Source organism: Microvirga brassicacearum (genome assembly GCF_008757455.1).
GTDB classification, from domain to species: Bacteria; Pseudomonadota; Alphaproteobacteria; order Rhizobiales; family Beijerinckiaceae; genus Microvirga; species Microvirga brassicacearum.
The window spans coordinates 1-46929 of record NZ_VCMV01000041.1 but is presented as its reverse complement, the minus strand read 5'-3'; the positions used below and the strand labels follow the sequence as shown (position 1 = coordinate 46929).

Annotated in this window: 41 protein-coding genes and 1 pseudogene; 30 read left to right on the top strand and 12 right to left on the bottom strand. The window is 62.6% G+C overall.

Annotation, left to right across the window (positions count from 1 at the left end):
• Positions 1–122: 122 nt before the first annotated feature.
• Together FEZ63_RS25775 and FEZ63_RS19820 are read right to left on the bottom strand one after the other, a co-directional pair.
• Positions 123–368 (bottom strand): annotated as a pseudogene (locus FEZ63_RS25775) (SAM-dependent methyltransferase); the annotation flags it as partial.
• A 26-nt stretch (positions 369–394) separates the two neighbouring features.
• Positions 395–1210, bottom strand: a complete 816-nt coding sequence (locus tag FEZ63_RS19820; protein WP_150947732.1) for a nickel-binding protein — start codon at positions 1208–1210, stop codon at positions 395–397.
• A gap of 320 nt (positions 1211–1530) precedes the next feature.
• Between FEZ63_RS19820 and FEZ63_RS19815 the strand changes: the two genes are divergently transcribed.
• Positions 1531–2580 (top strand): AI-2E family transporter, encoded by a 1050-nt coding sequence (locus tag FEZ63_RS19815; protein WP_244622901.1) that lies wholly within the window; start codon positions 1531–1533, stop codon positions 2578–2580.
• 25 nt (positions 2581–2605) lie between these two features.
• Here FEZ63_RS19815 and FEZ63_RS19810 read toward each other — a convergent pair whose 3' ends face one another.
• A complete protein-coding gene (locus FEZ63_RS19810; RefSeq protein ID WP_244622900.1) occupies positions 2606–4387 on the bottom strand; it encodes a metallophosphoesterase family protein in 1782 nt (593 codons plus the stop codon).
• 257 nt (positions 4388–4644) lie between these two features.
• On the opposite strand from FEZ63_RS19810, the gene FEZ63_RS19805 reads away from it, so the two are divergent.
• The 4 genes from FEZ63_RS19805 to FEZ63_RS19790 all read left to right on the top strand — a co-directional run bounded on the left by FEZ63_RS19805 (position 4645) and on the right by FEZ63_RS19790 (position 8371).
• On the top strand, positions 4645–6123 hold the full coding sequence (locus tag FEZ63_RS19805; protein ID WP_150947730.1) for an alpha/beta hydrolase: 1479 nt from the start codon (positions 4645–4647) through the stop codon (positions 6121–6123).
• A gap of 121 nt (positions 6124–6244) precedes the next feature.
• Positions 6245–6658, top strand: a complete 414-nt coding sequence (locus FEZ63_RS19800) for a VOC family protein (protein WP_150947728.1) — start codon at positions 6245–6247, stop codon at positions 6656–6658.
• Between the two features lie 186 nt (positions 6659–6844).
• Positions 6845–8050 carry a calcium-binding protein gene (locus tag FEZ63_RS19795; RefSeq protein WP_162419795.1) on the top strand — a complete coding sequence of 402 codons (1206 nt, stop codon included), beginning with the start codon at positions 6845–6847 and terminating at the stop codon, positions 8048–8050.
• A 123-nt stretch (positions 8051–8173) separates the two neighbouring features.
• Positions 8174–8371 (top strand): hypothetical protein, encoded by a 198-nt coding sequence (locus FEZ63_RS19790; RefSeq protein WP_150947723.1) that lies wholly within the window; start codon positions 8174–8176, stop codon positions 8369–8371.
• 23 nt (positions 8372–8394) lie between these two features.
• Here the strand turns inward: FEZ63_RS19790 and FEZ63_RS19785 are convergent, their stop codons facing one another.
• Positions 8395–8700 carry a hypothetical protein gene (locus tag FEZ63_RS19785; RefSeq protein ID WP_150947721.1) on the bottom strand — a complete coding sequence of 102 codons (306 nt, stop codon included), beginning with the start codon at positions 8698–8700 and terminating at the stop codon, positions 8395–8397.
• 200 nt (positions 8701–8900) lie between these two features.
• Between FEZ63_RS19785 and FEZ63_RS19780 the strand changes: the two genes are divergently transcribed.
• A complete protein-coding gene (locus tag FEZ63_RS19780; protein ID WP_150947719.1) occupies positions 8901–9092 on the top strand; it encodes a YegP family protein in 192 nt (63 codons plus the stop codon).
• 12 nt (positions 9093–9104) lie between these two features.
• On the opposite strand, the gene FEZ63_RS19775 is transcribed toward FEZ63_RS19780, so the two are convergent.
• A complete protein-coding gene (locus tag FEZ63_RS19775) occupies positions 9105–10637 on the bottom strand; it encodes a UxaA family hydrolase (protein WP_150947717.1) in 1533 nt (510 codons plus the stop codon).
• A gap of 24 nt (positions 10638–10661) precedes the next feature.
• Positions 10662–11342 (bottom strand): GntR family transcriptional regulator, encoded by a 681-nt coding sequence (locus FEZ63_RS19770; protein WP_244622899.1) that lies wholly within the window; start codon positions 11340–11342, stop codon positions 10662–10664.
• Positions 11343–11503: 161 nt separating this feature from the next.
• Here FEZ63_RS19770 and uxaC point away from each other — a divergent pair, with 161 nt between their 5' ends.
• The 6 genes from uxaC (at position 11504) to FEZ63_RS19740 (ending at position 18498) form a co-directional block, all read left to right on the top strand.
• Positions 11504–12907: a glucuronate isomerase gene (uxaC, locus tag FEZ63_RS19765; RefSeq protein ID WP_150947713.1), complete on the top strand. Its 1404-nt coding sequence runs from the start codon at positions 11504–11506 to the stop codon at positions 12905–12907.
• A gap of 51 nt (positions 12908–12958) precedes the next feature.
• Entirely contained in the window at positions 12959–14146 is a 1188-nt protein-coding gene (locus FEZ63_RS19760; protein ID WP_150947710.1) for an ABC transporter substrate-binding protein, read from the top strand.
• A gap of 24 nt (positions 14147–14170) precedes the next feature.
• On the top strand, positions 14171–15244 hold the full coding sequence (locus tag FEZ63_RS19755) for an ABC transporter ATP-binding protein (protein WP_150947708.1): 1074 nt from the start codon (positions 14171–14173) through the stop codon (positions 15242–15244).
• 93 nt (positions 15245–15337) lie between these two features.
• Positions 15338–16165 (top strand): ABC transporter permease, encoded by an 828-nt coding sequence (locus tag FEZ63_RS19750; RefSeq protein ID WP_420846307.1) that lies wholly within the window; start codon positions 15338–15340, stop codon positions 16163–16165.
• 4 nt (positions 16166–16169) lie between these two features.
• Positions 16170–17012 carry an ABC transporter permease gene (locus FEZ63_RS19745; protein WP_150947704.1) on the top strand — a complete coding sequence of 281 codons (843 nt, stop codon included), beginning with the start codon at positions 16170–16172 and terminating at the stop codon, positions 17010–17012.
• A 7-nt stretch (positions 17013–17019) separates the two neighbouring features.
• Positions 17020–18498: a mannitol dehydrogenase family protein gene (locus FEZ63_RS19740; protein ID WP_150947702.1), complete on the top strand. Its 1479-nt coding sequence runs from the start codon at positions 17020–17022 to the stop codon at positions 18496–18498.
• Positions 18499–18557: 59 nt separating this feature from the next.
• On the opposite strand, the gene FEZ63_RS19735 is transcribed toward FEZ63_RS19740, so the two are convergent.
• Together FEZ63_RS19735 and FEZ63_RS19730 are read right to left on the bottom strand one after the other, a co-directional pair.
• Positions 18558–19784, bottom strand: a complete 1227-nt coding sequence (locus tag FEZ63_RS19735; protein WP_150947700.1) for an acyltransferase family protein — start codon at positions 19782–19784, stop codon at positions 18558–18560.
• A gap of 84 nt (positions 19785–19868) precedes the next feature.
• On the bottom strand, positions 19869–20540 hold the full coding sequence (locus tag FEZ63_RS19730) for an exopolysaccharide biosynthesis polyprenyl glycosylphosphotransferase (protein ID WP_150947698.1): 672 nt from the start codon (positions 20538–20540) through the stop codon (positions 19869–19871).
• 286 nt (positions 20541–20826) lie between these two features.
• Here FEZ63_RS19730 and FEZ63_RS19725 point away from each other — a divergent pair, with 286 nt between their 5' ends.
• Entirely contained in the window at positions 20827–21690 is an 864-nt protein-coding gene (locus FEZ63_RS19725) for a hypothetical protein (protein ID WP_150947696.1), read from the top strand.
• Here the strand turns inward: FEZ63_RS19725 and FEZ63_RS19720 are convergent.
• Positions 21635–22825, bottom strand: a complete 1191-nt coding sequence (locus tag FEZ63_RS19720; protein WP_150947694.1) for a glycosyltransferase — start codon at positions 22823–22825, stop codon at positions 21635–21637. The genes FEZ63_RS19725 and FEZ63_RS19720 overlap by 56 nt on opposite strands.
• A 287-nt stretch (positions 22826–23112) precedes the next feature.
• Between FEZ63_RS19720 and FEZ63_RS19715 the strand changes: the two genes are divergently transcribed.
• The 17 genes from FEZ63_RS19715 to FEZ63_RS19635 all read left to right on the top strand — a co-directional run bounded on the left by FEZ63_RS19715 (position 23113) and on the right by FEZ63_RS19635 (position 44188).
• Positions 23113–23583, top strand: a complete 471-nt coding sequence (locus tag FEZ63_RS19715; protein WP_201274219.1) for a helix-turn-helix domain-containing protein — start codon at positions 23113–23115, stop codon at positions 23581–23583.
• Positions 23584–23692: 109 nt separating this feature from the next.
• Complete coding sequence (locus tag FEZ63_RS19710; protein WP_150947691.1) at positions 23693–24721, top strand: polysaccharide deacetylase family protein; 1029 nt, start codon at positions 23693–23695, stop codon at positions 24719–24721.
• A gap of 10 nt (positions 24722–24731) precedes the next feature.
• Entirely contained in the window at positions 24732–26993 is a 2262-nt protein-coding gene (locus FEZ63_RS19705; RefSeq protein ID WP_150947688.1) for a glycosyltransferase, read from the top strand.
• On the top strand, positions 26986–28323 hold the full coding sequence (locus FEZ63_RS19700; RefSeq protein ID WP_162419794.1) for a nucleotide sugar dehydrogenase: 1338 nt from the start codon (positions 26986–26988) through the stop codon (positions 28321–28323). Before FEZ63_RS19705 ends, FEZ63_RS19700 begins: the two co-directional genes overlap by 8 nt.
• On the top strand, positions 28320–29609 hold the full coding sequence (locus FEZ63_RS19695) for a polysaccharide biosynthesis/export family protein (RefSeq protein WP_150947683.1): 1290 nt from the start codon (positions 28320–28322) through the stop codon (positions 29607–29609). Before FEZ63_RS19700 ends, FEZ63_RS19695 begins: the two co-directional genes overlap by 4 nt.
• Positions 29610–29617: 8 nt before the next feature.
• A complete protein-coding gene (locus FEZ63_RS19690; RefSeq protein ID WP_150947681.1) occupies positions 29618–30250 on the top strand; it encodes a P-loop NTPase family protein in 633 nt (210 codons plus the stop codon).
• On the top strand, positions 30247–31509 hold the full coding sequence (locus tag FEZ63_RS19685; protein WP_150947679.1) for a GumC family protein: 1263 nt from the start codon (positions 30247–30249) through the stop codon (positions 31507–31509). Before FEZ63_RS19690 ends, FEZ63_RS19685 begins: the two co-directional genes overlap by 4 nt.
• A gap of 10 nt (positions 31510–31519) precedes the next feature.
• On the top strand, positions 31520–32635 hold the full coding sequence (locus FEZ63_RS19680) for a glycosyltransferase (protein WP_162419793.1): 1116 nt from the start codon (positions 31520–31522) through the stop codon (positions 32633–32635).
• Positions 32632–33765 (top strand): GNAT family N-acetyltransferase, encoded by a 1134-nt coding sequence (locus tag FEZ63_RS19675; protein WP_150947675.1) that lies wholly within the window; start codon positions 32632–32634, stop codon positions 33763–33765. Before FEZ63_RS19680 ends, FEZ63_RS19675 begins: the two co-directional genes overlap by 4 nt.
• Positions 33762–34877, top strand: coding sequence for a GNAT family N-acetyltransferase (locus FEZ63_RS19670; RefSeq protein ID WP_150947673.1), 1116 nt, complete (start codon positions 33762–33764; stop codon positions 34875–34877). The genes FEZ63_RS19675 and FEZ63_RS19670 overlap by 4 nt, the downstream gene beginning before the upstream one ends.
• Positions 34877–36373, top strand: a complete 1497-nt coding sequence (locus FEZ63_RS19665) for a lipopolysaccharide biosynthesis protein (RefSeq protein WP_150947671.1) — start codon at positions 34877–34879, stop codon at positions 36371–36373. The genes FEZ63_RS19670 and FEZ63_RS19665 overlap by 1 nt, the downstream gene beginning before the upstream one ends.
• A 10-nt stretch (positions 36374–36383) precedes the next feature.
• A complete protein-coding gene (locus tag FEZ63_RS19660) occupies positions 36384–37529 on the top strand; it encodes a DegT/DnrJ/EryC1/StrS family aminotransferase (RefSeq protein WP_150947669.1) in 1146 nt (381 codons plus the stop codon).
• Positions 37526–38767: a GNAT family N-acetyltransferase gene (locus tag FEZ63_RS19655; protein ID WP_150947667.1), complete on the top strand. Its 1242-nt coding sequence runs from the start codon at positions 37526–37528 to the stop codon at positions 38765–38767. The genes FEZ63_RS19660 and FEZ63_RS19655 overlap by 4 nt, the downstream gene beginning before the upstream one ends.
• Entirely contained in the window at positions 38764–40050 is a 1287-nt protein-coding gene (locus FEZ63_RS19650) for a GNAT family N-acetyltransferase (RefSeq protein ID WP_162419792.1), read from the top strand. Before FEZ63_RS19655 ends, FEZ63_RS19650 begins: the two co-directional genes overlap by 4 nt.
• Complete coding sequence (locus tag FEZ63_RS19645; protein ID WP_150947663.1) at positions 40037–41959, top strand: asparagine synthetase B family protein; 1923 nt, start codon at positions 40037–40039, stop codon at positions 41957–41959. Before FEZ63_RS19650 ends, FEZ63_RS19645 begins: the two co-directional genes overlap by 14 nt.
• Positions 41937–42713, top strand: a complete 777-nt coding sequence (locus FEZ63_RS19640; protein WP_150947661.1) for a class I SAM-dependent methyltransferase — start codon at positions 41937–41939, stop codon at positions 42711–42713. Before FEZ63_RS19645 ends, FEZ63_RS19640 begins: the two co-directional genes overlap by 23 nt.
• Before the next feature lie 59 nt (positions 42714–42772).
• A complete protein-coding gene (locus FEZ63_RS19635; protein WP_201274217.1) occupies positions 42773–44188 on the top strand; it encodes an O-antigen ligase family protein in 1416 nt (471 codons plus the stop codon).
• Positions 44189–44196: 8 nt separating this feature from the next.
• On the opposite strand, the gene FEZ63_RS19630 is transcribed toward FEZ63_RS19635, so the two are convergent.
• The 3 genes from FEZ63_RS19630 to FEZ63_RS25005 form a co-directional block, all read right to left on the bottom strand.
• On the bottom strand, positions 44197–45123 hold the full coding sequence (locus tag FEZ63_RS19630) for a polysaccharide lyase family 20 protein (protein ID WP_150947656.1): 927 nt from the start codon (positions 45121–45123) through the stop codon (positions 44197–44199).
• An 18-nt stretch (positions 45124–45141) separates the two neighbouring features.
• Positions 45142–46422: a Wzz/FepE/Etk N-terminal domain-containing protein gene (locus FEZ63_RS19625; protein WP_150947654.1), complete on the bottom strand. Its 1281-nt coding sequence runs from the start codon at positions 46420–46422 to the stop codon at positions 45142–45144.
• Positions 46423–46586: 164 nt separating this feature from the next.
• On the bottom strand, positions 46587–46929 hold a 343-nt coding region (locus tag FEZ63_RS25005), incomplete at its 5' end, for an Ig-like domain-containing protein (protein WP_201274216.1).

The window sequence follows — 46929 nt, the reverse complement described above, 5'->3', positions numbered from 1 at the left end:
TCCGGGTGAGGGGATGCGCGCTTTCCGGAAAGGTCTCACCCCCTCACCCTCGCTCCGCTCGACCTCTCCCCACAGGGGAGAGGTGCTTCCGTCGGGCGTTTGGATTCCCGATTATGTGCCGACCGGGCCTCGTTCCCCTTGGTTGTGTGGATTTCAGTGGCAAGAATGTCGAAGCCTGCGGCAGATACAAACTGGCTCACCTCCGCCGCCCGCAAGACGTTGGCATAGGGTGCCTTGCCGATCGCGCGCATCGCCGGCAACAAGGCAAGGCGGATGAGTGGATTCATATCCCCAACGCAGGGTGTCTTGAAGATGAACAGGCCCTCGGCTGAGAGTAACGCACGAATGCGGCGCAGCGTCCCGGGCAAAGAGGACCCGCAGTTTCCCGAGGGGATTATGTGCGCCACGTCACTTCGAAAGCTCTGACGGGATCAGAAATGCCCTTGAGCGACCGAACTCCGAGTTCGACCAGCTTGATCCGGTCCGGCACCAGGCCGCGCACCATTTCCGACACGATTATGGTCTCGGGTTCGGCGCTCTGACAAAGGCGCGCCGCCGTCTGCACTGTTGCTCCGAACAGGTCGTTGCTGTCGGCGACCGGCTCGCCGGCATCGAGGCCGATCCGAACCCGCAGCTTTTCCTTGCTGGCGAGATTGAACGCATCGAAGGCTTGTTGAATGGCGCGGGTGCAGTCCACCGCTGCCGGAACTTCATCAAATGAGGCCATGATGCCGTCTCCGGTGTGCTTCACCTCTCGCCCGCCCTTGTCCTTCAGCGCACGTCTGACCAGGGCATCGTGAGCTCGCACCATCTCGACGGCCCTGAGGTCGCCCAGCCTTGCGGTCATGGCGGTGGAATCGACGATGTCGGTGAACATGATGGCGCGGAACGCCGGGTCGATGCGGACCTGTAATGGGGCAGCGGTCTGCGCAGGATCGGACACCCGGCCCAGGAAAGCCTCGACCGCCGACAGGTCTACCTCGATCACGTCCTTCGCAACGTTGCCATGCGCCTCGTCATGAACCCGCATCGCCGTCTCGATGTCCGGGGCATCGATCAGGCAGAAGCCGGTTCCCCGAGCTTCGTCAAACCAATAGGTGAGAAACCGCACCCCGTACGCTTCCTGCACCTCCAGGTCCTTGCGGTGGGCCTCGGCAATGTCGGCGGCCGTGGCACCTTTCAGGTTGTGTCGGTCCAGGAATATTGGCATCGCCGGCTCCCATAGTCCCGGCAAGTCTACACCATCCCGCAAGCGCCGGGGACTGCCCTCGCGCACGGCCTGCTCAGGTGGGTACGGCCATACGCGGCCCTGGTTTGTCCCTGTCTGGCCGCCAGGAGGTCCCCGTCCCAATCGAGCGCCGGAATCCCGAAGCGGCGCTCGCGTGTGCCGGTGCGACCGCGCGGGGATCCCGCCGGGACGATCTCGATTACGGTCTTCGCGCGGCGGGAAACGATGGCAGCCTGTTGCGTTCTGGCGCGGAATTCCACACAGATAGCACTTGAACCCCGTGGTTGCCGAGGCGGTACAACATGCACGATCCCATGCCGATGACGAGTTCGCGCGGGCTTATGGCGATGATCGGGCTGTGCACCGCAATCCTTGTCGTCTCGGCGCTCTATTTCGCGCGCACCGTCTTTGCCCCGATGGCATTCGCGCTGTTTACCATAGCGCTCGTGTGGCCGCTCCAGAGTTCGTTGCAATCGCGGCTTCCGAAGCTTGTGGCCCTCGCGATCAGCGTCCTTGCAACCGTCGTCATCGTGCTGGTGTTCGGATCGATCATCGTCTGGGGCTTCGGCAGAGTGGGGCGTCATCTCGTGAGCGATGCGGCCCGCTTCCAGATGCTCTATGGCCAGACGGTCGGGTGGCTGGAAGGGCACGGGATCGTTGTTGCGGGTCTTTGGGCGGAACATTTCAATGTCGGCTGGCTCGTCCGCCTGTTCCAACAACTGACGGCGAGGATCAACGCCACCTTGAGCTTTTCGCTCGTGGTCCTGATTTATATCATTCTCGGACTTCTCGAAGTCGACACCATCGCCGACAAGCTAAGGCGATTGGCCAACAAGGAGATCGGCAAGGTCTTGCTGGTCGGTGGCATCGAGACGGCTGCCAAATTTCGCCGATACATGCTCGTCAGGACGCTGATGAGCATCATGACCGGCGGCCTCGTCTGGGGCTTCGCCTATCTGGCCGATCTTCGGCTCGCGGCGGAATGGGGCGTCATCGCGTTCGCGCTCAATTATATTCCGTTCATCGGTCCGCTCGTCGCGACGGTTTTTCCGACGTTGTTTGCCATCACACAATTCGAATCCTGGCAGATGGCCGTGACCGTGTTCGCGTGCCTCAACCTGATCCAGTTCCTGGTCGGCAGCTACCTTGAGCCTCGGATCGCCGGGAGCGCGCTGTCGATGTCGCCGTTCCTGGTCTTGTTCGCGGTGTTCTTCTGGACATTCTTGTGGGGCATCGCCGGTGCCTTCATCGGCGTGCCGATCGTCATTGCGGTGCTGACACTCTGTGAGCAGCATCCGCGCAGCCGGTGGCTCGCCGATCTGCTGGGTGGGCCGGACACCAAAAAAGCGTGACCCGACAATCGACTGCGCCTGCCGATCAGGTCGTCGCGACCGTGTCGAGCGACGCGGCGGGACTGCTTCCTGCATCACCCTCGAGATCGACGCGCTGCGGTGCCAGCAATCCCATGCGCCCCTTAGGACCCACCGCCAGCGTGTGAATGTAGAAATAGGTCGCCATGTCGCCGGTTGCCTCCATGACGGGAGAGGGCGCGGAGATGATCGCAAGACCACCGCAATTGCCGATCCAATCCACGTGACGATGGCCATGCATGACCACCGTGCGGTCGGAAAACCGCTGCAAGCGGCGAACGAACCAGCTGCCGTTGATGAGGGCGGTGCCGATCCTTTCCGACAGCGCTTTGGCGGGGCGAGGATATTCGACCACATGGTGATGGAGCGCGACGATCCAGGCAGCCTGGGGAAATGCCGCGATGGCGGCCTCCATCGAGCGGGTCTGTTCCGCCGACATGAATCCAAGCGCATTGGTGAAGGAGAAATGCGCTTCCGCGTTCGAGTTCAGAACGACGATCCCCAATCCATCGCTGGTCTTGGGCGGCAGTACCATCGGGAAAACGCCGGCCCACAGATCGCCGAGGGGGCGAGAGAGACGGAATGTTCCCCGGTCGGCAAAAGCGGCCATCTCGGTCCGCCGCGGTTCGAGAGCCTGCATGAGCGTATTGTCGAGCCGGCCGGTTTCTCGATCGACGACGCGAACTCTTGATCCTTGCAGGCGTGCCAGCGCCGACATGGTGCGGATCTGCCGAAGCCGTTTCATCGGACTCGTCGGCAAGTCCAGCCGGGCCGGGTTGGCCCTGTCCATCACGTTGAGATCGTGATTTCCGGGCAGTGCCACCATCCGCTCCGACAACTCGCGATAAGGCGCGAGGGCATCGAAGAATTCCGACCATTCGGCGGAGCGGCCGGCATCGGTCATGTCGCCGGTGATCACGATCGCGTCGAGGGGATTGTCGGCGTGGATTCGCGCCAATTCGCCAAGAGTCCGCCTGAAGCGCTCGTTGCCGCGGGGACCCGATCTTCCACTCTCGATGCGAAAACCATAGCGTTCGCCCACCACATGAATGTCGGACAGGTGCGCGATGCGAAACGTCCGTTCGCCGGCCGACACTGCATGGAACGAGTGGAGGTCCTGCGGCTGCGCCATCGCCGCATCGGCGATACACCAGATGAGGGCGGCGCCGGCGAGATAGCCGGCGATCAGGACAACGCTGTTCGCTAATGCCAGCATCAAGAGTCGGGAGGGCGAGGCCAGATCCGACAAGGTGCCGATCCAGCGCGAGGCCGGCCAGGTGAGAGCAAGAATCCCGAGTGCTGCCGCGCAGACGATCAGGCCCGCTGCGACGGCCGTGCCTGCTTGAATGAACGGGCCATAGGACCGGCTGGTCGTCGTGGGAAGCAGGCGCTCGGAAAGGTGACGCATTCCCTCCCGGCAAAGAACGTAACCCGGTTGCACGGCGAGGGAATTGAGCGACCAGAAGCTGCTTTCGGCCAAGCGAAAAAACGTCCGCCCGCCGAACCAGCCGAGAGCGGCCAACAGCGCGAGGAACAACGCCGGTCCGATCCCGGTGAGCAGCAGCGACGCGCTCGAGGACATGGTTCCGAGCCAGGCGGACGCGAGCAGCGGCGCCATTCCGAGCGTGAGGCAGGGCAGGGCGATGAGCAGCGTCCACGCCAGGACCAGCTTGGGCAGACTGATCTCGGCCAAAAGGCTGCCCGCCAGCGAGAGCATCGAGTGGCGCTTTGTGCTCGAGGCATCGTCCTCGATATCGCCTCTGCGCGGGTCGACCACAGGATCCAACATGCTTTTCGCTAACATGGGCCTTTGCGCACTTCCACCGGGGAATCGAGTGGGTCCCGAAATCCGAACGCGCGTCTGATGCGATGGCGCTTCGAAAAGCGCTTGTCCGGTATTCGGTTGCTCGAGAGAGCCGCTCAGGCTCTCGCTCCACGCCTTTTTTGGTGCGATAAGGCTTGTGCTTGCGGCGGGCCTTTCACTTCAAATTGGCAACACAGCCGGCAGCAGAGACGGGGCGGGGCGCTTTGACCAAGACACGACCGATGCACAGCAGGATAATCAGACATGTGAGGCGCGGACTCATTCTGCTTGGCGTGGTCGCGCTGACGTTGCTGGCCGTGCGAGCCTATGATTCACAGCGCGGAGCGCCCCTGGAGCCCTGGCACACCTACATTCCGAGCGAGCTCAGCGCCGACGAGATCGACGCCGCCGACTGGGGGAAATACCTGAAAGCGGAGCAATCGATCTTCGATGACCTGCGCAGAGAGGTCACGCAGAAGCTGGAGCCGGAAGAGCGCGTCCCGGTCAATCGGTACTTCGATGGGAGCCCGATCTATCCGGGCAGTTTTGCTCAGGACTGGAACCGCACCTATGTGGTCGAGCCGCAGGGACCGCCAGTCGGCGCGGTCGTGTTTCTCCACGGGCTGACGGATTCGCCCTACAGCCTCCGCCATATTGCCCGACACTACCGGGAGCGCGGCTTCGTCGCGGTCGCGATCCGCTTGCCGGGTCACGGCACCGTCCCGGGCGCGCTGACGGATGTGGAGTGGGAAGACTGGATGGCGGCGACCCGCCTTGCGGTTCGCGAAGCGCGCCGCCGCACCGGGCCCTCGATGCCGCTGCATATCGTGGGCTTCTCTAACGGTGGAGCGCTGGCGATGAAATACGCTCTCGATGCCCTCGAAGACGATCAGTTGGCGAAGCCTGACAGGTTGATCCTGATCTCTCCGATGATTGGAATCACAAGCTTCGCGCGATTTGCGGGGCTGGCGGCGATGCCGGCGGTATTGCCGGCTTTTGCAAAGGCCGCATGGCTCAGTATTTTGCCGGAATTCAATCCCTTCAAGTACAACTCGTTTCCCGTCAACGGGGCACGACAGTCGCATCGCCTGACCGTCTCTCTGCAGGAGCGCATCGCTCGCGCTTCCCGCGAGGGCCGGCTCGATCGGTTGCCGCCGGTTCTCACGTTTCAGTCGGTGCTGGATTTTACGGTCAGCACCCGGGCCATCATCTCGTCTCTTTACGCGCACCTGCCGGCCAATGGCAGCGAACTGGTTCTGTTCGACCTCAACCGATCGGCGAAATTCGGTCTCCTGTTCAGCACCGCCAACGAGACGCTTGTGACCCGCCTCCTGCCCAATGCGCCGCGCCGGTTTCGCACGACGGTCATCACGAATGCGAGCAGCGACAGCAGCGAAGTGGTCGCCGTGACGACGCAGGCCGGCGCGACGACGGAGGAGGTCCAGCCGATGGGATTGGCCTATCCGTCGGACGTCTATTCCCTGTCGCATGTGGCGCTGCCCTTTCCGATGAGCGACGCTCTTTATGGTCTGAGGCCGGAGCCGGGTGAGGATTTCGGCATCACGCTCGGATCAAAAGCGGGCCGCGGCGAGCGCGGCGCCCTGATCATCGGGCTCGATTCGCTTCTGCGAATGTCGTCGAACCCCTTCTTTCCTTATGTGATCTCCCGGATCGATGCAGATATCGACGCGAGTCTCGCAGCAGCCAAACCGTCCCGATAAAGCGTGATCCGGCGAGGCTATTGCGATCACTATGGAGGCATCGCGCCCTCGGCCGCCGAGTCCACCGGGGAACGGCTCGCCGTCTCTGGCATTTTCCACGATGCGAACCGGAGACGTGGCGATGCCCAAATTGGACCGGGTGCTTGAGACTGTTCTGTACGTGGCTGAGTTGGACCGGGCCGCGGCCTTCTACGGCGATGTTCTTGGCTTGCGGGATCTCCGTGCCGATCACCGCATGCGTGCCTATGACGTCGGTGGCAAAAGCGTCCTGCTGTTGTTTCCGCAAGGCCAGTCGGTTGAGCCGGTCGAAACTCCTGGCGGATTGATTCCACCTCATGATGGGCATGGCCCGATGCACGTGGCTTTCTCGATCGGCGTCGACCAGTTGGAGGAGTGGCAACGCCATCTCGCCGATGCCGGAATCGCCATCGAAGGCCGGATGCAATGGCCACGCGGCGGCGTCAGTCTCTATTTCCGCGATCCCGACGGGCACCTGCTGGAAATCGCAACGCCCGGCTTGTGGGAAGGGTATTGAACTCTTCCCCACCGGACGACGAACAGCACGCATGACGACCCTCGCGGCGTTCTCCGCAAATCCCTACCTCTAGGTAGTGGATCATACGGGTGAGGACAAAAAGCCGCTATACACACGAAGGGGTATGGACAGACATCAAGTAAAATCCACATGATGTGCAAGTTGTGGTGCGTGGAGTATTCAGTCATGTCCAGCGTCAGAGTAAATGTTGAGCAAATTGGTTCTGTTGGAAGTACAGTTGTTTACCGCATCGATCTCAGCCAGTCCGGATTGAGCGAAATTCGATCTATCACCTTCGGGGACGATAATATTAAATCCGGAGGCACGGGCGGCGCGTCGGGGCTCGATCTCGACTTTCTGAAGCTTTCCTCCCAGTTGACGACCAGTGCGTCGAACGCAGCGGACGACACGCTCATTGTCGGCGAAAACGCGTTCGACTTCAGCGGCAACGGCGTCGTCTATCACCCCGGGTTCCTGCGGCAATGGAACGCCGGCGACGTTGAATTCTGGAACACCGATCACCTCTTCGGCACCACCGGCAATGCCTACGACTCAGCGTTCTGCACGCTTGGCGCCCGGGATGGGCAGGAAAGTGCCAGCTTCGGCGCGCTTTCGCTCGGTGAAGGCGGGCAGGTCACATTCCTCCTCAATGGAGCTGTCTCGACCGGAACTCCCGGCGCTCCGAAATACCTCTATTTCGGCGAACCGGGCGGAAACGATCTGGGCTTTGTCACCGTGTCCGACGAGGGAGCGGCGCCCGCCTTTTCCAATGGCATTTCCCAATATGGCACCCCCGGCAACGACGTGATCGCGCTCGGATCCGGTCTCAACAGCCACCTGGGCGCCGGCAACGATTTGCTCGACGGCAAGGACGGCCACGACACGCTTTTCTCCGCCGGCGGTGACGATCAGTTGTTCGGCGGAGCGGGAAACGATTTTCTCTACGGCGAAGGCGGCAATGATCGGGTATTTGGCGAGGCGGGCAACGACTGGACCTATGGCGGCGACGGCAATGATCTCGTCTATGGCGGCCTCGGCAACGATCGCCTCAACGGCGGCTTGGGTAACGACAAATTCGTCTTCAACAGCAAGCTGAACAAGAAGTTCAATGTAGACCGGATCTCGGATTACAACGTCAAGGCCGACACCTTCTATCTCGAAAACGCCATCTTCAAGGTCGGCAAGGGGAGCGCTTCGTCCCCGCGCAAGATGAACAAGGATATGTTCACGATCGGCAAACACGCGGCGGACGCTGAAGATCGCATCATCTACGACAAAGCCACCGGCGCCCTCTACTACGACTCGGATGGCACCGGCGCGAAGGCGCAGGTCAAGTTCGCGGTTGTCAGCAAGAAGTTGAAGATGACCTTTCACGATTTCTTCGTGATCTGACCGGCGCCGCGTCGGGCGGCAAATGATCGCCCGACGCCTCTGCCGGGCGAGGATTAGGTCTCGCCAATCGATGCGTGCACGACATATGCTGATCCAGCGAATGCGTCTTGCTGGAGTTTGGTCGTGATCGGTTGGCTGGTGCGTGGGTTGATGATTGCGGCGGGCGTCCTGACGGGAATCGTGTTCGCCAAGGACGCGCCGCTCTTCGGCGTGGTGCAGGTTCTCGTGACGCTGATGCTGATGGCCTTGATCGTCGCGGTGGTGGCATTCTGGCCGCGACGTTTCAGCGACCGCCTCGCGCGCTTGTTCAGGTCCCGCTGAACTTCTCGCCCGATCAACCGGTCTCAGGTCGAGGCTGGAATATTGCGCATGCCCTCGTTGGCGCTTTTGCTGTCCGGGTGGCGGTGCTGTGGCCCCCGCTTCTTCATTTCCAGCGCGCGACGGGCATTCGCTTTGTTCTCAAGACGCGCCTGGCGGCGGCGTTCCTGTTCGGCCTGGGCCGACATGCGATCATAGATCAACCAGCCGATCCCAAGCCCCACAAGACCTGCAATCACCACCGCACCCGCGGTGTAGGTGCCGATGCCGGAGCGGCGGCGGAAATGCTGTTCGACTTCGGGGGAATAATAACTATCGTGGTCTTTGGCCATGGTTCGTCCTCTCGTGAGCTCGGTAATGCGCCGCTTGCCCCATCAACGATTCTTTGCCGCTCGCGTTCCGGCCCGGTCCCTCATGACCTCGGCGAGGCCTGCGGCCGTCGTCGGTTCTCCGGCGCACCGCCGATTTGACTTCTATTCCCGTAAACCAAAGCGTAGCTTGAGCGTTGTCCGCACACAACACGGGGAGCGACATGCGTTTTGAACTGTATCGTGACGCGGGGGCCGAATGGCGCTGGCGCCTTCGGCATCAGAACGGGCAGGTGCTGGCGGAATCCGGCGAGGGTTACAAGCGCCGGGAGGATTGTGAGCACGGGATCGCGCTCGTGAAGCAGTCGACGCAGGCGGCCGTCGTCGACATGACGCTGAAGATCGCCGGGACCTGACGGCTCCAGGCGTTACATCGTGGCGCCGACCTGCCATGGAATGAACTCGGCATCGCCGTAGCCGAGTTCCTCCGACTTGGTGCGCTTGCCGGATGCGACATCCAGGATTGTCCGGAAGATTTCCGCGCCCTTTTGCTCGATCGAGACGCCATCGAGGACATCGCCGCAATTGATATCCATGTCCTCGATCATGCGACGATAGATTTCGCTGTTGGTCGCGAGCTTGATCGACGGCGTCGGTTTGCAGCCATAGGCCGAGCCGCGCCCGGTGGTAAAGCAGAGCACGTTGGCGCCGCCTGCCACTTGCCCGGTCGCGGAAACAGGATCGTAGCCGGGCGTGTCCATGAACACGAAGCCTTTTGCGGTCACCGGTTCTGCGTATTCGAACACCCCCGTCATCGTCGTGGTGCCGCCCTTCGCTGCTGCGCCGAGGGATTTCTCGAGGATCGTCGTGAGGCCGCCCGCCTTGTTGCCGGGGGAGGGGTTGTTGTTCATCTCGCCGCGGTTGCGCGCCGTATAATCTTCCCACCACGCGATTCTCTGGACGAGTTTCTCGCCGATCTCGCGGGTCGCCGCGCGCCGCGTCAACAGGTGTTCGGCGCCATAGATCTCGGGCGTTTCCGAGAGGATCGCGGTGCCGCCGTTTCGAACCAGGATATCGGCCGCCGCGCCCAATGCCGGATTTGCGGTGATGCCCGAATAGCCGTCCGATCCGCCGCATTGCAGCGCAAGCATCAGCTCCGAGGCCGGCACGGTCTCGCGCCGCGCTCGGTTGGCGGCGGGCAGCATGTCGCGAATGACGTCGAGACCGGCCGCGACCGTCTTGCGCGTGCCGCCGACATCCTGAATCGTCATCGTGCGGAAAGTGTCGCTTTCGGTGAGGCCATAGGCCTCCTTCCAGCGGCCGATCTGGAATACCTCGCAGCCCAGCCCCACCATCAGCACGCCCGCCATGTTCGGGTTGGATGCGTAACCCCATTGGGTGCGCTTGAGGATGTCGTAGCCCTCGCCCTTGTTGTCCATGGCGCAGCCGGTGCCGTGGACGAGCGGGATGACGCCGTCCACCTGCGGGTATTCATCGAGCAGGCCGGATCGTTCAACTTCCCGCGCGATGAACCGCGCGACCGTTGCCGAGCAATTCACGCTGGTGAGAATGGCCAGATAGTTTCGCGTTCCAACCTTGCCGCTGGCGCGCCTGAAACCCTCGAAGGTGGCCTGTTCGGCGACAGGCAGAATGGCTTCCGCCGCCGCAGCCTCGGCGAAGCGGTAATCGCGTGCGAAATCATGCAGAACGATGTTGTGCTCATGCAGCCACTCGCCCGGTGCCACGGCTTTTCCCGCAAAGCCGATGATCTGCCCGAACTTAAGAACGGGCTCGCCTTCCGCCAACGGGGTAATTGCCATCTTGTGACCGCGCGGAATGCGCGCGAGCGCCGTGATGCCGTCGGCCAGCGCGCCGACTTCGATAGGGTCGACGGCAACCACAAGGTTGTCCCGTTCGTGAAGGCGAACGGTTCGCGGGTGGGGGGCGGGTTTATCGAGCATGATCGACCTCTATGGCGAGCGCATTCACGCGCTCAGAGCCGGTTGCGCATCGGCGACTGCCGGCTCGAACAGATCCGGATATTTCGCCGCCATTTCCGGCAGCGAGAGCAAAATTTCGCCGAGGTGGTCCTGCATGGCCTTCACGGCCTGGGCAGGGTCGCGGGCCTTGATCGCGTCGACGATGGTGGCGTGCTGCGCGATGATCCGGTGGCGTTGCGGCCCTTGCGACATATCGAGGAAGCGGACGCGGTCCATCTGCGGCTTCACGTCCTCGATCATCTCCCAGGCGGCCGGGCGCCCGGCACTCTCGGCAAGCAGCCGATGAAACTCTTCGTCGAGAGCCAGAAATTCCGAGGTGGTTTTGGTACGCAGGGCGCGTTTCTGGCGCACGAGGCTGTCGGTCAATCCGGCCAGCATCGCGGGCGTGGCCTTCAGCGCCGCTTCGCGGACCACCGCGCATTCAACCGCCTCGCGAATGAAGCGTGCATCCTCGACTGCGGCTCGGGAAATCTTGACGACCAGGGTGCCGCGCTGGGGCAGCACGCGCACGAGGCCCGACTGGCTCAGCTTGATGAACGCCTCGCGCACCGGCGAGCGGCTCACGCCGAAGCGGTGGGCGAGGTCCTGTTCCGACAGCATCTCCCCCGGCGACAGATGCATCGACACAATCGCCTGCCGCAACGCCAGCGTCACCCGCCGCGCCATCGGCTCGTTGCTCTCTTCAAGTTTTGCAAGAGGTTCCTGAGACATTAGTGGTACGCTACCATACTAGTAGACCATTGCAAAGCAAAGTGAGTCATCCTAAGGTAAAGCGTTGGACGACAAATCGGCCGCGAGAAGCCGGGTCCGCCCTTGGGAGTAACGCCATGCTGGTCCACGAGGATCGGTTATTTCCTTCCGATCCGTCGAGCCGCGCCATTGCGCGCAATCTCTACGCATCCGTCAAGGACTTGCCGATCGTTTCGCCTCACGGTCACACCGATCCGCGCTGGTATGCGGAGAACGAGGCGTTTCCGGATCCGGCGACGCTCTTCGTCGTGCCCGACCATTACATTTCCCGCATGCTCTACAGCCAGGGGATCCGTCTCGAGGATCTTGGCATCGCGCCGAGGAATGGTGCCGCGACAGCGCCCGATCCGCGCGCCGTCTGGCGTCTGTTCGCATCCCATTATCATCTCTATCGCGGCACGCCCACGCGGCTCTGGCTCGATCACACCTTCGCGACCGTGTTCGGTTTCAGCGAGCGCTTGTCGGCGCAAAACGCTGATGCCTATTACGACCGGATCGACGCCGCGCTCCGCACACCGGAATTTCGGCCCCGCGCGCTCTTCGAACGCTTCGGCATCGAGGTGATTGCGACGACGGAGAGCCCGCTCGATCCGCTGAAACATCACGACACAATTCGGAAATCGGGCTGGAGCGGCCGCGTCATCACGGCCTATCGCCCGGACCCCGTCATCGATCCGGATTTCGAGGGATTTCGCGACAATCTGGTGCGCTTTGGCGAACTGACTGGTTGCGACACGGCATCCTGGAACGGGTATCTCGAGGCCCATCGCCAGCGCCGCGCATTCTTCCGCGATCATGGCGCGACCTCGACCGATCACGGACATCCCAGCGCGCGCACCATGGATCTCTCGAAAGCCGATGCGGAGGCCCTGTTCCGGCGCGTATCCACCGATGCGGCGAGTCCGGCCGATGCCGAATTGTTCCGCGCCCAGATGTTGACCGAGATGGCGGCCATGAGCGTCGAGGACGGGATGGTCATGCAGATCCATCCCGGTTCGTTCCGCAACCATAATGCCGACCTTTTCCGTACCTTCGGGCGCGATATGGGCGGCGATATTCCGACCCGCACTGAATACGTCAACGCCCTCAAGCCGCTGCTCGACCGCTTCGGCAACAACAGCAATCTCAGCATTATTCTCTTCACCCTCGACGAGACAGCCTATTCGCGCGAACTGGCGCCGCTCGCCGGTCACTACCCGGCTTTGAAGCTCGGTCCCGCCTGGTGGTTCTTCGACGCGCCCGAGGGCATGCGGCGCTTTCGTGAACTCACGACCGAGACGGCGGGCTTCTACAATACGGTGGGGTTCAACGACGACACCCGCGCCTACCTGTCGATTCCCGCGCGCCACGACATGGCGCGGCGCGTCGATTGCGCTTTTCTCGCCAACCTCGTGACGAGCCATCGCCTGGAAGAGGACGAGGCGCACGAGGTTGCTCACGATCTCGCCTATCGCCTCGCCAAAGAGGCCTACAAACTGTGACGACCGACGTGGTTCAATGAGGTCATGTCGCACAGAAACGGGAGGAAGACCATGAAGACACCTATTACCAGACGGACGTTCGTCGGCGGTGTGGCCGGCGCAGCAGGCGTCGCAGCTTTCGGCGGTCCCAGCTTCGCGCAGCTTGCATTGCCAAAGGAGCCGGTGACGCTCAACATCATCGACGTTGCGGGCAACCTGGCGCTGACGCAGAAGGCGATCGAGAACTATCGCAAGGCCAAGCCGAACCTCGTCTCGCGGATCACCTTCACCAAGGCGCCTGCCCCGGAACTCGCCGGCAAGATCAAGGCGCAGCAGGATGCCGGTCGCGTCGACATCGATCTCGTGCTCACCGGCACGGATGCCTTGTCCGCAGGCATCGAACAGAAGCTGTGGGTCGATCTGCTCGGCACGCACGCGGCGGCTTTGCCCAAGCTCGACGACATCTATCTGCCGGCCGCCGCGAAAATGCAGGCCCTTGCAAAAGGGCAGGGCGTGGTCGTCACCTACTATCCGTCCGGACCGCTGCTCGAATACATGCCCGAGCGCGTCAAGACTCCGCCGACGACGGCCGAGGAGCTTCTCGCCTGGACCAAGGCCAATCCGAACCGCCTGATCTATGCCCGCCCGGCAAATTCCGGCCCCGGCCGCACCTTCATCATGGGCCTTCCCTACATCCTCGGCGACAGCAACCCGCAGGATCCTGCGAAGGGATGGGACAAGACCTGGGCCTATCTGAAGGAGCTCGGCCAGAACATCGAGTATTACCCGTCGGGCACCGGCGCGGTGATGAAGGAGCTGGGCGAGGGTTCGCGCGACATGACGGTGTCGACCACCGGCTGGGACATCAACCCGCGCGTTCTCGGCGTGGTGCCGAAGGAAGCGAAGATCGGCCCGCTGAAAGGTTTCCACTGGGTCGCCGACGCGCATTACATGTGCGTACCGAAGGGCCTCTCGCCCGAGAAGCAGGCGGTGCTCCTCGATCTGATGAGCTTCCTGCTCACCAAGGAACAGCAGGCCTACACCTACGACGAGGGTTATTTCTATCCGGGCCCGGCCGTGAAGGGTGTCACCCTCGACATGGCTCCGGCGGAAAGCCAGGCGGCCATCAAGGAATTCGGTCGCCCCGAATACGAGAAGATGATCGCCGATAATCCGATCGAAGTTCCGCTCCAGCCCGACCAGATGGTGATCGCATTCCGCATGTGGGATGAGCAGGTCGGCGGCGCGAAACGTAAATAAGATCAAAGAGAATAAGGACCCGCGATGACAATCGCTCTCTCCCAGTTCGACGAAGTGCGGCTCGACCATGTGAGCCGCGATTTCGGAACGCTCAACGCGTTGCGCGATGTCAGCCTGACGATCAAGCGCGGCGAGTTCGTCGCCTTGCTCGGCCCGTCCGGCTGCGGAAAATCGACGACGCTCAATTGCATCGCGGGTCTGCTTCCTGTGACCGGTGGATCGATCTGGCTCGACAAGAGCCGCGTCGATACTCTGAAACCGGAAGAGCGCGGGTTTGGAATGGTGTTCCAGAACTACGCCCTCTTCCCTCATCTCAATGTGCGCCAGAATATCGGCTTCGGCCTGAAGATGCGCGGTACCGCGCGCGTCGAAATGGAACGCAAGATCGACGAGGCGCTCGCCCTCGTGCGGTTGCAGGGGCAGGAGCATAAGCTGCCGGGGCAGCTTTCCGGCGGGCAGCAGCAGCGTGTGGCGATTGCCCGCGCGATCGTCATCGAGCCGCCGCTGGTTCTCATGGACGAGCCGCTGTCGAATCTCGACGCGAAGCTCCGGCTGGAAATGCGCGCGGAGATCCGCCGCATCCACAACGAGCTCGGCGCCACAACCATCTACGTGACGCACGACCAGGACGAGGCGCTGTCTCTCGCCGATCGCATCGTCGTGCTGCGCGACGGCATGATCCGACAAGTTGGATCGCCGAAGGAACTCTATGAAGCGCCCGCGCATCTCGACGTGGCGGACTTCATGGGCTTTCGCAACAAGCTCAAGGGCAAGGTGATCTCCAACCACGGCGGTCATGCCGTCATCGATGTGGAGGGCGCGCAGTTTCGCGGTCTGGCGCGGGAGGACCTGCCGGTGGGAACCTCTGCGTTCGTGGCAATCCGGCCCGACGATTTGATGCTGACGGAACCCGGCGGCAACGCCCTGAAGGCGACTGTTGAGACCATCGAGTATCGCGGCCGCGAATTCGTCGGCACCGCGCGGTCGTCGCAAGGTGCGGATTTCGTGTTCCGTTCACACCATTCCGTCGAGCCGGGCGGCAGCATTCATCTGACGGTCGCCGATGAACGCGTGCTGATCTTTGCAGATCAGGCTTAAGGGGCGCAGCGCATGCATTCCACCTTCCACGCCTCCCAGCACGGTCCCACCCTGCGGCAGCGCCTCGCTGCGAACGGTTTTGACGCCGTTACCATGCTCGTGCTGCCGGCGGCGTTGTTTCTCGTTCTGCTCTTTATCTATCCGTTCGCCTTCGGCCTGGTCCTGTCGTTCGAACCGAAGAACACTGACGCCTCGTGGCTTGCCAATTACAGTCGCTTCTTCGCCGATCCGTTTCTCTATGAGACCATCGCCAAGACGCTCTGGCTCTCGGTGCCGACGACGCTCATCAATCTCTTTCTCGCGGTGCCGATAGCATTCCGCGTGCGCCTGATGCGCAACCAGCGCATCCTCACGGCGATCCTCGTTCTGCCGATCACGCTCGGCACGGTTCTGGTGGCCGAGGGATTGCTGAACTATCTCGGCCCTCAAGGTTGGCTCAACCGCACGCTGATGACGATCGGACTGATCGATCAGCCGGTGAGGCTGCTGCACAATTACTGGGGCGTTTTCATCTCGCTTCTGCTCACCGGTTTCCCGTTCACGTTCCTGCTCACGCTCTCCTACGTGACCGGCATCGATCCCGCGCTCGAACAGGCAGCCGCAACGCTGGGTGCAGGCGCATGGCAGCGCTTTCGCCACGTCTACCTGCCGCTCCTGATGCCGGGGTTCGCCATCACATTCTGCCTGTCGTTCGTTCAAGCGTTTTCGGTGTTCCCGTCGGCGGTCCTCCTCGGCGCGCCCGCCGGCCCGACGCGCGTCATCTCGATTGCGGCCTACCAGGCTGCCTTCGAGGAATATGATTACTCGATGGCCTCCGCCATCGCGATGATCATGGGTTTCGTTCAGCTTGCAATCGTCGTGGCCGTCCTGGCGTCGCGCGGATTGTTCTATCGCGGCCCTGCCAGCGGCGCGAAGGGGTAGCATCATGATCCGCGACACGACCATCGGTGCTAAACTGTGGGCGACAGCTGTCTGGGCTGTCGTCGGTTTCTTCATCCTCAACCTGTTTGCCATGATCGGTACCGTGATCACCAGCTCGTTCGGCACGCGCTGGCTCGGCACCTGGCTGCCGGCCGGATGGACCACGCGCTGGTATTCCTCCGCGTGGTCGGAGTTTCAGCTCGGCGACGTGCTGATCGTCTCCTTCCAAGTGGTGGGGCTGGTCGTCTTGATCTCGGGCGTTCTCGGCGTGACCGCGGCCTATGCGCTCGCACGCCGGGAATTTCCCGGCAAGCGGCTGGTCATGCTGCTTTTCCTGCTGCCGTTGCTGATCCCGCCGATCACCTTCGGCATTCCGCTGGCGACAGTTCTGTATCAGACCGGTCTTGCCGGTACCTTCTGGGGCGTTGTGGCGGCCAATCTCGTGCCGACGGTGCCGTTCGTCATCCTGGTGATGATCCCCTTCATCGAGCAGATCGACCCGAAGATCGAGGCCGCCGCGCGGGTGTTCGGCGCAAACACGTTCAAGCTCTTCATTCACGTGTTGCTGCCGCTGCTGCTGCCGGGAATTCTCGCGTCGCTGCTGCTCGTCCTCGTGCGCACCATTGCGATGTTCGAGTTGACCTTCCTGGTCGCCGGCCCCACCAGCCAGACGCTGGTGGTCGCACTCTATTACGCGGTGTTCGCCGCCGGTGTGCGCGCGGTCCAGTCCATCGACGCCATGGCGGTGATCTACATGGCGACCACGCTGATCTGGCTTCTGGTCGCCCTCCGCTTCGTGAATCCGGCGCAGATCGTCACCCGCGCCAAGCAACAGCCTGCACACTGAGACGCATATGAGCAGACGCTTGAACGAGGCGAGCCTTTCGCACCTCCCCGCGAATGTCGCGGTTCCCTCCTATGACCGGCGCGGCGTGCGGCCCGGGATCGTGCATCTCGGTATCGGGGCGTTCCACCGCGCCCATCAGGCGGTGTACACCGACGACGTGCTCGCGCTCGATCCTGGCTGGGGGATCGTCGCCGCGAGCCTGCGCAGTCCCGACACGCAGGACGCGCTTGAACCGCAAAACGGGCTCTACACCGTGTCGATCCGCTCGGAGGCGGGAGAGAAGCTGCGCGTCATCGGTTCGATCTCGCGGGTCATTCTCGCGCCGCAGGAGCCCGACGCGCTTCTTGCTGCCCTGATCGATCCGCATGTCCGCATTGTCACGCTGACCGTGACCGAGAAAGGCTATTGCCACGATCCGGCGACGGGGAAGCTCGACGAGACCCATCCTGACATCGTGCACGATCTGGGCCATTGGCAGAATCCGAGATCCGCACCCGGCCTGATCGTCGAAGCGCTCCGGCGCCGCCGCGTCGCAGGCACTCCGCCCTTCACGGTCCTCACCTGCGATAATCTTCCGTCCAATGGCCGCACCGTCCACCGCATCCTGACGCGCTACGCGTCGCTGGTTGATCCCGACCTCGGATCCTTCGTCGCCGACGAGGTCGCATGCCCCTCGACCATGGTGGATCGCATCGTCCCGGCAACCACCGACGAGGATCGTGCGCGGATCGAGAAGACGATCGGCTTTCGCGATGCCTGGCCGGTGGTCACCGAGCCGTTCACCCAATGGGTCATCGAGGATCGGTTCCCGCAAGGAAGACCGGCCTGGGAAAAAGCCGGCGCGGAATTCGTCAGCGACGTCGAGCCTTATGAGCAGATGAAGTTGCGGTTGCTCAACGGCAGCCATTCGACATTGGCCTATCTGGGTTTCCTCGCCGGATACGAGACAGTCTCCGACGCCATGGCGGCCCCTGCCTTCGAGCGGCTTCTCGTCGAGTTGATGGATAGGGACGTCACCCCGACGCTGCACATGCCGCGAGGGGCCGATCTTGCGCGTTACAAGAAGGCGCTGATCGAGCGGTTCAAGAATCCGGCTCTGAAGCATCGCACCGGCCAGATCGCCATGGACGGTTCGCAGAAACTGCCCCAACGCCTTCTCGGCACGATCCGTGACCGGTTGCGTGACAGCGCGCCGATCGGACGCCTCGCGCTCGGCGTTGCCGCCTGGATGCGCTATGTGACCGGCATTGATGAGCGCGGCGCCCCCATCGACGTTCGCGATCCCATGGCAGCAAGGCTTCGGGCGTTGGCCGACGATGCCCGTGGATCGCCCGAGCGGCTCGCCGAGAAGCTCTTCGGCGTCCGGGAGATCTTCGGCGACGATCTCCCGAAAGACCCGCGATTTACGCAAGCTGTAACGCGGGCGTTGGTGCAACTCTATCGAGACGGCGCGCGGCGGACAGTTGCGGAATTTCCATCCGAGTGATGAACCCTCCCGCTCGCGGCTTAAAGACGTGACGATGACGTGCGCCTGTGGGCACCCCGTCACGAACGATAAGGAACGCGGCCAGCGCTTTCTGGCGGGATGGCGGTGTCTGCGGTCGGTACCGCAACCGGGGCGGCCGATGCTGTTCTAATTTTCGCGCGGCCGAACGCCCGCCCGCCGCTGAGATGCGAGAAGAGCTTGGGCGCCACCGCGTTCAGCATCCACGCGATGACGAAAGCCGCTGCCAGCGTGAGCGCGATCGTCGCCATGTAATTGACCATGCGAGACAATTCGCCGTCCGCCGGAAACACCTGCGCCAGGCCCGCCTTGATGAACTGGTTGAGCGGCCAATGGATGGCGTGCAGGAAGAATGCCAGCGTTCCCCAGGTGGTGATCAACCGGCCAGCGGCGGTTCGCATGAGGAAGGGCGCGCATCCCCAGAACGCCGCGACCCCCAGGAGACGCAAAATTCGCGTCCCCGGTCCGAAGATAAAGTCGCCCAGCATGCTGTGTTCAGGAACATAGATCGGCGCGAGCGTGCGCAATCCGACGATCACCACGTAGGCCGCCATGGCTATCGCGGCGGTCCGCGGGGCGATGAAATCGAGGTCCCAGTCGCGCACGCGGATAAGGCCGCCGAGATAGAAGAAGAACAGGACGTCATTGCGGAAGAAGATCACCAGATTGATGCCGGCGAAGTAGATCACGCCGATGATGGCGAGCCCCAAGAAGGGCGCTCTGCGGATGAGCAATCCGAGAACTGGCGCGAAAAGCACCGTCAGGAAGAGGTCGTGCAGGAACCAGAATTGAAAATTGATCGGCCGCCGCGTCAGGCCCACGAGTGAGTTGATGAACTGGGTGATGCCGAACTTGTTCAGATCATACTCGATGAGCGACAGGAAGGACGAGTTCGGCGACGCCAGGCGGATCAGGACAAAGAGGCTGAGGATGATCGCGCACCACGAGATCATTGGCAGCAGAATGGAATAGGTGCGGCTGCGAATGCGCGTCAGGTAGAACTGCCCGCCGGGCATCCAATCCTTGAAAAACAGATAGCCCGAGATCGCGCCGAGAACCGGAACGGCGCTGTAGAACAGGAAGACGAAATACGAATTGACGAACGAGGCGATCGGCGTGGCGGGATCGAAGCTGTTCGCGCCGCTATAGGGCGAGTGCTCGGAGCCAGGGAATGTGCCGTAATGCAGGAAGACCAGGCCGATGATGAGCAGCAGCCGAAGGAAGTTGATCCTGTCCCGATGGTCGGCATCCGCCATATTCCGTTCCACGCGCAACTCCTATTTCGGCCGATTGCGATCCGGTTCGCGCCGCGTCACCGACAGGGGAGCCGCGCGGAAGGATCGCCGGGTCATTCAATATGCGTCCACGGAGAACAGCACTTCGTGGGCGGTCGCAACCAGGATCTTGAGGTCCAGCAGGATCGACGCATTCTCGATGTAGTAGATATCGAGATCGACGCGCCGCTTCATGTCGGCGTCGGTTCGCGTCTCGCCGCGCGCACCGCTCACCTGAGCCAAGCCGGTAATGCCCGGACGCACGCTGAAGCGCCGCGCATAGCGGGGCACCCGGTTCATAAAAAACTCGTCATGCGCGACCGCGTGAGGACGGGGGCCGATCAGCGACATCTCGCCGCGAAGCACGTTGATCAGTTGCGGCAGCTCATCGAGGCTCGTCCGGCGCAGAAAACGCCCGAAGGGCGTCACGCGCGGATCCCGCGGGGTCGCCTGCCGCACCTCCGGGTCGTGTGCGCTGCGGCATTCCATCGATCGAAACTTGTAGACTGGAAACGCTTTCTGCCGCGCACCATACCGGATCTGGCGGAATAGAATGGGTCCCGGGCTGGTAAATTTGATCACCGCCGCAATCACAATCATGACCGGGCAGAGAATCATGACGATAAGGAGGGCGAGCACGAAATCGAACCCGCGCTTCGTGGGAGATGCCACGTAAGAGCTGACACGCTTGAGCTGGACCCTCGGCTCGACTCTGAGCCAATCGCTGCGAACCGAGCTAGTCCTCGTCATTCCGGCGCTCCCGCCTAACCAATATCTGTCACGATCTTTGCCTGGACGAAGATGGATTATGTTCGGACACGGCGTCCATTGCGCAAACGGGTAGCCCCGGGGTGGGGGCCGGATCGATCTATCCCTTAGGTGCACTCCAGAAGTGGCAGCGGGCGGCATCCACCGGAATTTTCGGCGCAGATCGATCGACGGAATGGTACGTTGAGCGCGTGGTGCGCCGATCAAAGGCGGGTTGCGCTTCTGCGTCGATCTTTTGCCAAGGTGGTAACGTTTGATGACGAGTTGGATGTTCGCGTCTCGGTCGGTTGTTCAAACCCTTATGGGCTGCGCCGCGCTCATGCTGGCTGTCGTTCCAAGCCAGGCCGGGAGCCAGCCAAGCCAGGCCGGCAGCCAGCGTGAATTCTCGGACGGTTTCGACGCGAAAACGTTTGTCGACCTCCTCCAGCGTGACCGCTCGCGCTGGACGCATTTTCAAAGCACCTTCCCTCAAAACAAGGCCGATGTGGTGTTCGATCAGCACCAGTCGGGCGATAGCGCGGTCAAGTTTTTCGCTATCGCGTCAACCTCGGTCGTGTCGAAAGCTGATATTGAAAAGGAAGGCTTCGATATGCGGGCCGGCCAGGAGGTTCAGGTGTCGGCCTGGTTCTTCATTCCGCCGGACGTCGACCTCACAAACCTTTTCCTCATCGACATCGAATGCAAGACATGCTGGCCGGTGAACTCCGTCTTTCCCGACAAGAGCCCCGGTATCCGCCTGAAGCTGCGCGACCGCGATGGAACGCCGGTCGTCGAGCGGCGCAAGATCGGTCTGCCGGACATGCGCAACGCCTTGCGGACGGACGGAGCGCTCCCGCGCGGGCGCTGGTTCAAGCTCGCGTGGAATCTGACCCTGCAAGCGGACGACACTGGCACCGCGGAGATTCAGATCGACGATCAGCCCGTCTTCCGCAGCGAGGGCGCCACATTTCCAAACCCGAACGCTTTCAAGAAATGGGGCATCGAACTTCGCGACACCCTGTATGACCGTTTCCAGGTCGGCATTACGGCCAACAGCTCGTCAAACCCGATCGAGCTCTTTGTCGATACGGTTTCGTTCAAAGCCGGGTCGTGCTCTCCAGAAGAGAATTCGAGCTGTCCTCGCCCCGAATGATCGCGCCGGCCGGATCCAGCGCCGACAGATAGGCAAGCGCATAAGTCTGCGCCATCGCCGTTGCAGAGAAATCCGACGAAGCCCTTTGCCGTGCGGCGGACGCGAGGCTCTCGGCGGCGTCTTGGTCCGCCGCAAGACGAGCGATGCTGTCCGCCAGCGCGGCCGGATCGTCGAAGGGGACGAGGCAGCCGTCGATCCGGTCTCGCACCACGTCGCAATGGCCCGGAACGTCCGTGACGATGACCGGGACGCCCCAGCTCATTGCCTCGAGGACCGCGACCGGAAGACCCTCATAGGAAGATGTGGACACGAAGAAGTCGGCCTGCCGCAGCAGCCGGCCGACATCGTCGATGGGGCCGACGAGATCCACGGCAGCCTGCAGATCAAGGCGGCTGGCACGCTCCGCAAGTGAATCGCGAAGCGGTCCGTCGCCCGCGATGGTGAGCTGCGCGCCGGGCAATTGGCGCCGCAGGCGGCTCAGCGCTTCGATGATCGTGTCCTGTCGTTTGACGTCGGCAAGTCGCCCGAGGGCGACAAGGTGCGGCCAACCCGGACCGCCCCAGCGCGCGCGCCGTTCCCTGCGAGCGGCCTGCGCCGCAGCGGAGTCAGGGATGGCGACGCCGTTGGCGATGCAGCCGATCCGGTTCGGCGGCAGTCCGAGTTCTTCTTTTAGGCGAGCCGCGACAGTCGCGGTGACGCCGACATTCAGCGCCGCCCGTCCGGTCGCCCATCGCAGCAGCCAGCGCCGCGCCAGGTGTTTCGGCCGAGCTTCTTTCGGCAGCAGACGGTTGCTGTGATGGGTCACGATGAACGGTGTGCCGGTTCCCAAAAGCGCGATCGCTGCCAGAATGGCGCTGTCCGACATATGCGTGTGAACGAGATCGACGTCCCCCTTTCGGATGAGCCGGCGCAGGTGGAACGCCGATCGTATCCGCGCCGCGAAACCGGGCCGGACCGGCTCCGTCACCTCGATTCCGGCATTTTTTAGATTGATGGCGTAAGGACCGCCGCCCCGCCAGGAAAAAACCGTCACCCTCGCGACTTCGCGATCGAGCGAAGTGACGAGATTGACGGCCATGGTTTGCGCGCCTTCGCGCTTCAGATTGTGGATCAGCTGCAGCACGTGCGCAGTCATTCGTCCCCTCTGTTCTTTTACCGCCGTGGAGCCTTTGTGCTACTCCGAAATATACAGTCCCGGCGCATTCGCTGCCGTTGCGGACAGGATTAAAACACCATACGCTTCACTTATTGAAAAGCAACAATTCCCGATGAAAGCCAAGCTTGATGTAATTTCAAGTATTTGGCTGCGCGTGCGGAATAGTAGTTGCCAGACATAAATGCTTTGGCTCTTCGTCAAAGGGTGAAACTATGCGTTCCTCCGGGTTGTCTCTCGAAGAAGAAGAGAAAAAATGGCTGGCCGCTTTGACAAAAAGCGCAGCAGCCCCCCGGAGAGTCAATCGCCGCGCAGGCATCATCCTGAAATCGGCTGCGGGCCTGACCGACAACGCCATCGCCACCGAATTCCAGGTTTCCCTTCAGACGGTTGGAAAATGGCGTCGGCGATATCGTGAGGCCGGCCTTTCCGGTCTTGAAGATGGCGCGCGATCCGGTAAGCCGCGCCGCATTCAGCGGGAGGAAGTGGCGGCACTCATCAGCAGGACCATCGCTGCGGCTCCGCCAGAGGGAGGACGGTGGACCGTGCGCAAAATTGCCAGGGTCATCGGGCTTCCCCCTGCGACGACCGGTCGGATCTGGCGCGATATGCAAGCGCTGCCGGAATCGGCCGCCTCGGTTGAGGCCGCGCCGTTCTCCGCGACGCTGAACGTCGCGCACGACAATCGCACGCATCTTCGCTCCCAGCGAGACGAAAGACCGCCGCTGCATTTCGCCTAGTCGTCCTGATCCGAAGATTAAGGAAGCTGTTGTGAAGAGTCCGGGTAAAGCTGAGCGTTCATCTTGTTTCAACTCCGGATCGGTTTCCGTTCCGGGGCCCAACAGAACCGTGAAAGCGGCTCCGCCGAGCCGGCTCGCGCAGGCTGTCAAAAGCGCCTTCGTCAATCTCGGCGTCGTCGCGTGTGCAAGAGCCCTGCCGAGTTCTCAATGCACCGCCACGATCCTGCGATACCACTCCGTCAGCGCGTCCGGAGACTACCGCTCGCCGACGATTGCGATCAGTCCAGAGCTGTTCGAGACGCAGATGAGCTTTCTGGCGCGCAATTACGTGGTGTTTACGCTCGACGAATTGCTCAAGCGTCTGGAAGAGCGCGATCTGCCTCGCAACAGCGTCGCCATCACGTTCGATGACGGCTACCTGGACAACGCCAAGGTGGCGTTCCCGATCCTGGCGCGCTACGGGCTGCCGGCAACCTTTTTCGTCACATCGGACCCGGTGCTTGGGAAAGGCGCTTTCTGGGTCGGCTGGCTGTACCGTGCTGTCGCGACCGCCTCGGATGCGACGCTGCGCAGGGCTTGCGTCGCGATGACCGGATCGACCGATCCGCAAGCGACGCGCGACGATGTCTTCGCGACGCTCGCCACCCTCATCGACAATTCCGATGGCGATCTGCGCGACAATCGCCTCTGGGAACTCGAGACGCTCTTTCCAGCGATGCCGCCGCTCGATAGCCCTTGCGACTTCATGATGTCGGTGGCGGATCTGCGCGATCTGCGGGCGGGCGGAATGACGATCGGCGCGCATACCGCCACCCATCGCGTGCTTGCCGGAATGGAGGCGGGCGGCGTCTATCAAGAACTCGTCCGCTCCAAATCCGAACTGGAATCCGTCCTCGACGCACCGGTGGATCATCTCGCCTATCCCAATGGCCACGTGGAAGAAAATGTCGATCCGGTCGCGTGCAATCTTGCCGAGCAGGCGGGCTTCCGGTCGGCCGGCACATCGCGACGGGGAACCGTCTCGGCGGGCGCGCCTTTGTTTAATCTTCCGCGCCAGGGCGTGAACGCCGCGCTCGGTTTCGGCGGGTTCGTCTTCAAGCTCGAAGAAGCTCGCTTCTCGCTTCTCCTGCGTTCGTGAGGACAAGCTGATGCGTGTTCTTGCGATCACCAACATGTATCCGAGCCGCGCCCGCCCGGGCTGGGGCTCGTTCATCCGCTCGCAGGTCGATTCCCTGCGCAAGGCGGGTATCGAGGTCGACGTTCTGGTGATCGAAGGTTATCGCAGCCGCTGGGAATACCTGCGGGCGATTCGACGCATGCGCCAGAAGCTGCGGGAGACGCGATACGATGTGATCCACGCCCATTACGGATTGAGCGGCCTCGTCGCGCGCTGTCAGTTTTCGATTCCGATCGTGGTGTCGTTCTGTGGCGATGATCTATACGGCCATGCGGGTGCCGATGGACGCCGTCGCCTCACCAGCGCGCCGCTGGCCTGGGTGCAGCGACAATTGTCGCGGCTCGTTGATGCATCGATCGTGAAATCGAGGGCGATGAACGAGTTGCTGCCGCGCAAGGATGCGGTCGTGATTCCCAACGGCGTCGACATGAAGAGTTTTTATCCGACCTCACGTCACGAGGCGCGGAAGGCGCTCGGCCTCGACCCGGAGCGTCTGTACATCCTGTTTCCCTACGCGCCGGATCGGCCGCGAAAGAATTTCGACGCGCTCCGCAAGGCGGTGTCACAGGTGTCGCAGCGCATTCCGCGACAGCCGATCGAAATCGTCGCTGTTTCGGGACAACCGCAAAAACGCCTGCCGCTCTATATGAATGCCTGCGACCTGATGGTTCTGCCGTCGTTCTGGGAAGGATCGCCGAATTCAGTCAAGGAAGCGCTCGCCTGTAACCTGAAAATCGTCGCGACGGATGTGGGCGATGTCCGCGAACGGCTCGATGGCGTTGCGGGTACGGCGATCTGCACGCCAGCGGCGGATTCGATTGCGGAGGGCATCATGGCCGTCCTCAGCGACAATCGGCTTGTTCGCGGCCGTGAGGCGGTCGCGCCGCTGGATATCGAAAAGGTCGCCGGGCGCGTGATCGACGTTTATGTGAAAGTCCTGAGCGAAAAACCTCGCCGCCGCCGGACGCTCATCATCGTCGAGAACCTCCCTGTTCCGTTCGATCGGCGCGTCTGGCAGGAGGCGAAGGCGCTCCGCGACGCCGGCTGGCAGGTGCGCATCATCTGCCCGAAGCGGGGACGCTACGCGGCCTCACGCGAGACGATCGAAGGAATCGAGATCTACCGTCATCCGCTCCCCGAGGCGCGCGGAGCGCGGGGCTATTTCGTCGAGTACGGGGTCGCGCTCTTCTGGCAGTCCTTCCTCGCGCTCCGTATTTACCTGACGCATGGCTTCGACGTGATCCATGCCTGCAATCCGCCCGATCTCATTTTTCTCGTCGCGGCGCCTTTCCGGTGGTTCGGGGTTCGCTTCATCTTCGATCACCACGACCTGTGCCCGGAACTCGCCGCATCGAAGTTCGGCACCGGCGCCAAGGCAGACGTCATCCGGCGAATTCTCTTGGGTCTGGAGCGCGCGACTTTCAGCCAGGCGGACGCGTCGATCGCCACGAACGAATCCTACCGCGCCATCGCCATCCGGCGCGGCGGCATGGCGCCCGAGCGCGTTCACGTCGTTCGCAGCGCGCCGGATCTGACGCATTGGCAGCCGGTTCCGGCCGATCCGACCTTGCGCGAGGGCGGAGAGTTCCTCGTCGGGTATGTGGGCGTGATGGGCTATCAGGAGGGTCTGGCGAACCTCCTCGCCAGCGTCCAGCATATCGTGCACGAGAAGGGGCGGACCGACATCCGCTTCGTCCTCATCGGGGATGGGCCCGAGCTCTCCAGCCTCAAGGCGGATGCGAAGGCGCGGCGGATCGAACCGTGGGTCGATTTTACCGGCCGCGTGCCCGACGACGACCTGATCCGCATCCTGTCCTCCTGCGACATCTGCGTGAATTCGGACCTCGCGACACCCTTCAACAACCTGTCGTCGATGAACAAGATCGTCGAGTACATGGCGCTCGGCAAACCTATCGTTCAAGCCGATCTTCACGAGGGAAACCTCACTGCCATGAGTGCCTCGCTGTGCGCCGCGCCCGATGATCCGATCGATTTCGCCGAGAAGATCCTCGAACTTCTCGGCGATCCGGCCCGGCGCGCGCGGATGGGCGAAGACGGCCGCGCGCGCGTCGTTGAAGTTCTCGCATGGGATCGTCAGGTCCCGCGTCTGCTTGCCTGCTACGAGCAGGTTATTGGGCTTAAGGCTCAGCCCATCGCTGCGGAACCAAGCTTTCACACATCGCGGTATCAGGATCTGGGCGTCACCAAGATAGTCGGGGATGATCATGGCTAGTGTCGTTATCTTTGGACTGGGCTATGTGGGGGTAACCGCCGCAGCATGCCTCCTGCGTCAAGGACACTCGGTGGTCGGCATCGATGTCTCGCAGGAGAAGGTCGATCTTGTTGGCGCGGGGCACTCACCTGTCCGGGAACCCGGCGTGTCGGAACTCCTCGCGCAAGGTCTGGCCGATGGTCGCCTGCGCACCGACACCACGGCGGCTTCCTATGTGGCCACCGCCGACATCGCCCTCATCGCGGTGGGCACGCCGAGCAAACGTGGCGGTGGGCTCAACACGGATTTTGTCCACGACGTGGCGCGACAGATCGGGCTCGCGATGCGGCTGCGCGCGAAACAAGCGCCGCCATTGCAATGCGTGTTCCGCAGCACGCTGCCGCCCGGCACCATGGACAACATCGTCGTTCCCACCTTGACGGCAGCGGCAGGCGAGGGGCCGGGATCGCGCTATGAGGTCTGCTTCAATCCGGAATTCCTTCGGGAAGGGACAGCCATCGACGACTATTTCGCGCCGCCGGTCATCGTTTTCGGCGAGCGCACTAAAGGCGTGACGGGAGGATGCGGCGGGCTCTACGAAGGTGTCGATGCGCCCCGGATGGAAGTGAGCTTCTCGGAAGCCGAATTTATCAAGTTCGTGAACAACAGCTTCCACGCCATCAAGGTCGTCTTCGCCAACGAGGTTGGCCGCCTCTGCCTCGGATTGAATGTCGACCCGCAGACGGTCATGAGCACGGTGGTGGCGGACAAGAAGCTGAACCTTTCGCCGTATTACCTGCGCCCCGGCGGCGCGTTCGGCGGCTCCTGCCTGCCGAAAGACATGCGGGCGCTGCTTTCCCTCGCGCGGCTCAGCGGTTCGCGGGTGCCGGTTCTGGAATCGATCATTCCCAGCAATGAGACGCATAAGGAATACATCGTCCGCGCCATCATTGCGGCCGCGCGTCCGGGCGCGCACATCCTGCAGATCGGCCTGACCTTCAAACCCTCCACCGACGACTTGCGTGAAAGCCCTCTGGTCGATCAGGCGCAGACGCTCATCGAGGAAGGTTACCGCCTGTCGATCTACGAACCGGAATTGGCGGGCGCGTCGCTGATGGGCGCCAACCTGTCCTTCGTGCAAAGCAAGCTCGCCGATCTGGCGGACCTGCTGGTGACGGACCTCGAGGGATTAGACCCCGTCGATCTGATTGTCCTCGGCAAACCGCTGACCGCCGCGCTGCCGGACAATCTGCATGACGTCCCCAAGATCGACACGGTCCGTCTGCGTCCGAGCCACTGGCCGGTGACCGTGCGGCCCAATCTCGTTCCTTTCGCGGAGCGGCAATCATGATCATAAGGCACGCCAACTGGTGCAGGGCGTCGCTTATCTTGCTGACGCTCGGGTGCATCAATCCCGGGTTTGCAGCGGAGACGAACCGTTACGAGCTTCATGTGGGCGACGAGGTGCGAGTCACCGTCTACAAGGAGCCCGACATGTCCGGCACCTTCAAGATCGGCACCACCGGAACGGTTTCCATCCCGGGGATCGGTGAACTTAAAGGCGAGGGGCTGACTTCGGGCGAGCTTCGCGATGCGGCCGTGCAAGCTCTCGTGGCGCGTCACTACGCCAATCCCAGCGTGACCGTGGATGTGTCGCAATTCGCGCCGGTCTTCGTCATGGGCGATGTCCGCAATCCTGGCCGTCATGCCTACGCGCCCGGCTTGACCGTTCTGCAGTTGGTTGCTGTCGCGGGCGGCTACCCGCTTCCGCCCGGTCTTGCGGACAGTTCCTACCTCACGCGCGATCAGGACCGAAACCGCGAAGAACTCGCCTCGGCGCGGGAGCGCTATGCATCGCAGGCGGTGCGGCGCGCGCGTCTTCAAGCCGAACGGGATGGGCTGGACACCTTCGCCGTTCCCGCCGGTCTCGAAGGGATGGTGGGCAAGGAGCGTCTCGATCAGATCAAGGCGTCCGAATCGCATCTGATGCGGACGAAACTCGACGAGATCGTACAACGGACGTCGCTGCTGCAAAATCAATCCGCTGAGATCGAAAAGGGACGGCTGGCGCTGGAGGAACAGATTGCCGCGACACGGCGTCTAAAGACGATCGTCGATGCCGAACTGCGCAATGTGAGGGATTTGAAAGAGCGGGGATTGACGGCGAATACACGCGTGCTCGAACTCGAACGCATTTCCGCCGACACCGAGATGCGGCTGAACAACGGCCTCGCGATGGTGTCCCAGGCCAATCAGGGCCGCGTCAGCATTGAACTGCAAATCGCGCAGGCCGCTGAAAGCGCCAAGATCAAACTCGCCGAGCAGATGATCGAGACGGAAACGGAGCTCGCGATCTCCGGGCGGCGGATCGCCTCGGCCGTGGAGTTCCTGAACGCCAGCGGCGCTGCTCTCCCGAACGATCTCTCGGTGCAGACCGAGATCCTGCGCCGCTTCAGCATTGTCCGGAGCGGCAGTGAAACCGCCACTCTGGTGTCCGAAAGCACGCCGGTGCGGCCAGGGGACGTCCTGACCATCACGCGCGGCGGGGCGGCGCCGCTCATCGGAATGTCCGGGTCGACCGCCGGGTCGACCTCGGACCTGAAGACGCCTCAACCCCGGCAACCAATAGCCAATTAGGAGGCAAGATGCCGCGCGTGCCAACCATTCCGCAATCGCTGCGCCGGGCCTGTCGCGATGTTCTGTCAACCGCGTCGCACGCCAACGGCAGCGGAGTCATCGGACTGATCTCGTCCTCGCCCGCGGAGGGCGTGTCGACGATCGCCGTTGGTCTGGCCCGCATCCTTGCCGAGACCTCGCACGTGCTCCTGGTCGATGCGAGCGGCGGCCATCCGGTTTCGCAGCTGATGGAAATCGACGATATGCCGCTCGGTGCCGAGGAACTCGCTCATCCTCACCTTCTCAATCTCAACGATTGGATCATCCCTTGCCCCGGTTTGCATTTCGACCTCTTGACGCTGGAGGTCGGGCAACTTTCGGCGGTCACCTGGGAGCGACGCTGGGCTGCGCTCAAGCCGATGCTGATGAAGCGTTACCAAATCGTGGTGATCGATCTCGGATCGCTGCAAACGCAGTTCTCGCCGTTCTGGAGCGCCTGCCTCGATCACACCTATCTGGTCGTGGACATGTCGCGCACCAATGTCGACGCGCTCTATCGCGCGCGCCGTGAACTTGATTTCCTGCGCATGCCCGTTACGGGTGCGATCCTGAACCGACGCACCTTCTCCGTCCCCGCCTTTCTGGGAGGGGAGCAGTCATGAACAATCATTGGGCGATGCTCGGGCAGACCACGTCGCAACCCGTGGAAGCGCCGCCGCCGAGCGTCTGGACGTTCCTGTTCAGCCGAAAGAAACTGATCGGGTGGGGGTTTGCGACTCTCTTCCTCCTGACGACGGCGCTGCTTTATCTGCTGCCGCAATCCTATGTGGCTGAAGCGAATCTTCTCGTCGAACGCAACCGTTCTCCCATCATGCGGGCGGATTATTCGCCCGGCCTCGAAATGGCCGAGGTGATGAATACGGCGCGCGGGATCGCCAGCTCGCGCACGGTGCTGGCGGCCGTGGTGGACCACTTGAAGCTGACCGAGCGGCCCAGGCATACGTCGTTCTTCGGCCGCCTGCGCGAGAATGTGAACAAGGGCTTGGTCGCCGTGGGCCTTCTGCCGGAAGTCGGCCCGAGAGACGAGTGGATTCAGGCGCTGACGCTCTGGGTTACGATCAAGCCGATCGTCAACTCGAATATTCTCACCATCTCGATGTCGCTCGACGATCCGCGGCTCGCAGCCGAGATCGTGAATGAGATCTCGTCGCAATACATCAAGGCTCACCTCGCAATTTACTCCACGAGAGGCTTGGCAGACTTCTACCGGGAACGCATGACGACGGCCGAAGCGGAATACAAGTCCGCCCGTCAGGAGGTGCTCGATTTCAAGGCCAAGGCGTCGTTGTTCGCTATTTCGGCCTCCCGCGAGGAATACACCCGCGAATTGGGCACCCTCAGGACCCAACTCCTGACGACGAGCAACGATCTGAACCGGTTGCTGCAGCGATACGACGAACGGCACTCGGAAGTGACTGTCATCAAGGACGTGATGGCAAACGTCCAGACGCGGGTCGATGAGACGGAAACGAAACTGAAGAAGCTCGAACAGAACGAAGCGGCGCTCGCCGACATGGAAATGCTTCTTGAGACGAAGCGTAAAACATACCTCGATTATGTGAACAAGTACGGCGAAGCCTCCGTGAACGAGCAGGCCGATTCCGACGTGGTCAATGTGCGACTCGTGGAGAAAGCGAGCGTGCCGCCGCAACCTTGGATGCCGCGCCTGTTCCTGATCTTCGGCGCCGGAATCGCAAGCCTCTTCCTCGCGGTCGCGGTCGCGTTCCTGCGCGGCTATTTCGATGGGCGGCCCAACAGCCCGGATCAGGTCGAGCGTGCGTTGGGCATCCCCGTTGTGGGCTGGCTTGAACTTCTTCCAAAAAACAGCGTGCGCGCTTTGCGCACCGTCCGGCGAACCTGAGGAGTCGAGAATGGATTCGATACGCAAGAAGGTCGCGGTCGTCATGCCCGTCCGGAACGAGGAAGCCGCGGTCGGGCCGACGATGGACGCGATCTTCGCATCCACCAGACTCCCCGATGAAATCATCATCGCGGATGGCATGTCCACGGATGGCACCATCGCGGCGATCCAGCGCTACGGCGACCGCGGCGTCCCCATCCGCGTCGTGAACAATCCGACCATCTGGGCGGGCGGAGGGCGCAATGCCGCCATTCGCGTGACCGACAGCGACATCATCGTGTTGAGCGATTTCGGCAATACCGTCGAGCCCGGTTATATCGAAGAAATGGTCCGCCCCTTTGAGGAAGACGACACCATCGACATCGTCGGCGGCCTGTTCCGAATGCGCGCCACAACCCATTTCGAGCATTGCGTCGCATCCATTCACTACTTTGAGGATTACACGCTGGACCGCTATAGCCGGGACGAAATTCGTCAGCTGATCCCGCCGGTGGTCTTTCCGGGCGGTCTCTGCACTGCGTTCACACGCCGGATCTGGCTCGCGGCCGGCGAACAGCCGGAATGGCTCGCCAAGGGCCAGGACAAGATGTTCAGCCGCAAGGTCCACGCGATCGGCGGCAAAGGATTGGTGGCGATCGACGCGCGGATCTGGCACCACGTCCGCAGCACGCCGCGCGATCTGTTCCGCCAACTTTACTTGTACGGCCGCGGCAACGGCCAGATGCGATTCCTGTCGAAGCACGCCGTGCTTCTTATGTGGATCTACGGGGTGCTGGCGCTTCTCCTGGCGCTGGGCTGGTTCTCGCCCATCTTTCCCGCGCTCGCAGCCGTTCTTTTCGGCGCCTATGCCTGGCGCGCGGGCATTCGGAAGGTGATCAAGGTCGATGGCTCCCTGAAGAAGCTCCGGTATATCCCGGTCGCCATGGAGGTTCTGCTGGTGCGCGACATCGGCTCGCTCTTGGGGCATCTCGTCGGCTGGGCAGAGTGGATCTTCGTCCCTCGTTATCAGGCCCATTATCGGCGCTACATGGGCGGGTTGCCCGAAGACCGCATCCCCCTGATCGCGCCGCAGCTGTCCGGGCAGAGCATCTTCGGCCGCCTTCGCCGAGTTTTTGGGGTGGCATGATGCGCGCGCCGGGGCATGACAATCCGATCACGGTCCGCGCCATTACGAGCCGCGCCGATTTCGACCAATGCGCTCCGGAATGGGACCAGGTCGTCTCGCAGACCCTGAGCGCCGGAGTCCATGCCCGACACGCCTGGATCAAATGCTGGCTGGATACGATCGGCCGAGATCACGATATCGATTTCCGTCTTCTGTCAGATGCGGAGGGGCCGCTCGGGTGCGCGGCCTGGATTCACGACAGCATGCGCATGGGTGCCGTCTCGGTTCCGTTCCTCGGGCTCGCGGGGCGGCCCATGTCCAAGCGCACGCAGGTGGTTCTCGCGCGGCGCGAGGCGGAGGCCGCGTCGGTCATGCTGGAGGATCTGCGCAAACTCCGCTGGCTGTGGCTCGATCCCGGCCGGCTTCCCGACGAGCACCCGCTCCTGGCAGCTTTCGCTGAGACGTCGGTTGTGGCGAAGGCCGAGGAACGCTCCGAATTTCGCCTGCCGTTAATCGCCGCGACCGGCGGATGGGACGAGTATCTGGCGACCCGCAAAAAGAGCTTTCGAAAGCAGCGGAAGCGGGGGCATATCGGCAGTCCGCTCACCGTGCGGACCTACCCCGAGGATTTCAATTCCGTCGACAGCCTGTTGACCGCCATCGATTTCGTGGCGCGTCGGAGCTGGGCTTTCGGTGAGCAAACCTCCGTCGTGTCGGTCGAGGATGAATGGAGCTTCTGGCAAAGCGTCATACGAGATGCCGATGCGCGCGGTCTGCTCCATGCGTCCTGCGTCTTCGACGGTGAAAATCCAGCGGCCTTCATCTTCGGGATGCTCGATCACGGCGTGTTGTATGCGCTCAAGACCGCGTTCGTCGCCTCGGAAGCAAATCTCGGTCCGGGTCGGCTCGCGATCTCTTCATTTGTGCAAAGCGCGATGGCGCACCAGGCGATCGATATGATCGATCTCGACTGCGTCACCTCGCGCGGGGATTACAAGCTCAGTTGGGCGACCGAGGTGCAGACGGTCCGGAGCTACTATGCATTCCGGCAGGGGTTTTGCCCGGGTCTGCTGAAGACGGCTTACCGGCTCAAGAAGAAACTCGTTCGCCGGAGCCCCGCCACTCCCTCGCCCCTTGCGGAGGCGGCATGACGTTTCAGGCCACCTGGCACCGCGGGGCCGAACCGCTCGTAGCGCTTGAATCAAGCTATCGTCGGCTCGTCTCGGCCGCGCCGCACATGACCGTGTTCAACGAGTGGCCCTGGATCCACGCCGCGGCGCTGCACGGAGTATCCGAGGGGCGGGAGGTCAGGACGCTGACGGTGGGCGAAGGCAACCGGCTCGTCGCCTGCCTGCCCATGACATTTGGCCGCGAGCGTGTGGCCGGCTTGCGCGTGCGGACCTTAAGGCCGCTTGGCTACCCGCTCAGCGATCGGATCGGCATTCCGGTCGCGGCGGATTCGAGCGGCGCGCTGGCCCATGTGATCGAGGCGTTGACGGACCCGAAGGTGTCCGGCGCGGATGTCGCCATTCTCAGCGAGTTGCCGGAGACCGCAGGCTATCGCGCGCTGTTTGATAAAGCGGCGAAACACGCACCGCATATGAAGCTCTGTGCCCGCGCGCCGATCCTCGACGTATCCGATCGCGACCGGATGAAAGCTGGCCTTTCCAAGAGCCTGAAATCACGCATTGCCCGCTCGCGCAAAAAAATCAAGACGAGTGGCGCCGTGCGGTTCGAACGCGTCGTGCCACGGCCGGAGCAGGTGCCCAACCTGCTGCCCGATATCGCGGCGATCGAGGCCAAGAGTTGGAAGGGCGTCGCCGGGGTCGGCATCTTCTCGACCCCGCGCCGTTTCGCATTTTTCGAGGCCGTGGCTCTGGCGCTGGCGGCCGAAGGCAGGCTGGAAATCCTGCTCCTTTTCTTGAACGACGAACTCGTCAGCTACCGGTTCGGCTTCCGGTCCGGCGCGACCTTCCTCGACTACAATTTCGCGCACCCGCTCGATTGCGACGCGCTCAGCGTCGGCCGCCTTCTTCTGGCGGATGCGATCGAATCCGCGTCCAGCGCCGGGATCCAAGTGTTCGACGCCTCGCGCGGCAGCCTCACGAAGCCCAACATCCTGCATGACTGGACGGACAACGCCATCGAACATGATGAAGCCTGGTTTTTTGCCAGAAGCGTGTGGGGAGACCTTCTTCGTCTGGCGGTGGTCAAGGCCCGGCCGATGGCCAAGCGTCTGATGCGACGCGTGGAGATGGCGTAATGGCCACGAGCGAACTGAAAAACGTCGTGCGCCACGGCCGCCTCTACGGCCTCGCCAACCTGGTGGGCCGGTTCTCCGGCCTGGTGCTTCTCCCTGTCTACACCCATGTGCTCGACCCCGAGCAATTCGGTCTCTACACGAGCGCGGTTCTCGTCACCGATCTCCTCTCGGTGGTGCTTGGCATGGGGCTTGGCCGGGCGCTCGTTCGCCTGCATGTGGAACAAGGCGAAGAGACCGGAAAGGACGCCGTGCTCGGCACGGCGCTTGCAACATTTGCCGCGATGGCGGTCGTCATCGCGCTTCTTGCCTATCCGATCGCTCACGTATCGTCGCGCCTGCTGCTCGGCAGCGCCGATACGGCATGGCTCTTCACCTGGGCAATCTGGGGACTCATTCCCTCGACGCTGTTCAACCTGCAGCTCAATTACATCATCGTGACGAAGCAATCGTCGTTCTATCTGGCGATCTCGGTTGCGAAGGCGACGTTGTTCATCGTGTTCAACCTTTGGCTCGTCGTCTGGCTCGGCTACGGCGTATTCGGCATCGTGATCTCGACATTCATCGCAAGCACGATCGTCGTCGGGACAATCCTCGGTCGGATGTTTGCCACAACGTCCATGAGTATCTCGAAGCCGGTCCTGATCGAATTGCTGAAATTTGGCGGCCCCTTGATCCCCACGATCCTGCTCGATACGGTCATGACATCCCTCGATCGCTATGTCATCGGACCGACGCAGGGCGCTGCGGCTCTCGGGCAATACGGTCTCGGCCTGAAACTCGCGAGCCTTCTCAACATGCTCGTGACATCGCCCTTCCTTCAGATCTGGGGCGTTCGTCAGCTCGAGGCGCTTCAGGAAGGGCAGGAGAGCCGAGAACTGCCGAACGTGTTCTTCCAGTTCACGCTCGTGCTCATGACCATCTGCGTCGGGATCGGCCTGTTCAGCACCGAAATCATCCGGCTCATCGCGGACGACGCCTTTCTGCCGGCCGCCACCGTGCTGCCATGGCTCGCGGCAATTCAGGTCGTCGCGGCGGTGCGCAGCTACGCCGAGGTGGGGCTTCACTTCGCCAAGCGGACCGCGCCGCTCATGTCCATTGCGCTGGTAAGCCTGATTGTGGCGGCCCCAACCTACTGGTTCGCGGTGCAGGCGGCCGGGATTATCGGTGTCGCCGCCGCATGTCTCGCCGTCATGCTCTTCAGGACCGGGCTGACCGTGCATTGGGCGAACCGGCATTCGCCGCTGATCCGCGCGCTTCCGTGGAGCAGCCTCGCTTTTGCCGTTGCGCTCGCCCTCGTCGCTCTTGCGACCGGGTGGATGTGGGGCGCGCGCGGTTCGATGCTTCAGGACGCGCTGGTCAAGTTCGCGACGTTCTCGGTCTTCGCTGCAGGGATCGGCGTGATGCTTTTCCGGAACGACCAGGCGGCGAGCGCCGAATTGCTGAAACCCCTGATCCGGCGGCTTCGCATTCCGCGACGCCTGCAAAGACAAACCTGAGGAGGACGATTTGGAGCGACTCGCGAACCGCCCTGTTGCGTCGATGCCGTGGCCGAGTTTGAGCGCCCTGTTCGCCCGGAGCACCCGATCGCTGCCCTATCCGTTCGAAGCGCCTCAAACCACTTTGTGGACCTCGGCCCGCATCGCATTGTGGGAGGCGATCCAGGTCTTGGATCTGCGGCCCGGTCAGCGCGTTGCCCTGCCGGCGTTCTGCTGCGGTTCCGAACTCGAGCCGTTCCTCAAGGCAGGCCTCGAACTCTCGTTCTTCGCCGTAGGCGACGATCTCTCGCCGGAGCCGAATTCTTTCAGGGAGGCGATCGAGAACGCATCGGCCGCCATGGCGACCCATTATTTCGGATTGCCGGCCGATCTTTCCGCCGCCCGCGACATGGCCTGGCAGCGCAAGATTCCGCTGATCGAGGATTGCGCCCACGCTCTCTACGCGACGGAGGGCGCGACTCAGATCGGATTGTCGGGCGACGCCGCGATCTTCAGCTTCTGGAAAACCGTTCCGCTGCCCGATGGCGGAGCGCTGCACCTGCGCGCCGGTGCAGTGCGGGCGAGGCCGAAATCGCCGCCGCCAGAACTCATTCGACATGCAACACGCCATCTGCTGTCGCGCAGCATGCGCAGTCATTCAGTGGGTGCGGTGCGGGCGCTGGAGGATATGCGTCAACGGCTCCGTCGCAAGAAAACGAGCACCGCCAGCGGAACGGCCGAGCCGGAAAACTGGCATCTGATCAAATTTCCCGACGAACTCATCCGGGCCGGGATGGCGAGCAGTTCGCAACGCATTTTCCGTGGCACCGATCACGCCTTCGTTCGGGAAAGCCGCCGCCGCCATTTCCGCGAGCTTGAAGCCGCCTTTGCGGGCATACGGGGATTCACCCCCATGTCGTCGTTGGGGGAGGGGGCCTGCCCGCTGTATTTCCCCGTCCTGGTCGATGACGCAGCAGGTTTGCGAAAGGCGCTCGCCGCGGAGGCTGTCGGCGTCAAGCACATTTGGCCCTACTTCCATTCATCCGTGCCGTGGAGCCGTTTCCCGCGCGAACGTCACTGGAAGGAAAAGGCCATCGGTTTTCCGGTCCATCAATCGCTCAGCGACGGCGACGTGGCGCGGTTGATCGACGTGGTCAAACGGTGGAGCCGATCATGAATGCGCCGGTGAGCGTGAAGCGGATCGGAAGCGTCGACGAACTCGACGCCCTCGGACCGGTCTGGAACGAATTGCAGGATCATTGCGATTACCAGCACGTGCTCATGGACCATCGCTGGGTCTCCACATGGTGGCGCCATTTCGGGCGCGGAAAAGCGCAGCACACGCTGCTGCTGTCGTCAGGCCGCAATCCGGTCGGCATCGTGCCGCTGGCGATCACCCGCAGCTTCGAGGCATTTCCCTTCCGCGATCCCTACGTGATGGGGCCGGACGATTATCAATTTCTGCCCGGTCTGCGGCGGCGGCGTATCGTGCCGCTGCGACGGCTGACCTTTCCGCTGAACCTCGTCTCCGGCAACATCCGCGGTCAGGCGATCTTTCCGCACGCGGAACCGGCGTCCTACGCGGCCTTCGCCCATTACGCGGCCGGTATCGCCGGCGACTGGGATGTGGCCACTCTGCCGGGAATGAGACCCTGGGATCAGGAACAAGCCGTGCTGGCGAATGCGGCGCGGGGCGCGGGACTTCTGCCGGGCCGGCGGCAGGCCAAGCGGCCGATGCTATACATCGATCTTCCCGCGTCGCTTCAAGAGTTCCTGCGGTCGCGCTCCAGTCACTTCCGCCAGCGCATGCAACAGGAAGGCAACAAGCTCGAGCGCACCTTTGCCGCCCTCGGGCCGATGAAGGTCACCTGCTATCGCGGCGCGGAGATCGACGAGGGCCTTCGCCGGTTGTTCGCGTTGGAGAAGCAGAGCTGGAAGGTGGCGGACAGCAAGCAGCGGCGCCTTCATCTCTCGCTCGATGACCATGCACGCGGGTTCTTTCGAGAGGCAGCCGGCCGTTTCGCTGCCGACGACAACGCACAGGTGCTCATTCTCAGCTTCGGCGAGACGAATGCCGCAGGTTGGTTCACGCTCGAGCGGAAGGGCGTGGCATCGAGCGTGCTCACCTATCGCAACGAGCAACTGACCGAACCCGTCAGCATCGTGCCGATCTGGCAGGAGCTGATCAAGGGAGGGATCGACCGGGGCCTGCGCCGGCTCGACATCAACGGATACACGCGGAACTACCTGAAATGGGCGAAGGATCAGCACGATTATTCGTCCATGACACTCTTCAACACAGCGCCCTATTCGCGTCTGCTTCAACTCGTCGACAATGGGGCGCTGGCATTCGCTCGTCGTTTTGTTCCGCGCTCGCAGGACATCCGTTCCGAGCCAGCGAGGCCATCCACATGACATTCTCCGACGCCGCCTCGCTCGCCATGGCCTCATCGCCCGCCCTCGCCGATTCCGCTGCGTCGTCAATCACAGTGGGACGTTTCGATTCCCTCGCATCCCTCGACGCGGCCGCTTCAAGTTGGGATGCGGTGCAGGATCGCTGCGCGCATCGCCATGTTCTTCTCGACCACCGCTGGGTTCGCGCCTGGTGGAAAAACTACGGGGCGGGCAAGGAACTGCATGGACTGGTGATCGAAAAGGCGGGGCGCCCGATCGGAATCATGCCGGCGCTGCGGTCGCGCGGCTGGGAAGCCTGGCCCAGCCGCGATGGCCTGGTTCAGTTGGCGGAGGATCAGGAAAAGCTTGGCATCCCGCACTGGCGACGGCTCGTTCCGATCCGCCGGGTGACATTCCCGCTCAACATCCCGAGCCACAACGCGCGCAGCCACGCGCTGATCGCCGACGATCCCGCGACGGTTTGCGGCGCGGTTCTCGATTACTGGAAGGCGCGCGCGCGAGACTGGGACGTGTTGGTGCTTGAAGGCCTCCCGGCCAAGTCGGGCCAGCGTGAGCATTTCAGTGCGGCAGCGAGCGCTCGCGGCATGCGCACGCTGCCCTATGGCCGGGCGCGGGACATGTACACGGCCGATCTGACGGGTGGAATGGATGCCTATTGCGCCCGTCGCGGCGCGCATTTCCGCAAGCGCTTCAAGGGACAGATCCGGGCGTGCGAGAAGGCCGGGGCCCTCGAACTCCGCCAGTATCGGAAGGACGAGATCGTTCGCGGGCTGGACATCATGTTCGAAATCGAGCAGGCGACGTGGAAGGCGCGGCCGGGCGAGAAGACGGCTGTCGACATGTCGCTCGATTCAACGCTCAAGCAGTTCTTTACCGATGTCGGCCGCGCCTTCGCGGAGAAGGACGAGGCGGTCGTTCACGTCATGAGCCTCGATGGACGGCCGGTCGGCGCCCTTTTCGGGTTGTCGCGAGGGACGACCATCCTGTCACTGGTCGTCTACCTGCGCGACGACATGCGGGAGGTCATCAACAACGCTCCGCTTTGGGATTCCCTGCTTCGGGACGCCATGGCCCGAGGCATGACGGAGCTCGACACCCATGGGGTTTCGTCTCATGCGCGCAAGTGGGCGACGAATGCGGATAGCTACCAAAGACTCTACGTCTTTAGCCCTCATTTGCGCGGGCAGGCCCTATGGGCGAGCAAATCTCTGGCTACAATGCTCGCGCGGCGCCTGGCGGGCGGACGTGATGTAACAGGGAGTAACACCGATGGGCGCGATTGACGCAATCATTCGTCTGGACGGGGGAAGCCCCTCCGCGGCGACCTTGCTGCGGATGGCTGCCGCCGCCCCGCACCGCGGCCGGAACCCAGCCACCTACATCTCGGGCCACCTCGCCATGGCGCACCAGGCCAACGCGGCCGCCATCGACGATCCACAACCCTATGTGGTCGATAATGGTCGCCTCGTCATCGTTCTGAGCGGGCGGCTCTACGATCACCAGGACGTGGCGCGCAAGCTGAGGGACCTCCGCCATCCGGTGCCGGACGAGACCCATTGCGCGGTCATCGCCGCCGCCTACGACGCGTGGGGCGTTCAGTGCGTGCGGGAACTCGATGGCGATTTCGCGTTCGTCCTCTACGACACGGTCAACCGCCGGCTTCTGGGAGCGCGGGACACGTTCGGCGTCAAGCCGCTCTGCTATGCACACTGGAACGGGGCGATCTGGATTGCGTCGGAGCCGCGCCAGATCCTCGCTGCGGGCGTCCCCGCGACGCCCTGCGACGAGTCGATCGCCTCCTATATCGCCCTGGAGCGCTCGCTTCTCGACCCGAGCTTGTCGTTCCACGAATCCATCCGTCGGCTAAGGCCGGGTCACGTTCTGATTCAGGAAGGGTCGGGCCCGTTGCGGGAGGAGCCGTATTGGCAAATCGATCCCCACCGCGTCAACGACGAGACCACCGAGGCCGATATGGCGGCGCGCGTGCGCGAGTTGCTGATCGACTCGGTCCGCCGGCGCACGCCTCCCGCCGGTCCATACGGGTGCGAGCTCAGCGGCGGCTTCGACTCGTCCACGGTTGCGGCATTGTTGCGGCGCGACCTCAGCGGCCGCGGGATCAATGATCCGCTTGAAACCTTCTCGTTCGAGCTTCGCGATGCATCGGCCGACGAGCCCGAACTGATCGACGCGGTCGCCAAGAGCGTGGGCGCGCGCCACAAGCATATCTACGTAGACCAGGATAACGTCTTCAAGCTGCTCCCTCACATGATCGAGGCCGGCGGCCAGCCGCAATTCGACATGGGCCTGCTCTATTTGTGGCGCTGCAAGGAAGAGACGGCGCGCCATGGGGTCCACGTGACGATGAGCGGGCTCGGCGGCGACGAATTGTTCTTCGGACGTTATCATTTTCTCGCCGATCTCTTGAAGACAGGCCGTTTCGTGACGCTTGCGCGGGAGATGGCGAGCCTTTTCCCCAACGATCTCAGCACCGGCAAGCCGACCTCCATCAAGAAGCTCGCGGCGGCCTATATCGCGTCGCCGATGATGCCGCGCGGCGTGCGCGCGTGGATGCGGAACCGCCAGGGCAGGGGGGCCTTTCCGAACTGGATCAACCCCGATCTCGCACGCCGCACGAATCTGGCGGATCGCATCGCGCAAGGACCCAAACGCGTCTTCTCCGATTATTACCGGCAGGATTGCCTGGAGGTTTTCGAGTCGATTCTCGTGAACGTCACCGTTCCCATCCACGAGGCTTTGGGCGCCACCTTCAACGTCGACACACGGTTTCCGCTTCTCGATCGCCGCCTCGTCGAATACATGTTCGCGACGCCGCGCGAGCACAAGATCCGCCGCGGCCAGACCCGCATGCTGCAGCGCCGCGCCATGGACGGAATTCTTCCGGCGGTGGTCACGCAGGAGCATCTCAAGAAGAACCTCAATCCGGTGCTGTGGCGGCAGCAGAACAAGCACTTCGCCGAGACCCTGCAAAGCTTTTTCGAACAGAAGACCTTCAGAGTCGCCGAATACATCGATATCGACTGGATGCGGGGTGCCTATTCCAATTTCCTGAGCAGCAACGGCGGCGCCCAGCAATCGGCCTACGTGCTCTGGTACGCACTCAACCTGGAAGGCTGGTTGCAAACGACCGAAAGCCAAACGGAGGCCCACCATGACGGCGTCCCTGCAGCCTAACGCGGATCTCGGCAGCATCCGAAGCACGATCGAGAAGCAACTCTTCTATGGCCGGGGCAGCGTGCTCGACGAGTACAGCCGCGCGTGGGATCTGAGGACGGGCGAGGCCCACGTCTTCAACCGGTTTCTCTCCGGTGGCGGCCGCCTGCTCGATGTGGGTTGTGGAACCGGCCGCACAAGCTTCCTGCTCGCCGATCGCTTCGCCCGGATCGACGCGTTCGATATCGTGCCTGAGATGATCGAGGTTGCGCAGAAGCGAAACCTCGAACTGGAAATGAACATCCGTTTCTTCGTCGGCGATGCGATGCAGATGCCGGTCACGACCTCATCGTACGACGCGGTCCTCTTCGCCTATAACGGCATCGAAGGCATTCTCGATGCCGATGGACAGCGGAAGGTTCTCGCCGAGGTGTCGCGGGTGCTGCGGCCCGGCGGGGTTTTCGTGTTCACCACGAAATCCTGCTTCAACATGACCTACGCGCGCCGGTTCTATCTGCCGCGCCTGCTCGCGCGCATGGGCGTCGGAAAACATGACGGTGGATCGCCGCTGGAGGTGACCGTGGCGCAAGGCGGCAACAGGATGCGGTGGCACACGACGAACCCGATCGCCATGAAAAGGCAGTTGCGGCGCGCCGGCTTCGATCTGCTTTATTTCAATTCGGAAGTCGCGCTTGGGCGGGGACAAACGCGTCCGCGTCTGGCGAGCAACTTTCATCGTTGGGACCATTTTTACGCATGTCGCAAGCCAGGCTGACGTCGGGAGGCCACTTCACCACTCCGCCTCCGCCGCGTTCCACCGGCCTTGGAGGACGTTTGGCGGAGCTGGGTTTCTGGGCCGTGATCGGCCTCGCGCTGGCGTATTTCATCGGGTCGGCAGACTGGGTGTCGGCAGCGTTGGTGATCGGGCTTGGGGCTGTCGGCGTGTTCCTGGTCACCAGCCCGAAAGTCATCGCCATTCTGTGGATGGTCGGACAGCCCACGTTCTTCGTCTTTCCAAACAACGTCGCGTCGGGCGTGCCGTTCTTCACCCTTGAACGCGGTCTCTTCCTGATCCTTCTGGGATTGATGCTCGTGCGGACGCTCACGCGTTCGGGAATTCGCCGGCCCCTGAACGGATTGGAATGGTCGATCCTGGCGTTCGTGGGTGTGCTTGTCTGTTCGTTCCTGACCACGCTGCCCTTGAAGGATCTGAAGATCGTTCGCAGCGACATCGCGCTGCTGTTCCAATGCTACCTGATGCCATGGCTGTCGATCCTGATCGCGCGCCGGATGGATTGGACCGAACTCGACGTCCTGCGGTTCCTGCGGCTTCTCACCGTCACGGGCATCGCGCTCGTCGCCATCGGTGTCCTGCAGTTCTTTTTTCATGTGCAGTGGTTCACGCCGCGCTCCTTCGAGGTCATTCATGAGGGACGTACGACCGGCACCTTCGGCAACGCCGTCGAATATGGCTCGACTCTCTCGGGGCTCGCCATTCTGACCCTGGCGCAGTTCACGATGGCGCGGGATCCACTCTTGCGAGCGGTGCTCCTGGCTTGCTGCGGCGCGATGGTGGGAGGGGTGATCATCTGCCTGACCCGCTCGCCGCTCGTAGGCCTGGCGGCCGGCTTGCTGGTGATCTATCTCGGCGACCCGCGGATCCGCTCGTTCCTCGCCGGCGGTGCGGTTGTCGGGCTAATCGGCGCCATCCTGATCATCCCGCTGGTTCTCGACACCGACGCGCTCACGGCACGCTTCGAGGAGATGGAGCCCATCTATAACCGCGTCGCCCTGTTCGCGACGGCGGGCCAGATGATCGGCGCATACCCCCTGTTCGGGGTCGGTTTCGGTCGCTATGGATTCAGCGATTACAAGACGGCATATCTGACCGGCATTGGTGAGATCGGCGCCGAATGGGCCGCCAGCATCGGCATCCCGCATCTCGAGTACATCCACATCGCCGTGCTGACGGGGCTTGTGGGACTTGGCTGCTATATTCTGGCCACGCGCGCCTGCATTCGCACGCTTCGGGCGATTTCCGCCAACAAGCAGACCTCGCCTTTCACGCGCACGGTCGCGATCTATGTGCTGGCGCTGTTGGTAAGCCTGATCGTCAACGGTCTCTTCGTCGACTTCATGGCCTACAATTATTTCGCTTCCCTGGTCTATTTCATGGTCGGCGTGACGTCGGTGATGCGGCCTGATCTTCCCGCTTCCAGGCGGTCGGGTGAAACTCTCCCGATAGGCTGAACTTTGCCTCAGTCGTCGCTGTTTCGCGGCAGCGCAACCGCTTCGCCTTGCGCCGGCAGGAGCGGCTGGCTGTCCTGTTTGATGGCGTCGAAGAGTATTTCCCGGCGGCTCGCCACCGAGGCAGCTGTCTCGGTTTTCCATTGCGGGATGTAGATTCCGACCTTGAAGAAAGGGCCGAGTAGATCGTTGTAGGTGTTGGGGCCGTCGCGTTGCACGATGGGCATCCCGTCTTTCCACACCTCGATCAGGCCCTCATCGCCGTAGGACCACCGCACGCGAAAAACCCAATCGGTCCACACGCCCCGCTTGAGTGGCCCCGTCCATAAGTTGGCGCCATCGCGCGGCGCCGCCTTCCTGAAAGGGACGCCACTGAGAAGGCGGTCGTCCCAGTGGCTCGCGATTGCCCACGTCTCGCCGTTCAGGATCAGCCGCAGCGGCGGCGCGCGGCCGCCTTCGCCAAAAATGCGGTCGTCCACCGCGTGCCATTGCGCGACCGTCACCAATTCGGGCGTTGTCTGCCACTCATCCGGGACGAAGAGGCTGAAGGCGTACCAGCGTTCCTGTCCGAGATCGACCGCCTTCAGGCGTAATTCGGCGCGCTTGCTGCCGGCAACGCGCGCATCATCCCCGCGAAGTGAGAATTTCAGCGCCTTCGCCCCTTCGCGCGCGCCCTGCGAGACGATCGTTGCCGAGTGATCGCAGCACAACTCAACCTCGCCGTCCTCCCATTTGGACAGATCGCCGCTTTCAAAACCATCGGCGAAAGCCATGCCGGACCCAAAATCCAGATTGCTGACGTAGTAGGCGGCGCTGTAGGCAAGGTGCCCGAGAAGCCCAAGGGCGAGGCCGCCGGTGAGCAGGACGGCGGCCACACGCCATCGGGGCCGGCCTCGCAAGAGGCCGCCCGATTTCTCCTTCATGTTTGTCGGCATCATCTGCACGCAACAAGTCTCTCAGTTGTTTTTCAGGGAGCGGGGTCTGCCGATCTGACCTGCGGCTTTGGCAACGTCGCCAACGACTGCGCGGACGGGGCTGCGGAGAATTCTTTCGACGACGTCGACTGAAAGTTGCTGCGGTTTCATCCGGTCGCGAATAATCGCTGCGCTGAATGCGAAGATCAGCCCGGCAGCAATGCCGATCACCAACTGGAAAAGGCGGCTCGCATTCGGAACGGCCGGCATGGCCGCATATTCGGCGACGCGGAGATTGAGCGTTCGGGTATCGGATTGCTCGAGCATCAAGGCGCGGTCTACGCGCTCGCGCGTTCCATCCAGCGTTTCCCTGGATGCCCGGATAAGAAGGTTCATTTCCTCCGAGCGCGCTGCCGTTTGTTCCAGCGTCCGAATTTCCGTTTCAAGAGCTGAAAAGGCCGCCCGCAGGGTCTTTCCGGTTTGCTCGGAGGCCATGGTGTCGGGATGGGCAGGTCCGAGATTCGATCGCAATGCCAGCGTTTGCGTTTCGATCGTCCAGATCAACTCGCGCACCACCCGGAGGCGGGACAGGGCCTCGGCGAAGCCGACCGCGTTTGCCGATGCGGGCGCTTCGTGAGCCGCAAGGATCTGGCGCAGGCTCGTAAGCTCCAGTTGCGCGCGATCCATCAGGTCGCGACGCAATCTCAAGCCTTGCGATGCACGAAGCATTTTGACGTACTGGCTGCGATGAGCGTCGACGACCGCGTTGACCACTGCGGTTGCGACGGCCGGATCCTCGTGAGTGAAAGAAATGCGGACGTAGTCATCATCCGCGTCGACCACGATCATCTTCCCCCAGCGCCGGATGAAACGCTCGCGGAGAGGCATCGCGGCAAGAATGCCGAGCCTGTCGAAGGATACCTCGAGGAAGCGGCGTAATTTTGATTGGCGCCGGGCCGGTTCGTGCGGTCGCAATTCCTCGACAACCGCTTCAATCACCGGTCGCGACCGCAGCATGTCGCGCAGATCGTTGGATTGTTCGATCGCCGTAAGCGGCCGCTCCTTCTCGTTGCGCAGGATAGGGTTGCGCGTCCGCTCCACGACGATGGCGGCCTGAGCGGTATAAACCGGGGCCGCCAGATAGGTCATGAACAACGACATCGCCGCCACGGCCAGCGCGGTCGTCACGATGAAGGTCCGCTGCCGGCGCAGGAACCAGGCGAAGCATTGAAACGTCGCCCGGACCTGGTCACGGCTGAAGGCGCACGGATCACCACCGGTCGAATGGACCGTAGGACCTTCCGTGCGCCTGCTGAGCGTCATGATGCGCTCCACGGCATGATCGAAACACGCAGGAACTCGCGCTCTCTCAATCCGCCACCCTGACCCTCTCGTTATTCGGGAGGGAAGTGTATCAAAGGACCATTGGCCGGAACATCAATGTTCTTTTGAGACAGGGCAGCTGCCGTGGTGCGTCCGAGGTACGATCAGATCATGAGGTCGTATGCGGCCGTCATGGTGCCAACCTTCTCGACAGTGACCGTCACCGTGGCGGTGGAGCTGTGGCCAGTCGAGTCCGTAAGCGTGTAATCGAACGTGTCGGTGCCGACGAAACCCGTCTTCGGCGTATACGTGATCGATTCCGCATTGGCGGCTTTCGACAATATGCCGTTCTTGGGGTTCACGACCGTGGCCTTCGTCCAGTTCACCGGATCGTCGTTCCCCATCAGGTTGATGACGGTGGCCTTGCCAGCGGTCGTCTTGGCCACGTCGTCATGCGCCTCGCCCGCGCTCGGCGTCGGAGTCGGCGTAGGGGTCGGGGTCGGGGTC

Coding starts and splice junctions, on each gene's coding strand:
- FEZ63_RS19820 (WP_150947732.1), bottom strand. CDS start 1,210: ATGCCAATATTCCTGGACCGACACAACCTGAAAGGTGCCACGGCCGCC.
- FEZ63_RS19815 (WP_244622901.1), top strand. CDS start 1,531: ATGCACGATCCCATGCCGATGACGAGTTCGCGCGGGCTTATGGCGATG.
- FEZ63_RS19810 (WP_244622900.1), bottom strand. CDS start 4,387: ATGTTGGATCCTGTGGTCGACCCGCGCAGAGGCGATATCGAGGACGAT.
- FEZ63_RS19805 (WP_150947730.1), top strand. CDS start 4,645: ATGCACAGCAGGATAATCAGACATGTGAGGCGCGGACTCATTCTGCTT.
- FEZ63_RS19800 (WP_150947728.1), top strand. CDS start 6,245: ATGCCCAAATTGGACCGGGTGCTTGAGACTGTTCTGTACGTGGCTGAG.
- FEZ63_RS19795 (WP_162419795.1), top strand. CDS start 6,845: ATGTCCAGCGTCAGAGTAAATGTTGAGCAAATTGGTTCTGTTGGAAGT.
- FEZ63_RS19785 (WP_150947721.1), bottom strand. CDS start 8,700: ATGGCCAAAGACCACGATAGTTATTATTCCCCCGAAGTCGAACAGCAT.
- FEZ63_RS19780 (WP_150947719.1), top strand. CDS start 8,901: ATGCGTTTTGAACTGTATCGTGACGCGGGGGCCGAATGGCGCTGGCGC.
- FEZ63_RS19775 (WP_150947717.1), bottom strand. CDS start 10,637: ATGCTCGATAAACCCGCCCCCCACCCGCGAACCGTTCGCCTTCACGAA.
- FEZ63_RS19770 (WP_244622899.1), bottom strand. CDS start 11,342: ATGGCGCGGCGGGTGACGCTGGCGTTGCGGCAGGCGATTGTGTCGATG.
- uxaC (WP_150947713.1), top strand. CDS start 11,504: ATGCTGGTCCACGAGGATCGGTTATTTCCTTCCGATCCGTCGAGCCGC.
- FEZ63_RS19760 (WP_150947710.1), top strand. CDS start 12,959: ATGAAGACACCTATTACCAGACGGACGTTCGTCGGCGGTGTGGCCGGC.
- FEZ63_RS19755 (WP_150947708.1), top strand. CDS start 14,171: ATGACAATCGCTCTCTCCCAGTTCGACGAAGTGCGGCTCGACCATGTG.
- FEZ63_RS19750 (WP_420846307.1), top strand. CDS start 15,338: ATGCTCGTGCTGCCGGCGGCGTTGTTTCTCGTTCTGCTCTTTATCTAT.
- FEZ63_RS19745 (WP_150947704.1), top strand. CDS start 16,170: ATGATCCGCGACACGACCATCGGTGCTAAACTGTGGGCGACAGCTGTC.
- FEZ63_RS19740 (WP_150947702.1), top strand. CDS start 17,020: ATGAGCAGACGCTTGAACGAGGCGAGCCTTTCGCACCTCCCCGCGAAT.
- FEZ63_RS19730 (WP_150947698.1), bottom strand. CDS start 20,540: ATGACGAGGACTAGCTCGGTTCGCAGCGATTGGCTCAGAGTCGAGCCG.
- FEZ63_RS19725 (WP_150947696.1), top strand. CDS start 20,827: ATGTTCGCGTCTCGGTCGGTTGTTCAAACCCTTATGGGCTGCGCCGCG.
- FEZ63_RS19720 (WP_150947694.1), bottom strand. CDS start 22,825: ATGACTGCGCACGTGCTGCAGCTGATCCACAATCTGAAGCGCGAAGGC.
- FEZ63_RS19705 (WP_150947688.1), top strand. CDS start 24,732: ATGCGTGTTCTTGCGATCACCAACATGTATCCGAGCCGCGCCCGCCCG.
- FEZ63_RS19700 (WP_162419794.1), top strand. CDS start 26,986: ATGGCTAGTGTCGTTATCTTTGGACTGGGCTATGTGGGGGTAACCGCC.
- FEZ63_RS19695 (WP_150947683.1), top strand. CDS start 28,320: ATGATCATAAGGCACGCCAACTGGTGCAGGGCGTCGCTTATCTTGCTG.
- FEZ63_RS19690 (WP_150947681.1), top strand. CDS start 29,618: ATGCCGCGCGTGCCAACCATTCCGCAATCGCTGCGCCGGGCCTGTCGC.
- FEZ63_RS19685 (WP_150947679.1), top strand. CDS start 30,247: ATGAACAATCATTGGGCGATGCTCGGGCAGACCACGTCGCAACCCGTG.
- FEZ63_RS19680 (WP_162419793.1), top strand. CDS start 31,520: ATGGATTCGATACGCAAGAAGGTCGCGGTCGTCATGCCCGTCCGGAAC.
- FEZ63_RS19675 (WP_150947675.1), top strand. CDS start 32,632: ATGATGCGCGCGCCGGGGCATGACAATCCGATCACGGTCCGCGCCATT.
- FEZ63_RS19670 (WP_150947673.1), top strand. CDS start 33,762: ATGACGTTTCAGGCCACCTGGCACCGCGGGGCCGAACCGCTCGTAGCG.
- FEZ63_RS19665 (WP_150947671.1), top strand. CDS start 34,877: ATGGCCACGAGCGAACTGAAAAACGTCGTGCGCCACGGCCGCCTCTAC.
- FEZ63_RS19655 (WP_150947667.1), top strand. CDS start 37,526: ATGAATGCGCCGGTGAGCGTGAAGCGGATCGGAAGCGTCGACGAACTC.
- FEZ63_RS19650 (WP_162419792.1), top strand. CDS start 38,764: ATGACATTCTCCGACGCCGCCTCGCTCGCCATGGCCTCATCGCCCGCC.
- FEZ63_RS19645 (WP_150947663.1), top strand. CDS start 40,037: ATGGGCGCGATTGACGCAATCATTCGTCTGGACGGGGGAAGCCCCTCC.
- FEZ63_RS19640 (WP_150947661.1), top strand. CDS start 41,937: ATGACGGCGTCCCTGCAGCCTAACGCGGATCTCGGCAGCATCCGAAGC.
- FEZ63_RS19630 (WP_150947656.1), bottom strand. CDS start 45,123: ATGATGCCGACAAACATGAAGGAGAAATCGGGCGGCCTCTTGCGAGGC.
- FEZ63_RS19625 (WP_150947654.1), bottom strand. CDS start 46,422: ATGACGCTCAGCAGGCGCACGGAAGGTCCTACGGTCCATTCGACCGGT.